The organism is Oryzomicrobium sp. (genome assembly GCF_036820405.1).
Classification (GTDB): Bacteria; Pseudomonadota; Gammaproteobacteria; order Burkholderiales; family Rhodocyclaceae; genus Oryzomicrobium.
In genome coordinates, this window is sequence record NZ_DAISLS010000013.1 from 1 (window position 1) to 55,345 (window position 55,345).

General features: G+C 69.9%; 55 protein-coding genes, 2 tRNA genes and 1 pseudogene (1 of these 58 cut by a window edge). 25 read left to right on the forward strand and 33 right to left on the reverse strand.

What is annotated here, in order from left to right; genetic code table 11:
- The 3 genes and pseudogenes from V7Z98_RS13440 to trmB all read left to right on the forward strand — a co-directional run.
- Positions 1-101, forward strand: a pseudogene (locus V7Z98_RS13440) (thiazole synthase); the annotation flags it as partial.
- A gap of 56 nt (positions 102-157) precedes the next feature.
- On the forward strand, positions 158-1,135 hold the full coding sequence (locus V7Z98_RS13445) for a hypothetical protein (RefSeq protein ID WP_334158549.1): 978 nt from the start codon (positions 158-160) through the stop codon (positions 1,133-1,135).
- Between the two features lie 16 nt (positions 1,136-1,151).
- Positions 1,152-1,901, forward strand: coding sequence for a tRNA (guanosine(46)-N7)-methyltransferase TrmB (gene trmB, locus V7Z98_RS13450; RefSeq protein WP_334158551.1), 750 nt, complete (start codon positions 1,152-1,154; stop codon positions 1,899-1,901).
- A 79-nt stretch (positions 1,902-1,980) separates the two neighbouring features.
- On the opposite strand, the gene V7Z98_RS13455 is transcribed toward trmB, so the two are convergent.
- The 8 genes from V7Z98_RS13455 to V7Z98_RS13490 form a co-directional block, all read right to left on the reverse strand.
- Positions 1,981-2,607, reverse strand: a complete 627-nt coding sequence (locus V7Z98_RS13455; protein WP_334158553.1) for a hypothetical protein — start codon at positions 2,605-2,607, stop codon at positions 1,981-1,983.
- A 151-nt stretch (positions 2,608-2,758) separates the two neighbouring features.
- A complete protein-coding gene (locus tag V7Z98_RS13460) occupies positions 2,759-4,036 on the reverse strand; it encodes a putative Na+/H+ antiporter (protein WP_334158555.1) in 1,278 nt (425 codons plus the stop codon).
- A 115-nt stretch (positions 4,037-4,151) separates the two neighbouring features.
- A complete protein-coding gene (locus V7Z98_RS13465) occupies positions 4,152-5,396 on the reverse strand; it encodes a hypothetical protein (protein ID WP_334158557.1) in 1,245 nt (414 codons plus the stop codon).
- Positions 5,397-5,488: 92 nt separating this feature from the next.
- On the reverse strand, positions 5,489-6,757 hold the full coding sequence (gene hemW / locus V7Z98_RS13470) for a radical SAM family heme chaperone HemW (RefSeq protein WP_334158560.1): 1,269 nt from the start codon (positions 6,755-6,757) through the stop codon (positions 5,489-5,491).
- Positions 6,758-6,841: 84 nt separating this feature from the next.
- A complete protein-coding gene (gene rdgB / locus V7Z98_RS13475; RefSeq protein WP_293260353.1) occupies positions 6,842-7,444 on the reverse strand; it encodes an RdgB/HAM1 family non-canonical purine NTP pyrophosphatase in 603 nt (200 codons plus the stop codon).
- Positions 7,445-7,454: 10 nt separating this feature from the next.
- The gene (gene rph, locus V7Z98_RS13480) at positions 7,455-8,186 is read right to left on the reverse strand and encodes a ribonuclease PH (protein ID WP_334158562.1); all 732 of its coding nucleotides are present in this window, start codon (positions 8,184-8,186) and stop codon (positions 7,455-7,457) included.
- A gap of 69 nt (positions 8,187-8,255) precedes the next feature.
- Positions 8,256-9,182: a PP2C family protein-serine/threonine phosphatase gene (locus tag V7Z98_RS13485; protein WP_334158565.1), complete on the reverse strand. Its 927-nt coding sequence runs from the start codon at positions 9,180-9,182 to the stop codon at positions 8,256-8,258.
- A complete protein-coding gene (locus V7Z98_RS13490) occupies positions 9,179-10,132 on the reverse strand; it encodes a serine/threonine protein kinase (RefSeq protein ID WP_293260362.1) in 954 nt (317 codons plus the stop codon). Before V7Z98_RS13490 ends, V7Z98_RS13485 begins: the two co-directional genes overlap by 4 nt.
- A 365-nt stretch (positions 10,133-10,497) precedes the next feature.
- On the opposite strand from V7Z98_RS13490, the gene V7Z98_RS13495 reads away from it, so the two are divergent.
- From V7Z98_RS13495 to V7Z98_RS13555, 13 genes are all read left to right on the forward strand, one after another.
- Positions 10,498-11,370 carry a YicC/YloC family endoribonuclease gene (locus tag V7Z98_RS13495; RefSeq protein ID WP_334158567.1) on the forward strand — a complete coding sequence of 291 codons (873 nt, stop codon included), beginning with the start codon at positions 10,498-10,500 and terminating at the stop codon, positions 11,368-11,370.
- 44 nt (positions 11,371-11,414) lie between these two features.
- Positions 11,415-12,002, forward strand: a complete 588-nt coding sequence (locus V7Z98_RS13500) for a DsrE family protein (RefSeq protein ID WP_334158569.1) — start codon at positions 11,415-11,417, stop codon at positions 12,000-12,002.
- 38 nt (positions 12,003-12,040) lie between these two features.
- Positions 12,041-12,670 carry a guanylate kinase gene (gene gmk / locus V7Z98_RS13505; protein ID WP_334158571.1) on the forward strand — a complete coding sequence of 210 codons (630 nt, stop codon included), beginning with the start codon at positions 12,041-12,043 and terminating at the stop codon, positions 12,668-12,670.
- A gap of 68 nt (positions 12,671-12,738) precedes the next feature.
- Positions 12,739-12,945, forward strand: coding sequence for a DNA-directed RNA polymerase subunit omega (gene rpoZ / locus V7Z98_RS13510; protein WP_293260374.1), 207 nt, complete (start codon positions 12,739-12,741; stop codon positions 12,943-12,945).
- A gap of 35 nt (positions 12,946-12,980) precedes the next feature.
- Positions 12,981-15,308, forward strand: a complete 2,328-nt coding sequence (locus V7Z98_RS13515; protein ID WP_334158572.1) for a RelA/SpoT family protein — start codon at positions 12,981-12,983, stop codon at positions 15,306-15,308.
- Between the two features lie 173 nt (positions 15,309-15,481).
- The gene (locus V7Z98_RS13520; RefSeq protein ID WP_293260380.1) at positions 15,482-16,759 is read left to right on the forward strand and encodes a D-amino acid dehydrogenase; all 1,278 of its coding nucleotides are present in this window, start codon (positions 15,482-15,484) and stop codon (positions 16,757-16,759) included.
- Positions 16,760-16,850: 91 nt separating this feature from the next.
- On the forward strand, positions 16,851-17,660 hold the full coding sequence (locus V7Z98_RS13525; protein ID WP_334158574.1) for an enoyl-CoA hydratase/isomerase family protein: 810 nt from the start codon (positions 16,851-16,853) through the stop codon (positions 17,658-17,660).
- A gap of 107 nt (positions 17,661-17,767) precedes the next feature.
- The gene (locus V7Z98_RS13530; protein WP_334158575.1) at positions 17,768-18,622 is read left to right on the forward strand and encodes a TatD family hydrolase; all 855 of its coding nucleotides are present in this window, start codon (positions 17,768-17,770) and stop codon (positions 18,620-18,622) included.
- A 225-nt stretch (positions 18,623-18,847) separates the two neighbouring features.
- Positions 18,848-20,521 carry a glycosyltransferase family 39 protein gene (locus V7Z98_RS13535; protein WP_334158576.1) on the forward strand — a complete coding sequence of 558 codons (1,674 nt, stop codon included), beginning with the start codon at positions 18,848-18,850 and terminating at the stop codon, positions 20,519-20,521.
- On the forward strand, positions 20,518-21,726 hold the full coding sequence (locus tag V7Z98_RS13540; RefSeq protein ID WP_334158578.1) for a sialidase family protein: 1,209 nt from the start codon (positions 20,518-20,520) through the stop codon (positions 21,724-21,726). The genes V7Z98_RS13535 and V7Z98_RS13540 overlap by 4 nt, the downstream gene beginning before the upstream one ends.
- Positions 21,723-22,478, forward strand: coding sequence for a hypothetical protein (locus tag V7Z98_RS13545; RefSeq protein WP_334158579.1), 756 nt, complete (start codon positions 21,723-21,725; stop codon positions 22,476-22,478). Before V7Z98_RS13540 ends, V7Z98_RS13545 begins: the two co-directional genes overlap by 4 nt.
- Before the next feature lie 8 nt (positions 22,479-22,486).
- Positions 22,487-23,512: a glycosyltransferase family 2 protein gene (locus tag V7Z98_RS13550; RefSeq protein WP_334158581.1), complete on the forward strand. Its 1,026-nt coding sequence runs from the start codon at positions 22,487-22,489 to the stop codon at positions 23,510-23,512.
- A gap of 31 nt (positions 23,513-23,543) precedes the next feature.
- The gene (locus V7Z98_RS13555; protein WP_293260401.1) at positions 23,544-24,524 is read left to right on the forward strand and encodes a lysylphosphatidylglycerol synthase transmembrane domain-containing protein; all 981 of its coding nucleotides are present in this window, start codon (positions 23,544-23,546) and stop codon (positions 24,522-24,524) included.
- A 280-nt stretch (positions 24,525-24,804) separates the two neighbouring features.
- Here the strand turns inward: V7Z98_RS13555 and V7Z98_RS13560 are convergent, their stop codons facing one another.
- The 16 genes from V7Z98_RS13560 to ccmA form a co-directional block, all read right to left on the reverse strand.
- Positions 24,805-25,506: a NapC/NirT family cytochrome c gene (locus tag V7Z98_RS13560; protein ID WP_442951846.1), complete on the reverse strand. Its 702-nt coding sequence runs from the start codon at positions 25,504-25,506 to the stop codon at positions 24,805-24,807.
- Between the two features lie 12 nt (positions 25,507-25,518).
- Positions 25,519-25,974: a nitrate reductase cytochrome c-type subunit gene (locus tag V7Z98_RS13565; RefSeq protein ID WP_293260404.1), complete on the reverse strand. Its 456-nt coding sequence runs from the start codon at positions 25,972-25,974 to the stop codon at positions 25,519-25,521.
- Positions 25,971-26,864 carry a quinol dehydrogenase ferredoxin subunit NapH gene (gene napH, locus V7Z98_RS13570; RefSeq protein ID WP_334158584.1) on the reverse strand — a complete coding sequence of 298 codons (894 nt, stop codon included), beginning with the start codon at positions 26,862-26,864 and terminating at the stop codon, positions 25,971-25,973. The genes V7Z98_RS13565 and napH overlap by 4 nt, the downstream gene beginning before the upstream one ends.
- 1 nt (position 26,865) lies before the next feature.
- Complete coding sequence (gene napG / locus V7Z98_RS13575) at positions 26,866-27,777, reverse strand: ferredoxin-type protein NapG (RefSeq protein WP_334158585.1); 912 nt, start codon at positions 27,775-27,777, stop codon at positions 26,866-26,868.
- A 35-nt stretch (positions 27,778-27,812) separates the two neighbouring features.
- The gene (napA, locus tag V7Z98_RS13580; protein ID WP_334158586.1) at positions 27,813-30,377 is read right to left on the reverse strand and encodes a nitrate reductase catalytic subunit NapA; all 2,565 of its coding nucleotides are present in this window, start codon (positions 30,375-30,377) and stop codon (positions 27,813-27,815) included.
- Positions 30,378-30,379: 2 nt separating this feature from the next.
- Positions 30,380-30,718 carry a chaperone NapD gene (locus V7Z98_RS13585; protein WP_334158588.1) on the reverse strand — a complete coding sequence of 113 codons (339 nt, stop codon included), beginning with the start codon at positions 30,716-30,718 and terminating at the stop codon, positions 30,380-30,382.
- Positions 30,715-31,287, reverse strand: a complete 573-nt coding sequence (napF, locus tag V7Z98_RS13590) for a ferredoxin-type protein NapF (RefSeq protein ID WP_334158589.1) — start codon at positions 31,285-31,287, stop codon at positions 30,715-30,717. The genes V7Z98_RS13585 and napF overlap by 4 nt, the downstream gene beginning before the upstream one ends.
- A gap of 223 nt (positions 31,288-31,510) precedes the next feature.
- Positions 31,511-32,368: a c-type cytochrome biogenesis protein CcmI gene (gene ccmI, locus V7Z98_RS13595; RefSeq protein WP_334158590.1), complete on the reverse strand. Its 858-nt coding sequence runs from the start codon at positions 32,366-32,368 to the stop codon at positions 31,511-31,513.
- Positions 32,365-32,910, reverse strand: coding sequence for a cytochrome c-type biogenesis protein (locus V7Z98_RS13600; protein ID WP_293260425.1), 546 nt, complete (start codon positions 32,908-32,910; stop codon positions 32,365-32,367). Before V7Z98_RS13600 ends, ccmI begins: the two co-directional genes overlap by 4 nt.
- Positions 32,907-33,476, reverse strand: coding sequence for a DsbE family thiol:disulfide interchange protein (locus tag V7Z98_RS13605; RefSeq protein ID WP_334158591.1), 570 nt, complete (start codon positions 33,474-33,476; stop codon positions 32,907-32,909). Before V7Z98_RS13605 ends, V7Z98_RS13600 begins: the two co-directional genes overlap by 4 nt.
- A gap of 48 nt (positions 33,477-33,524) precedes the next feature.
- The gene (locus V7Z98_RS13610) at positions 33,525-35,516 is read right to left on the reverse strand and encodes a heme lyase CcmF/NrfE family subunit (RefSeq protein WP_293260431.1); all 1,992 of its coding nucleotides are present in this window, start codon (positions 35,514-35,516) and stop codon (positions 33,525-33,527) included.
- Between the two features lie 96 nt (positions 35,517-35,612).
- Positions 35,613-36,113: a cytochrome c maturation protein CcmE gene (gene ccmE / locus V7Z98_RS13615; protein ID WP_334158592.1), complete on the reverse strand. Its 501-nt coding sequence runs from the start codon at positions 36,111-36,113 to the stop codon at positions 35,613-35,615.
- Positions 36,110-36,310, reverse strand: coding sequence for a heme exporter protein CcmD (ccmD, locus tag V7Z98_RS13620; protein ID WP_293260437.1), 201 nt, complete (start codon positions 36,308-36,310; stop codon positions 36,110-36,112). The genes ccmE and ccmD overlap by 4 nt, the downstream gene beginning before the upstream one ends.
- 17 nt (positions 36,311-36,327) lie before the next feature.
- On the reverse strand, positions 36,328-37,068 hold the full coding sequence (ccmC, locus tag V7Z98_RS13625) for a heme ABC transporter permease CcmC (protein ID WP_293260440.1): 741 nt from the start codon (positions 37,066-37,068) through the stop codon (positions 36,328-36,330).
- Between the two features lie 70 nt (positions 37,069-37,138).
- Positions 37,139-37,807, reverse strand: coding sequence for a heme exporter protein CcmB (gene ccmB, locus V7Z98_RS13630; protein WP_334158593.1), 669 nt, complete (start codon positions 37,805-37,807; stop codon positions 37,139-37,141).
- On the reverse strand, positions 37,800-38,429 hold the full coding sequence (gene ccmA / locus V7Z98_RS13635) for a cytochrome c biogenesis heme-transporting ATPase CcmA (protein ID WP_334158594.1): 630 nt from the start codon (positions 38,427-38,429) through the stop codon (positions 37,800-37,802). The genes ccmB and ccmA overlap by 8 nt, the downstream gene beginning before the upstream one ends.
- Positions 38,430-38,811: 382 nt before the next feature.
- Between ccmA and V7Z98_RS13640 the strand changes: the two genes are divergently transcribed.
- From V7Z98_RS13640 to V7Z98_RS13665, 6 genes are all read left to right on the forward strand, one after another.
- A complete protein-coding gene (locus V7Z98_RS13640; protein ID WP_334158732.1) occupies positions 38,812-41,085 on the forward strand; it encodes an NADP-dependent malic enzyme in 2,274 nt (757 codons plus the stop codon).
- Positions 41,086-41,211: 126 nt separating this feature from the next.
- Entirely contained in the window at positions 41,212-42,348 is a 1,137-nt protein-coding gene (locus V7Z98_RS13645) for an MlaE family ABC transporter permease (protein WP_334158596.1), read from the forward strand.
- Between the two features lies 1 nt (position 42,349).
- Positions 42,350-43,126, forward strand: a complete 777-nt coding sequence (locus V7Z98_RS13650; protein WP_334158597.1) for an ABC transporter ATP-binding protein — start codon at positions 42,350-42,352, stop codon at positions 43,124-43,126.
- A complete protein-coding gene (locus tag V7Z98_RS13655; RefSeq protein WP_334158598.1) occupies positions 43,123-44,121 on the forward strand; it encodes an MlaD family protein in 999 nt (332 codons plus the stop codon). The genes V7Z98_RS13650 and V7Z98_RS13655 overlap by 4 nt, the downstream gene beginning before the upstream one ends.
- Positions 44,118-44,735, forward strand: coding sequence for a PqiC family protein (locus V7Z98_RS13660; RefSeq protein WP_334158601.1), 618 nt, complete (start codon positions 44,118-44,120; stop codon positions 44,733-44,735). The genes V7Z98_RS13655 and V7Z98_RS13660 overlap by 4 nt, the downstream gene beginning before the upstream one ends.
- A gap of 293 nt (positions 44,736-45,028) precedes the next feature.
- Complete coding sequence (locus V7Z98_RS13665; RefSeq protein WP_293260460.1) at positions 45,029-46,687, forward strand: L-lactate permease; 1,659 nt, start codon at positions 45,029-45,031, stop codon at positions 46,685-46,687.
- A gap of 135 nt (positions 46,688-46,822) precedes the next feature.
- Here the strand turns inward: V7Z98_RS13665 and V7Z98_RS13670 are convergent.
- The 3 genes from V7Z98_RS13670 to V7Z98_RS13680 form a co-directional block, all read right to left on the reverse strand.
- Positions 46,823-46,898 (reverse strand) — tRNA-Lys (locus V7Z98_RS13670).
- Positions 46,899-46,956: 58 nt separating this feature from the next.
- Positions 46,957-47,032 (reverse strand) — tRNA-Lys (locus V7Z98_RS13675).
- A 67-nt stretch (positions 47,033-47,099) separates the two neighbouring features.
- Positions 47,100-47,627 (reverse strand): flavin reductase family protein, encoded by a 528-nt coding sequence (locus V7Z98_RS13680; protein ID WP_334158602.1) that lies wholly within the window; start codon positions 47,625-47,627, stop codon positions 47,100-47,102.
- Positions 47,628-47,807: 180 nt separating this feature from the next.
- On the opposite strand from V7Z98_RS13680, the gene purT reads away from it, so the two are divergent.
- Together purT and mutY are read left to right on the forward strand one after the other, a co-directional pair.
- A complete protein-coding gene (purT, locus tag V7Z98_RS13685) occupies positions 47,808-49,040 on the forward strand; it encodes a formate-dependent phosphoribosylglycinamide formyltransferase (RefSeq protein ID WP_442951847.1) in 1,233 nt (410 codons plus the stop codon).
- A 50-nt stretch (positions 49,041-49,090) separates the two neighbouring features.
- Positions 49,091-50,167 carry an A/G-specific adenine glycosylase gene (gene mutY, locus V7Z98_RS13690; protein WP_334158604.1) on the forward strand — a complete coding sequence of 359 codons (1,077 nt, stop codon included), beginning with the start codon at positions 49,091-49,093 and terminating at the stop codon, positions 50,165-50,167.
- 259 nt (positions 50,168-50,426) lie between these two features.
- Here the strand turns inward: mutY and V7Z98_RS13695 are convergent, their stop codons facing one another.
- The 6 genes from V7Z98_RS13695 to rapZ are packed head-to-tail and all read right to left on the reverse strand — an operon-like array spanning position 50,427 to position 54,849.
- Positions 50,427-51,689: an MFS transporter gene (locus V7Z98_RS13695; protein WP_334158605.1), complete on the reverse strand. Its 1,263-nt coding sequence runs from the start codon at positions 51,687-51,689 to the stop codon at positions 50,427-50,429.
- A gap of 10 nt (positions 51,690-51,699) precedes the next feature.
- Positions 51,700-52,353: an LON peptidase substrate-binding domain-containing protein gene (locus V7Z98_RS13700; protein ID WP_334158606.1), complete on the reverse strand. Its 654-nt coding sequence runs from the start codon at positions 52,351-52,353 to the stop codon at positions 51,700-51,702.
- Complete coding sequence (locus V7Z98_RS13705; RefSeq protein ID WP_334158607.1) at positions 52,353-52,967, reverse strand: flavin prenyltransferase UbiX; 615 nt, start codon at positions 52,965-52,967, stop codon at positions 52,353-52,355. The genes V7Z98_RS13700 and V7Z98_RS13705 overlap by 1 nt, the downstream gene beginning before the upstream one ends.
- Positions 52,964-53,524: a Gx transporter family protein gene (locus V7Z98_RS13710; protein ID WP_293260490.1), complete on the reverse strand. Its 561-nt coding sequence runs from the start codon at positions 53,522-53,524 to the stop codon at positions 52,964-52,966. The genes V7Z98_RS13705 and V7Z98_RS13710 overlap by 4 nt, the downstream gene beginning before the upstream one ends.
- A 4-nt stretch (positions 53,525-53,528) precedes the next feature.
- On the reverse strand, positions 53,529-53,945 hold the full coding sequence (locus V7Z98_RS13715) for a NusG domain II-containing protein (RefSeq protein ID WP_334158608.1): 417 nt from the start codon (positions 53,943-53,945) through the stop codon (positions 53,529-53,531).
- Positions 53,946-53,955: 10 nt separating this feature from the next.
- On the reverse strand, positions 53,956-54,849 hold the full coding sequence (gene rapZ, locus V7Z98_RS13720; protein ID WP_293260496.1) for an RNase adapter RapZ: 894 nt from the start codon (positions 54,847-54,849) through the stop codon (positions 53,956-53,958).
- 116 nt (positions 54,850-54,965) lie between these two features.
- Between rapZ and V7Z98_RS13725 the strand changes: the two genes are divergently transcribed.
- Positions 54,966-55,345, forward strand: the start of a protein-coding gene (locus V7Z98_RS13725) for a M20 aminoacylase family protein (protein ID WP_334158609.1). 811 nt of this gene lie beyond the right edge of the window; the window shows 380 of its 1,191 coding nt (coding positions 1-380); the start codon lies at positions 54,966-54,968; its stop codon lies off the right edge, out of view.

The following is a 55,345-nucleotide window of genomic DNA, read 5'->3' on the forward strand; positions in this document are numbered from 1 at the left end:
AGGCCGGCCGCGAGGCCTTCCGCGCCGGCCGCATGCCGCGCAAGTTCTACAGCGCTGATCCCAGTTCCCCCACCGAGGGAATGATCGGCTCCCGCTCCTGAGCCCTACCGCCTTACTCCCGGCCCAGGCCCCTCACCTCATCTCCGCCCGTCCCGCCATGCGCCTGCACCCCGTACTGCTCGCCCTGGCAGGGTTTGCCGTCCTGACCCTGTCCGCCCCGACCCGCGCCGAGGAAGGCCCAACGCCCGCGACGCCCCCGTCCTCGCCTGCCACCGCCCCCGCGCCTACCGCCGAAGCGGCGCCCCAGGCCGGCCATGAAGGAAGCGGCGAGGGTGGGGCAAGTGAAGAACTCCCCGCCGCGGCCGCCGAACCCCACCTGAAGGTGGTGGACCCGGCCCGCCTCGGCTACGCCTTCGACCGCCCCCGGGTGCTGGCCCAGCAGCGCATCTTCGGCATCGCCCGGGCTACCGCCCAACTGGCGAGCCTGTGCGAGGTGGAAGTCGAGAACGACGATGCCCGGGAAGCGGCCCGGGATGCCTACGCCGCCTGGAACGAGCGCAACGCCGCGCCGGTCCACGAAGCCGAGGCGGCCCTGGCCCGGTATTACTTCGGCCCCAACGCCCACCTGGCCGGCGGCGACGACATCGCCGCCGCCCTGCGCCTGCCCGCCGCGCTCAAGCTGGACGACGCGGAACTGGGCGCGGCCTGCGCCACCCTGCCCCAGGCCCTGGAAGGCCCCCGCTACGACCTGGTGGCCAACCTGGAACGGGCCCGCAACTTCACCCTGAGCGAGGCCGCCGAAACCCTGGCCGCCGTGGTGGACACCTGCCGCCCCCAGCTCCCCGACCCGGCCCGGGACGCCCTGGACGAACGCTACGCCCGCTGGCAGGAACGCAACGGCGAGACCGCCGACGACGCCCGTGCCGGTCTTGCCGCCGAACTGGCGGACGACAAGGCCCGGGGCGGGGAGCTGGCGGACGGTGCCGAGGGCGACCCGCTGGTGCCCTGGCACAACGAAATCCGCCGCCGCGCCCGGGACTTCGCCCGCCAGCCGGCCTTCTGCGACGGCCTGGCCGACCAGGTGGACGGCCCCCGCTTCGACCTGACCCAACTGTTTGCCGACCGGCCCCTCTGATTCTTCCCGATCGCCCATGACCACTGCCCACGACGACGCCCTGCCCAGCCAATCCCCGGACTCCGCCGACCGGGACGACGATTTCCCCAAACGCCGCTCGATCCGCAGCTTCGTGCTGCGCCAGGGCCGCATGTCCAAGGCCCAGGAACGCCATTACGAGCAGGACATGCCGCGCCTGGGCGTGCCCTACGCCGCCGCCCCCCTCGACCTGGCCGCCCTGTACGGCCGCCGCGCCCCAGTGGTGCTGGAAATCGGCTTCGGCATGGGCGATTCCACCGCCGCCATCGCCGCCGCCCACCCGGAAATCGACTACCTGGGGGTGGAAGTGCACCAGCCCGGCGTCGGCAGCCTGCTCAAGCACGTCGCCGACCGCCAGCTGAGTAACGTGCGCATCTGCCAGCACGACGCCGTGGAGGTGTTGCAGAACATGATTCCCGAGGGCGCCCTAGCCGGCGTTCACGTGTTCTTCCCCGACCCCTGGCACAAGAAGCGCCACCACAAGCGCCGCCTGATCCAGGGCCCGCTGGTGGCCCTGATCGCCAGCCGCCTTGCCCCCGGCGGCTACCTGCACTGCGCCACCGACTGGGAGGAATACGCCCGGCAGATGCTGGAGGTGCTGTCCGCCGAACCGACCCTGGCCAACACCGCCCCGGCCGGTGGCGACGGCTACGCCCCGCGCCCCGAGTACCGGCCCCTGACCAAGTTCGAAAACCGGGGCCTGAAGCTCGGCCACGGGGTGTGGGACCTGGTGTTCCGCAAGGGGTGAACAACAGCATCGCGCACCAGCGCTTCACCCAAAAAAAGACCCCGCCGCAGCGGGGTCTTTTTTTGGGTCCGGAGACCGCTTACTGTGCCGGCTGCAACGCAGCACGCACGCTCTTGGCCAGCTCGGTCATACCCTTGCTGACGATCTCCTGCCAGGCACTCTCGGTAGCCGCCTGGCGCGAATCCTCGGCTTCCGCCGTCACCACCTTGCCACTTTGCAGGACGGGCAGGGGCGCATCCAGCTTGACCTCGGAACGATGGCTCATGGTGATCGACCAGAAGCCCGGGGTAAACCAGGCCCAGAACTGCCGGGCATCCGCCGTGACCGGGATAGCCTGCTCGAACCCGGCGTCACCGGGCACCAGCACGCGATAGCCGGAAGCGCGGAAGCCCTCGGCCACGGCATCGCTGACAAGGTTGGCCGCCGTCTTGTTCTCGGGCAGCAGAACGTCACCCAACGCTTTGCCGTAGCCATTGCGCTTGCGGGCGATGGCCCGGGCCTTGATCTTGTCGTCCGTCGGCTCGCTCGGATCCAGGGACGGAGTGGAGGGTTCGCTCGGCGCCTTCTCGAAGACCCGGGCATCAACCACTTTTTCGATACGCACGGCCTTCCCCTGCGCCGGGTTGGCGCTGGCGGCAATACTCGGATCGACCACACTGCGCGAGGTGGCGCAGCCCGTCAGAGCGACGGTGGCGATCATTGCCATGGACAACAGCAGACGAGATAGATACACAACTTTCCCCTTTTTTTGTTGATTGAATGGATAAGGCCCCACATCGGCACGGCGGCATGCCAATGCCAAAAGCATGGAACTTCGACATCCTACCCGGTGCCACCCACCCGGGCCAGGGGATTGTTTAGACCAGCAGGAACGCCGCCATGGCCACCAGGGTCGGCGGCAGGGCGGCAAGGAACAGGCCCAGGGGATGGACCGCGCTTTCCGGGAAGCTGCCCTTGAGGATCGACAGGCCCGCCGGGTTGGGGGCGTTGGCGATCACCGTCAGGCCGCCGCCGCTGACCGCGCCGGCCACCACGGCATACTTGAATTCCGGCGACAGGCCGTCCACCAGGGAGGCCAGATAGGTGAGCGCGGCGTTGTCGGTGACGGCGGTGAGGGCCGTGGCGCCGAAATACACCGAGGTGGCGTCCATGCGCAGCAGCAACGGCTGCAGCCACCACTGCTGCAGGCCGCCGAGGATCACCAGGCCGGCCAGGAAGCAGGCCACCAGCAGGGCCTCCTTGAGCATCAACCGGTCCTGGTAGGCCGGATAGGCGGACACCACGCCGAAGAAGAGCAGCAGCAGGCCCAGGAACACCGGCGGATGGTGAGCGAACACCACCACCCCGGCGAGCAGCAGCAGGTGCAGCAGGATCACCGGCCAGGGTACCGCGTCGCTGCCGCCGCCGTCCGTGCCATCCTTGGCGTCCGGCGTCAGCCGGGCCAGTTCGGCGCGGAAGAGCAGGGTCAGGACCAGGGCATTGACCGCCACCGCCAGGCCGGCGCGCAGGCCGAATTCCTTCAGCATGTAGGCCAGGTCCCAACCCCAGGCCCCGGCCACCATCAGCACCGGCGGCGCCGCGTAGGGGGTCAGGGTGCCGCCGATGGAGACGTTGACGAACAGGACGCCGACGGTGGCGTAGAGGAAGCGGGTGGAGACGCCGGGACGGAAGAAGCGGTCGCGCAGTAAAAGGGCAGCCAGAGTCATGGCCGCCGGCTCGGTGATGAGGGAACCGAGCAGGGGGATCAGGAACAGGGCGGTGAAGTACAGGGCCGCCGCCGGTGGCAGGGGCAGCAACCGGGCGAGGGCCAGGGACAGGCCCCGGGCCGCGACCAGGATGGGCCGGCTGCCGGCCACCACCATGATGGCGAAGACGAACAGGGGCTCGGTGTAGTTGCGCGAATCCAGGTAGTCGGTCATCGCCGCCGTGCCCTGGAGGGCGAACAGGGCCACGGCCAGGACCAGAGCCCACAGGCCGAAGACGATCTCCACCTCGCCGAGCAGGTGCCACAGACCGGCGTGGCGTGGGTGGCGGTGGGCGAGCTGCTCGAAGTAGCCGGTGGAAAAAGTGTGCACCAGGGCCAGGACGAACAGGGCCGTGGCGATGATCTGCAGGGTGGTGGGGGATCCGGACATGGAGGCTCCAGCAACGGCTGCCGCGTAAGGAATAGCCTGCAACTATGCCCCTATTCCCGCTGCCCCGCTGTAACGGGCTGTGGCCGAGGCCAAGGCCGCTCCGGCCCCGTTGCGCTTACCCCTCGGCCTGGCGGCGGCGCAGCAGTTCGGCCAGGGGCCCGGGCAAGGCCGCCAGCAGCCGGCCGCGCCAGCCATCCTGGTGGCGTTGCCAGACCAGGCCCAGGGCGATGATGCCCAGGCCGAGCAGGGTCAGGGCGAAGGGGAAGAGCAGGCTGTCGCGGAATACCCGGTGGGCCAGGTAGCCCAGGTAGAAAGCCAGGCCCAGGCCGCCGAACACGACGTAGGCGCGGCGCACCAGCACCGTGCCTACGGCAATCAGGCCCAGGTTGATCATGGCGTAGGCGAAGCGCCCCCACTCGCTGCCGCTATCCAGGCTGGACAGACCGCCCCAGAAGGCCAGCAGCCCGGCCAGGTGCAGCCAGAAGGCAAAGTCCTCGCCGGGCCGGGCGAAGCGGCTGCGCAGGTCCACCCACAAGGCCAGGCCCAGGGTGAGTAGGCCGAAAACCAGCGAGAACTGCTCGCGGAAGCGCCAGCCGTCGGTCCAGCCGAGGCCGTCCAGCTCCGGGCTGGCGAGCAGCAGGGCGGCCAGGTCCATGCTCATGTACCAGAGGGTCACCGCCACCGGCATCACCATGAAGGGCAGGCGCAGCCGTTGCAGCAGGCCGGCGCCGACGGCCAGGGTGACCACCTCCAGGGTCAGCCATACCGGGTCGATGCGCGAGTGGTACTGGGAATAGTCGTGGCCGAGGAAATCGACGCCCAGGGCGAGCAGCAGTCCGTAGGCGGCCAGGGGCACCAGCACCACCACCAGGGTGGCCAGGATGCCCGCCGGCACGCGCAGCCCCCGGCCGAGGAAGTGGGTCGCCACCTTGTAGGCGGCCCCGGCGTAGAGGGCCGCGATCAGGGCCATGCCCGCCCCGCCCAGCTGGGCGAAGCCGACGGTGAGGAACAGGCTGGCGGCGCCGATGGCGAGCATGCCCCCCAGGTAGTAGAGGATGTGGGCGGCCTTGAAGCGTGCGCCGCCGGACTCCCCCAGCATCGGCGCGGCGGCGCCGGCCGGCTGCCGCAACCGTGCGGCGAGGAATTCGGCCAGGGGCGCCGCCTGCTGGCGGGCGAGCAGCCCGGCGGCAACGGCCTCGTCGAGCAGGGAAGCGATGTCGGTGGAGCCCCCTAGCGCACTGCCAGCCCCATTTTCCCTTCCATTCCCCGCCGTACCGCCCACCGGAGGATTAGCGGACTGGCCGGCGACAACGGATGCGGGATGATGCGTGAACTCTGGGGAGGAATCGGGGAAGGTCATGGCCCGGGCTCGATGCTTGTGGAATGCCCGCACCCTACCACCCGCCGCCGGGAGCGTCACCCCGCCCGTGGCTCCGGCCCGTCGCCCTGAGGCTAGGGCAGAAAGCGTTGCAGCAGGGTGTTGAGGAAGCGCCGGCCCCGAGGGGTCGGGGCGATCCATTCCAGTTGGCTCTCGCCGGCCGGGCGGAAATCGCGCACCAGCAGGCCGTCGGCCTGGGCCGCCTCCAGCTGCCGGGCGATGGTCAGCAGGGGCAGGCCGGTGCGTTCCTGGAACAGGCGGGCGTCGAAGCCGTCGTTGAGGCGCAGGGCGTTCATCAGGAACTCGAAGGGCAGCTCTTCCGCCGCCACCCACTCGTCGCTCTGCACCGCCTCGCCGAGCGGCGCCTTGGCCAGGTAATCCCGGGGGCTCTTCCAGCGCATCTGGCGGCGGATGCCCTCGTGGCTGGAGAGCTTGCCGTGGGCGCCGGCGCCGATACCCAGGTAGTCGCCGAAGGTCCAGTAGTTGAGGTTGTGCTGGCAGCGGTAGCCGGCTTTGGCGAAGGCCGAAGTCTCGTAATGCTCATAGCCGGCGGCGGCCAGGCGTGCCTCCACGGCCTCCTGCATGTCGGCCGCCACCTCGTCGTCGGGCAGGTCCGGCGGCGGGGTATGGCCGAAGGCGGTGTTCGGCTCCAGGGTCAGGTGGTAGGCCGACAGGTGGGGCGGGGCGAAGGACAGGGCCGTGTCCAGGTCGGTTCGGGCCTCGTCCAGGGTTTGACCGGGCAGGCCGTACATCAGGTCCAGGTTGAAGCGGTCGAAGTGGCGGGCGGCCAGCTCGATGGCGGCCCGGGCCTCGTTGTCGTCGTGGATGCGCCCCAACGCCTTGAGGTGGCGCGGGTTGAAGCTCTGGATGCCCAGGGACAGTCGCGTCACCCCGGCGGCGGCGAAGGCGGCGAACTTGCCGGCCTCGGCGGTGCCCGGATTGGCCTCCAGGGTGATCTCGGCCCCCGGAGTCAGGGGCAGTCGCGCCCGCACCGCGCCGAGCAGCCGCTCCAGGGCGGCGCCGGAAAGCAGGCTGGGGGTGCCGCCGCCGATGAAGATGGTGCCCACCGGCCGCCCCCACACCAGGGGCAGGGCCGCTTCCAGGTCGGCGATCAGGGCATCGACATAGGCGTCCTCGGGAATCTCGCCGACGCCGCCCCGGGGCTCGTGGGAGTTGAAGTCGCAGTAGGGACACTTGCGCACGCACCAGGGCACGTGGATGTACAGCGACAGGGGCGGCGGAGCGACCAGACCGGAGGCAGCGGGGCCGGACGCGGAAGTAGCACCTCCCCGGGAAGCCGCGCCATTGCTGGCGCTCAGGGGAATGACCTTGGGAAGCGGCATGACTACTCGATCTACAGAGGGGCTGCCTGGAGAGTGCCTATTGGCGCGGCTCTCCGAGGCATGGCCCGGTGTTGCATTGCGGACTTACAGCGGATGGCGCTTCAGCTTGTCCAGCAGCAGCGCCATGGCCTGGCCCCGGTGGGACAGGCGGTTCTTGGTCGCGGCGTCCAGTTCGGCGACGCTCTGGCCCAGTTCGGGGATGAAGAAGTAGGGATCGTAGCCGAAGCCTTCTTCGCCCCGGGGGGCGTCGAGCAGTTCGCCGTGCCACTCGCCCTCGGCGATGATCGGCTGGGGGTCGGCGGCGTGGCGCACCAGCACCAGCACGCTGACGTAGTGGCCGCGCCGGTCGGCCTGGCCTTGCAGATCGGCGAGCAGCTGGGCGTTGTTGCGCGCATCCGACTTCTCGCCGCCGGCGCGCAGCTGGGCGTAGCGGGCCGACTGGACGCCGGGGGCGCCGCCCAGGGCGGCAACACACAGGCCGGAATCGTCGGCGATGGCCGGCAGGCCGGTCAGCCGGGCGGCGTGGCGGGCCTTGGCCAGGGCGTTCTCGACGAAGGTGTCGAAGGGCTCCTCGGCCTCGGGCACTCCCAGGGCGCCTTGGGGCACCAGTTCGATGCCCAGGGGCGTCAGCAGGGCCGACATTTCCTTCATCTTCTTGGCGTTGTTGGAGGCGAGCACCAGGCGCATGGCGGTCCCCTTACTTGTCCGCGCCGGCGGCGGCGATGGCTTCCTGCTGCACCGCCACCAGGGTGGCGATGCCGGCCTCGGCCAGGTCGAGCAGGGTGGTCATCTGGGCCCGGGTGAAGGGCTCGCCCTCGGCGGTGCCCTGGACTTCGACCAAGCCCTTGCCGCCGGTCATGATCACGTTCATGTCGGTGTCGCAGGCCGAATCTTCCGGGTAGTCCAGATCGAGCACCGGCGCGCCGCCGACGATGCCCACGGACACGGCGGCGACGTGGTCCTTGACCGGGTTGGCGGCGATCTTGCCGGCCTGCTTCAATTTCTCGCAGGCTTCCCAGAGGGCCACCCAGGCGCCGGTGATGGCGGCGCAGCGGGTGCCGCCGTCGGCTTGCAGCACGTCGCAGTCCAGGGTGATCTGGCGCTCGCCCAGGGCAGCCAGGTCGGTGACGGCGCGCAGGGAGCGGCCGATCAGGCGCTGGATTTCCTGGGTGCGCCCGGTCTGCTTGCCCTTGGCCGCTTCCCGGGCGGTGCGGGTGTGGGTGGAGCGGGGCAGCATGCCGTATTCGGCGGTGACCCAGCCCTGGCCCTTGCCGCGCAGGAAGGGCGGCACGTTCTCTTCGACGCTGGCGGTGCACAGCACCCGGGTGTCGCCCATCTCGATCAGCACCGAGCCTTCGGCGTGGCGGGTGAAGGCGCGGGTGAGGCGCACGGGACGGAGCTGGTCGGGCTGGCGCTGGCTGGGACGCATGGGATTCCTTTCGCGAAACGGGGCAGGCGCGCCGGGCCGGATGCCGGGCGCGCCGCAAATGGGTTGATTCTACGGCTTGGCGTACTTGTCGATGGCGGAGCGGATTTCGGCGATGGCGCGCTCGATCTCGTCGTCGGACAGGTCGGGCCGGCCATCGTCCTGGCGCCGCCCCAGGGGGCCAAGCTGGCCCATCTGGGTGTGCACCTCGCCCTGGGCCATGGCCTGGGTCTGGATGGAGCTGGACGGATCGTCGGAGTAGCTGTCCTCCCAGCGCACGGCGATCATCGACAGGTTGTCGCCGTGGGGGCCGCCACGCTGCTCGGCCATGTTCATCAGCACCGGCACGGCCTGCATCAGGTTGGCGTCGCCGAGCACGGTGTTCATGGTGTCGCCGGAAACGCTGCTCCACAGGCCGTCGGTGCACAGCACCAGCAGATCGCCTGCCTCCATGGGGGTCTTGCGCGAGAAGGTGATTTCCGGGGCGTCGAAGCCCCCCAGGCAGGTGTAGATCTTGTTGCGGTCCGGGTGGATGGCGGCCTGGGCCTCGTTGATCAGGCCGTCGTCGAGCATCAACTGGACCCGGGAATGGTCCTTGGTCACCGACGCCACCCGGCCCCGGCGCAGGTGGTAGAGGCGCGAGTCGCCGGCGTGGGCCCAGTAGGCCACGTTGTCCTGGACGATGCAGGCGACGCAGGTGGTGCGCGGCGAATCCGACAGGCCGTGGGCCACCGAGTAGTCGATGATCGCCTCGTGGGCGTTGTTGAAGCCGCGTTGCAGGAACAGGAAGGGATCGTCGATGGAGGGCTTGGCCTCGCGCTGGAACACGTCCATCAGGTACTGGACGGCCAGTTGGGCGGCGACCTCGCCGTGGTGGTGGCCGCCCATGCCGTCGGCCACCACCGTCAGCAGGGCGTCCCGGGAATAGCTGTAGGCGATCCGGTCTTCGTTGTTGCGCCGCTGTCCGACGCGGCTTTCCTGGTAGATGGTGAATTTCATCGCGTGCTGTTCTTGCGGAAGCGGTCCACCAGCTGGGAGAGCCAGGAGGCTCGCTTGGTGGCGAGCTGGGCCGGGTCGGGGGTTTCGGTCAGGGCCTTTTGCAGGGCGAAGCAGCTTTGCGGCCGGTAGAGATGGTTGAGGCACAGGCACCAGTCGATGGTTTCCAGCAACTGGTCGGAAAACTGGCCCTCGAAGCGGGCCATGGCCGGCACCAGGTGGTCCTTGCGCATCCGCTCGTCCGCCGCCTGGGGGGCGTTGCCGGCCAGGCAGGCGTACATCGAGGCCCCCACCGAGTAGATGTCGCTCCAGGGGCCGAGCAGCTCCCGGTTCTGGTAGTGCTCGGGGGAGGCGAAGCCCGGGGTGTACATGGGCTTGAGCATGGGCGAGTCGCTGGCCAGGGTCTGGCGCGCCGCGCCGAAGTCGATCAGCACCGGGGTGTTGTCGGTGCGCAGGTAAACGTTGGAGGGCTTCAGGTCCAGGTGCAGCAGCTTGTGGCTGTGCACCTCGCGCAGGCCGTTGAGCAGGCGCACGAACACGCCGCGGATGAATTTCTCGGTGAGCTTGCCCCGGTGCTTGTGGATCACGTCCTGGAGGGTGCGCCCCTCCTCGTAGGCCATGACCATGTAGACCGTGTCGTTGGCGCGGAAGAAGTTGAGCACCCGCACCACATTGGGGTGGGACAGCCGGGCCAGGGCGCGGCCTTCCTCGAAGAAGCACTTCATGCCGTAGCGGAAGGCCGGCAGGTGCTCGGACGACACGCTCGGCCGGGTTTCGCCCTCGCCGCGCAGGGCCAGGCTGGCAGGCAGGTATTCCTTGACCGCCACCTGGCGCCCTTCCCCGTCCGTCGCCAGGTAGACGATGGAAAAGCCGCCCACCGACAGCTGCCGCTCGATGCGGTAGCCTTCGAAGGAAAAGCCGGGAACGAGGGCGACGTTGGCTTGTTGGGCCATTCAGGAAGGGGCTATGATGGAAAAAGTAGGAAAAATCGGGGACTTCGGCGTCTAATTCGGTTTTTTTCGTATAAGCACAGGGTTTCGCCCGCCGACCCACGGACGGCGCGGCCCGGCGATCGATAATCCGGCGCTTTTCCAGCGCTTTCCACCGGCGAACCTCGGCCAACTGGCGGCGATCGGCGGCGGAACGGCAGCGAATCCCCTGATGCCGGCCATTGTCCGGGCCCGACCCTTCCCTGTAAAGGCGCGAGGCGACGGGCGGTCCACGGGACCATCAGCGGCACCGTCATCGCCCGTTCACCCGACGCGGGCCCCGATCCCCTATCCTTCCCCTGTCTTCCCACCTTTTTCGAGTTAATCCCATGATCGCCAGCATGACGGGCTACAGCGCCCGGGTCCGTGACATCGGCCGGGGCGCCCTGCACCTGGAACTGAAGAGCGTCAACAGCCGCTTCCTCGACCTGTTCTTCCGCCTCGGCGACGAGGTGCGCGGCTTCGAGCCCCTGCTGCGCGAGCGCATCGCCGCCAAGGTCAGCCGCGGCAAGCTCGAATGCCGGCTGTACTTCGTCCCCGCCGCCACGGTGTCGGCCCAGGAACCCAACGGCGAGGCCATCGCCCGCCTGGTGCGCTGGCAGAGCCTGGTCCAGTCCCACTCCCCTGATGCGCCGCCCCTGTCCACCGGCGAAATCCTGCGCTGGCCCGGGGTGTTCGCCGAAGAGAGCCTGGACGGCGAGGCCCTGGCCGCCGCCGTCGGCACCCTGATCGACGAGGCCCTGGTGGATTTCACCGCCAGTCGCCGCCGCGAGGGCGACAAGCTGGCCGCTATGATCCGCGAGCGCACCGCCCGCATCCGCGAGATCGTCGCCCTGGTGGAACCGGAAATGCCCGCCGCCCAGGCCGCCCTGGAAGAGAAGCTGCGCCAGCGCCTGCTCGACGCCCTGGGCGACGCCTCCCGGGTGGACGACGACCGCATCCGCCAGGAGATCGTCCTCTACGCCACCAAGGTGGACGTGGCCGAGGAACTGTCGCGCCTGCGCACCCACGCCGACGAGGTGGACCGTATCCTCAAGGCCGGCGGCGCCAGCGGCAAGCGTCTCGACTTTCTGATGCAGGAACTCAACCGGGAAGCCAACACCCTGGGTTCCAAGGCCGCCACCCCGGTGGTCACCTCCACCAGCATGGAACTGAAACTGCTCATCGAGCAGATCCGGGAACAGGTGCAGAATCTGGAGTGAGCCGGCAGCGACCGGCCCCACCCCAACCCCGGAGGAGTCTTGCCATGCCCCAGCCGTTGACCGCCGTCCTGGCCCGCGCCGTTTCCATCCGCCGCGCCGCGCAGTTTGTGCTGCTCGCCTTCGCGGCCGTCCTGGCCCTGGCCGCCCCCGCCGCCCAGGCGGGGCCGGACGATCCCTCGCGCTTCGACGGCAGCCCCCTGGGGGCCCAGAAGGCGGTGTACCACTTCAACTACGAGAAGCCGGAAGACCTGCTGCAAGGCCTGGGCTACCTGCAGAATCACCTGCGTGGGCTGAAGGAATTCGGTGACCTCAAGCATTCCCACCTGGTCATCGTCGCCCACGGCAACGAACTGCACATGCTGTCGCGCCTCAACCGGGGGGCCTACCCGGACATCTACGACAAGCTCAAGGAACTCACCGACCAGGGCGTGACCATTCGCATCTGCCGCAACGCGGCCGCCGCCCGGGGCTACAAGCCGGGCGACTTCTACGACCTGGCCACCGTGGTGCCCGCCGCCATGACCGACCTGGCCAAGTGGCAGGCCGCCGGCTACGCCTACATTTCCGGCGACGCGATCCGCCGCACCACCCGCCAGGATTTCCTCGCCAAGCATCCGGAAGTCATCGACTGACCTTCGCGACGCCCTTTCTCCCCGGAGCCCATCCCGCCATGACCGGTACCCAGCCCCCCGGCACCCTGTTCGTCGTCGCCGCCCCCTCCGGGGCGGGCAAGACCACCCTCACCCGCATGCTGTTGCAGAACGATCCGGGCATCCGCCTGTCGATCTCCTACACCACCCGGGCGCCGCGCCCCGGCGAGGAGAACGGCACGGCCTACCACTTCGTGGACGTGCCGACCTTCCTGGCCATGGTCGAGCGCAAGGAATTCCTCGAATGGGCCGAGGTGCACGGCAACTACTACGGCACCTCCCGGGTGTGGATCGAACAGGAGATCGCCGCCGGCCGCGACGTGCTGCTGGAAATCGACTGGCAGGGCGCCCAGCAGGTGCGGCGCTTCTTCCCGGCCTGCGTCGGCATCTTCATCCTGCCGCCGTCCACCGCCGAACTGGCGCGGCGGCTGGCCGGCCGGGGCACCGATTCCGAGGAAGTGATCGCCCGCCGCCTGGCCGCCGCCCGGGACGAGATGCGCCATGTGGGCGAGTTCGACTATGTTATTATTAACAATGAGTTGCAATCGGCTTTTGCCGACCTGCAAGCCGTGGTCCGCGCTGCGCGGCTGAGCCTCGAACGGCAGCGCGCCCGCCACGGCGCCCTCTTCACCAACCTGCTGGAAAGCTGAGAAAACCGGATTTTTCCTGCAATTCGCCGCTTTTCGTTGCTTTTTCCCACCCGATCACAGGAACCTCCATGGCCCGCATCACCGTCGACGATTGCCTTGACCGCATCCCCAACCGCTTCCAGATGACCCTGGCCGCCACCTACCGCGCCCGCCAGATCGCCAACGGCGCCACCCCCATGGTCGAGGAAGACAAGGACAAACCCACGGTCATCGCCCTGCGTGAAATCGCCGAAGGCAAGGTCGGCGCCGAAGTCCTCAACCGCGGCCAGGCCTAAGCGCACGTCCTGACGCATCGGGCGAGAGCGGATCAATGGAAACACCCACCGCCCCTCCTCGCCCCTCCGCACCCGCCCCCGCCGCGCCTGCTACACCTCCCGCGGCGGCGGCGGACATCCCGGGGGCCGCCAGCCGCCCCCTGGGCGCGCCGGTCAGCACCCCGCCGGCGGAAAAGACCTACCCGCCCTTCCCCCTGGACGATCCGGCCTACCTGGTCTTCATCGACAGCCTGGATTACCTCAAGCCGGAGGACGTGGCCAAGGTCAAGGAGGCCTTCGCCTACGCCGAGGTGGCCCACCGCAGCCAGCGGCGGGTATCCGGCGAGTCCTACATCACCCACCCCCTGGCCGTGGCCGGGGCCGTGGCCGAGTGGCGGCTCGACGCCACCGCCATCATGGCCGCCCTGCTCCACGACGTGCTGGAGGACACCGGCGCCTCCAAGGCCGAGCTGACCGAGCGCTTCGGCAAGCCGGTGGCGGACCTGGTGGATGGCCTCTCCAAGCTCGACAAGATCGAGTTCTCCTCCTACCAGGAAGCCCAGGCGGAAAACTTCCGCAAGATGCTCCTGGCCATGGCCCGGGACATCCGGGTCATCCTGATCAAGCTCACCGACCGTCTGCACAACATGCAGACCCTGGGCAGCATGCGGCCCGACAAGCGCCGCCGCATCGCCAACGAGACCCTGGAAATCTACGCCCCGATCGCCAACCGGCTGGGGCTGAACAAGGTCTATCGGGAGTTGCAGGACCTGTCCTTCATGAACCTGCACCCGATGCGTTTCGGCGTGCTCAAGAAGGCGGTCAAGGCGGCCCGGGGCAACCGGCGCGAGTTGCTCACCCGCATCCTCGACGGCATCCAGGGCAAGATGAAGGACCACCGCATCGACGCCCAGGTGTTCGGCCGGGAAAAGAGCCTGTACTCGATCTACAAGAAGATGGTCGAAAAGCGCCTGACCTTCTCCCAGGTGCTCGATATCTACGGCTTTCGCGTGGTGGTGTCCGACGTGCCCACCTGCTACCTGGCCCTGGGCGCCCTGCACAGCCTGTACAAGCCCCTGCCGGGCAAGTTCAAGGACTACATCGCCATCCCCAAGGCCAACGGCTACCAGTCCCTGCACACCACCCTGATCGGCCCCTACGGCACCCCCATCGAGGTGCAGATCCGCACCGAGGAAATGCACCACCTGGCCCAGGAAGGCGTGGCCTCCCACTGGCTGTACAAGGAAGAGGCCGACGGCAGCAGCGCCGAGTTGCAGAACCAGACCCACAAGTGGCTGCAGTCCCTGCTGGAATTGCAGAACACCGCCGGCGATTCGGCCGAGTTCTACGAGCACGTCAAGATCGACCTGTTCCCGGACGAGGTGTACGTGTTCACCCCCAAGGGCAAGATTCTCACCCTGCCCAAGGGTGCCACGGCGGTGGACTTTGCCTACGCGGTGCACACCGACATCGGCAACCGCTGCGTCGCCGCCAAGATCAACTACGAGCTGGCGCCGCTGCGCACCGAGTTGCAGAACGGCGACCAGGTGGAAATCGTCACCGCCGCCCACGCCAACCCCAACCCGTCCTGGCTGTCCTACGTCAAGACCGGCCGGGCGCGCAGCAAGATCCGCCACTTCCTCAAGACCCAGCAGAACGAGGAATCCGCAGCTCTAGGCGAGCGCCTGCTCAACCAGGAGCTCAAGTCCCTGGGCGTGGAGCCCTCCGACGTGCCCGCCGCCGCCTGGGACGAGCTGATGCGCGAATCGGGCAACAAGCCGATCCAGGAAATCTACGCCGACATCGGCCTGGGCAAGCGCCTGGCCTCGGTGGTGGCGCGCCGCCTGATGTCCCGGGAGGACGTCGGCGACGACGACATCCGCCCCGGGCCGATCGTCATCCACGGCACCGAGGGCATGGCGGTCACCTTCGCCACCTGTTGCCGCCCCATCCCCGGCGACCCCATCGTCGGCTCGATCCGCAAGGGCCAGGGGCTGGAAATCCACACCCACGACTGCCCGATGATCCGCAAGTCGCGCCGCCTCGAACCGCAGAAGTGGATCGACGTGGAATGGGCCGCCCAGCCGGGCAAGCTGTTCGACGTGCGCATCCGGGTCGAGGCCCAGCACCAGCGCGGCGTGCTGGCCAAGATCGCCACCGAGATCGCCGAGGCCGGTTCCAACATCGAGAACGTGAGCATGGAAGAGGGCAGCGGCGGGCTGTACACCTCGATCCAGTTCACCATCCAGGTCGCCCACCGGGTGCACCTGGCGGCGGTGATGCGCGGTCTGCGCCATATCCCCGAAGTGATCCGCATCAACCGGGAGCACGAGGGGGACGACCCCCACACCAGCGCGCCCTTCTCGCCCTACGCCAAGCACTGAGGCGAACGGGCAGGCCGACCGCCCCGCCCCCGCCCGCCGGCGGCAACCGCGCCGTCCGGTGCGGCGCTCCACCCAGTCCCCGCCTTCCCGCCGGCATGCCGGCCGCCCCGGCCGGGCCACTTCCCGTTAAGATTCCCTCTTGCGCGATGCGCGTTGCACGTCAGGAGGTTTCCATGCAGGTCCTCGTCCTCGGTGCCGGCGTGGTGGGCACCACCAGCGCCTGGTTTCTCGCCGCCGCCGGCCACCAGGTCACCGTCATCGACCGCCAGCCCGGCGCCGGGCTGGAAACGTCGTTCGCCAACGGCGGCCAGATCTCGGTCTGCCACGCCGAACCCTGGGCCAATCCCCACACGCCGTTCAAGGCCCTGGCCTGGATGGGGCGCGAGGACTCCCCCCTGCTCTTCCACCTGCGCGCCGACCGGCAGCTGCTCGACTGGAGCCTGCGCTTCCTGCGTGAATGCACCCCGGGACGCACCCGGCGCAACATGACGGACATCGTCCGCCTCGCCCTGTACAGCCGGCAGACCCTCCAGGCCCTGCGCGCCGAGCTGGGCCCGGACTTCCAGTACGACCACCTGGAACGGGGCATCCTGCACATCTTCACCGATCCCAAGGAATTCGACGGCGCAGTCAAGGCATCCGCGGCGATGCGCGACCTGGGCCTGGACCGTCGGCCGGTCGGCCCCGACGAGTGCGTGGCCATCGAACCGGCCCTGGCCGATTTCCGCCACCGCCTGGTGGGCGGCGACTGGACCCCCTCCGACGAATCCGGCGACGCCCACAAGTTCACCCAGGCCCTGGCCGCCCGGGCCGCCGCCCGGGGCGTGCAGTTCCGCTACGGCACCACCATAGAGCAAATCCCCAGCGCCGGCGGCCAGGTGGCCGGCGTGGTGGTGCGCGACCCGGACGGGGCGGAAGAACTGCTCACCGCCGACGCCTACGTGCTCTGCCTGGGCAGCTACAGCCCCCTGATGGCCCGCACCCTGGGCCTGCACCTGCCGATCTACCCGGCCAAGGGCTACTCCGCCACCCTGCCGCTCAAGCCCGGCAGCGAATCCCGCGCCCCCACCGTCAGCCTCACCGACGACGAGCGCAAGCTGGTCTTCTCCCGCCTCGGCAACCGCCTGCGGGTAGCCGGCACCGCCGAATTCGGCGGCTACGGCCTGGAACTCAACCGGGTGCGCTGCGAGGCCCTGCTCACCCGCACCCTGGAATTCTTCCCCCACCTTGAACTGGACGGCCCGCCTCAGTACTGGACCGGCCTGCGCCCGGCCACCCCATCCAACGTGCCGATCATCGGACGCAGCAGCCTGCCCAACCTATGGCTCAACACCGGCCACGGCACCCTGGGCTGGACCCTGTCCTGCGGCTCCGCCGCCGCCCTGGCCGACCTGGTGTCGGGCAAGGCGCCGACGCCGGTCTTCCCCTTCCTCGGCCGGCCGCGCCCCTAGCCTCCAACGCCTGCCCGGGATGGCGGCACGGCAAGCGCCATCCCATCCCCAGCGCAACACCCATAATTCCAACGACGGAGACAGCCCCACCATGAGCAACGCCCCCGAACCCACGGTCCTCTCATGCCACGCCGACGGCGTGGCCGTTCTCACCCTCAACCGCCCGGCGGCGCTGAACGCCCTCGACGTAGCCATGATCGACGACCTGCGTCGGGCCGTCCTGGCGGCCCTGGACGATCCGCAGGTGGGCGCCCTGGTGATCGCCGGCGCCGGCGACCACTTCATGGCCGGCGGCGACCTGAAGTGGTTCCACCAGCAGCTGCACCTGGACCAGGCCGACCTGCACATCCTGTTCGAAGACCTGATCGCCCGGGTGCACGCCACCACCCTGCTGCTCAAGGAAGGCGGCAAGCCCGTGGTAGCCGCGGTGCGCGGTGCCGCTGCCGGCTTCGGCCTGTCGCTGATGATGGCCTGCGACCTGGCGGTGGCCGCCGAGGACGCCTACTTCACCCTGGCCTACCGGCACATCGGCACCTCCCCGGACGGCGGCGCCACCTGGTCCCTGCCGCGCATCGTCGGCGCCAAGCGCGCCGCCGAGATCGCCCTGCTGGGCGACCGCTTCGGCGCCGCCCAGGCCCTGGACTGGGGTCTGGTGAACCGGGTGGTGGCCAAGGACGCGGTGCAGGACGAGGCCCTGGCCCTGGCCAAGCGCCTGGCCGACGGCCCGCGCCAGGCCCTGGCCAATACCCGGGCCCTGCTGCACCAGTCCCTCACCGCCAGCCTGCCCGAACAGCTCGCCCGGGAGCAGGCCAGCTTCGCCAGTTGCGCCGCCACCCCGGACTTCGCCGAGGGCCTGGCCGCCTTCCTGGAAAAGCGCCCGGCCCGCTTCGGCAGCCGCTAACCTCTAGGCGGGGCGCGCTTCTCCAGACGCCCCGCCCGCAGCGCCAGCAACCACGCGACTCTCCAAGGCCACCCTTCGGAAACCCAATAGGGGCGCGGACCTTCGCCATGCTCATCGACACCCACTGCCACCTGGACGCCGCCGAGTTCGACCTGGACCGGGACGCCGTGATCGCCCGGGCGGCGGCGGCCGGGGTGCGGCTGGCGGTGGTGCCGGCCGTGGAGGTCGCCAACTTCGCCGCCGTGGCCGCGCTCGCCGCCGCCCACCCAAAATCGGCTGTCGCCGGCACCGCCGCCCCGCCCGGCCTGACGGTGGCCCCGGCCTACGGCATCCATCCCCTCTACGTGCCCCGAGCGCAGGAAGACGACCTGGCCCAGCTGGCCGCCACCCTGGAAACCGCCCTGGCCGGCCCCCAGCCGCCGGTGGCGGTGGGCGAGATCGGCCTGGACGGCTTCGTCCCGGCGCTGCAAACCCCGCCACTGCGCGCCCGCCAGGAAGCCCTCTTTCTCGCCCAACTCAAGCTGGCCCGGGACTTCGGCCTGCCGGTGATCCTGCACATCCGGCGCGCCCAGGACACGGTGCTCAAGTACCTGCGCCAGGTGTTCGGCAAGGGCGGCGGCCCCGGCGGCATCGCCCACGCCTTCAACGGCAGCGCCCAGCAGGCCGGCGCCTTTCTCGACCTGGGGCTGCGCCTGGGCTTCGGCGGCACCCTCACCTACGAGGGCTCCCAGCGCATCCGCCGCCTCGCCGCCACCCTGCCCGGCGACGCCCTGGTGCTGGAAACCGACGCCCCGGACATCCCCCCCGCCTTCGCCCCGCGCCAGCGCAACGAACCGGCCCACCTGGCGGCCTTCGCCGCCGTGCTGGCCGAGTTGCGCGGCATCTCTCCGGACGAGGCCGCCGCCCTGACCGGCGCCAACGCCCGGGCCGCCCTGCCCGGACTGGCCGCCTACGGCGGCTAGGGCCGGCCGCCACCAGAACCAACACCGCCGGGCAAGGCCGGCGTAAGAACACACACCACTCGCCGCCCCCGCTGCGCCGGCCCTCCCTGCCCGATACCCGACCGGCAAGGCCGGGGGGCGCCCCCTTGCTATAATCCGCGCCATTGCCCCGCGCCCGTGCGCGGTGCCGCCCGCCACCTGCCACATGCCGCCCTGCCCTGGCGCAGCACCGGACCCGACCCGCCCATGCCCTTTTCCCGTTCCGCCCCCCGGCGCTGGCCCCTGACCCTGGTCGGCCTGTTCCTCGCCGCCCTGGTGGTGTTCGGCCTGGGCATTCAGGAGCCCACCGGCCTGACCGGCAAGGACGAATATTTCCTGGGGCTGCGCACCCCCATGGAGATGATGGAAAAGGACGCCTGGCTGGTGCCGGTGCTCAACGACCAGCCGCGCCTGAAAAAGCCGCCCATGCTCTACTGGCTGGGCCGCGCCAGCTTCGAGACCTTCGGTCCGTCCCTGCCCGCCGCCCGGGGCATCACCGTGCTGTTCGCCGCCCTGCTGGTGGCCGCCACCGCCGCCCTGGGGCGCCGCCTCGCCGGCTCCGCCGGAGCCGGCCTGTGGGCCGCCCTGCTGCTGTTCACCGTGCTGGGGCTGGCCAGCGAATCGCGCCGCTTCATGCTCGACGTGCCCACCGCGTCCCTGTCCACCCTGTCCTTCCTCTTCCTGGTGCGCTGGAAGGACGACCGCCGCGCCCGGGATCTGACCCTGGCCGCGGTGCTGCTCGCCGCCGGCTTCCTGCTCAAGGGGCCGATCGTCGCCGTGGTGTGCGGCGCCGGGGTGCTCGGCCTGCTGCTCTCCGGCCAGTGGCCCCTGGCCGACCTGTGGCGGCGCAAGTTCTCCATCGCCGGCGCCCTCGGCCTGTTCCTGGCCCTAGCCCTGCCCTGGTTCATCTACGTGCGGCTGCGCTACCCGGAAGCCGCCGCCGCCGAGTTGCAGGAAGAGCTGGAAGCCCGCCAGCTGTTCACCCCCTCGCCCCAGACCCTGCTCGCCGCGTTGCAGATCGTCATGCCCTGGAGCTTCGTCCTGCTGGCCCTGGCCTGGCGCCTGCGCCGCGAGGCCGGCCCGGCCCGCACCCTGCTGCTGTGGGCCGGCCTCACCGTGCTGCCGTTCTGCTTCATCCACACCTTCGACCGCTACCTGGTCGGCTCCCTGGTGCCCTTTGCCCTGATCCTGGGCTTCGCCCTCGACCGGGGCGAGCGCTTCCCGGCCTGGGCGCTGCGCCTGGGGGCGGCCCTGGTGCTGCTGGTGGCCGGCGTGTTCGCCGCCTTCGCCTTCTGGTTCCACCTGGGCGGCTGGGGCTGGCTGCTGCCGCCCCTGGCCCTGGTGCTGTGGGCCGCCGCCCGGGCCGAGCCGCGCTGGCTGGCCGGCGCCATGGCCCTGCTGTGGATGACCTTCTTCGGCCTGTTCTTCCCCCACTTGCAGATCAACGCCGTGCCGGAGCCGGTGCGCGCCCTGGCCGCCGACCGGCCGGTGCTGATGTTCGACGGCCCCCAGCCGGCCATGCTGCCGATCCTGCTCGGCCGGGCCCTGAGCCATACCGACACCCTCCAGCCGCGCCATCTGGCGCCGCCGCGCCTGCTCGTCTTCGTCCGCGCCGAGGATGAAGCGCGCCTCCAGGAACAGGCCCGGACCCTGGGCGCCACCCTGCGCCCCCTGGGCGGCTACCAGGCCCTGGCCTCCCGGGGCTCCGGCGTGCGCTTCACCCGGGACGGCGCCGGCAAGGCGGAATGGCGCGAGGCCCTGCGCAGCCGCTCCCTGCAACCGCTGGAATCGACCATCCGTTACCTGGAAGTGGCCGCCCCGGCCACCGCCGGTGCCACCGCCGGTGCCAACACCGACGCCAAGACGGAGGCCGCCCGATGAGACTCCCGACCGCCTTGCCGTCCCATACCCACCCCTATATCCGCCCCGTGGCCGCCGGCCTGGCCGTGGCCCTGGCCGCCGCCGGCGCCGCCCTGACCGTACCGCGCCCGGGTCCGGCCCGCTTCGAACCGCCGGTGCGCTCCGCCCCGGTATCGGTGGCGCCACAGCTGCGCGGCAAGCCGGCCCTGGCGGCCACCGACGGTTTCCTGCCCCGGGTCGCCCCCAGTGCCCACGCGGTCAACCTGCTCGCCCTGGCCAACGGTGACGTGCTCGCCAGTTGGTTCGCCGGCAGCAAGGAAGGGGCGCCGGACGTGGCCATCTACCTGGCCCGCTGGCACGCCGCCGGCACCGGCCACCACGGCGGCCTGTGGTCCGAGCCCCGGGCCGTAGCCACCCGCGCCGCCACCCAGGCCGCCACCGGCCGCTACGTGCGCAAGCTCGGCAACGCGGTCCTCGGTCAGGACCCGGAAGGCCGCCTCCACCTGTGGTTCGTCAGCGTCGCCTTCGGCGGCTGGGCCGGCTCGTCGATCAACCAGCAGGTGTCCGACGACGACGGCCGCACCTGGACCCCGGCGCAACGCCTGGTGACCTCGCCCTTCCTCAACATCAGCACCCTGGTGCGCACCCCGCCGCTGTGGCCCGAGCTGGGTGGTGGCGCCGGGCTGCCGGTGTACCACGAGTTCATCGCCAAGCACGGCGAATGGCTGCGCCTCGACGACGACGGCCGCGTGCTCGACAAGGCGCGCCTGCCCCAGCCGCGCCGCGCCCTGCAACCCGCCGTGGCGGCCCTGGACGACGGCGACCTGCTCGCCCTGCTGCGCGACGCCGGCCCCGGCCCGGGCCGGGTGCTCGCCGCCACCTCGGCCGACGGCGGCGCCAGCTGGCGCCCCGCCGAACCGCTGCCGGTGGCCAACCCCAACGCCGCCGTGGCCCTGCTGCGCCTGGCCGACGGCCGCCTGCTGCTGGCCTGCAACCCCATCGCCGGCGGACGCAACCGCCTGGCCCTGTGGCTCTCGGAGGACCAGGGCGACAACTGGTACGAAGCCCGGGTGCTGGAAGAGAGCAACGACGGCGAGGACGAATTCTCCTACCCCGCCCTGGCCCAGGACCGGGCCGGCCGGGTGCACGTGGCTTATACCTGGAAGCGGGAGACGATCCGCCACCGCGTCCTGACCCCCGACACCCTCCAGGAGGTGCGTCGATGAGCACCCTGACCGTTGCCGTGGGCCTGGCGAGCCAGGCCGTGGCCGTCGCCGCCGTCAGCGCCGCCCTGGTGCGCCGCCTCACTGCGCGCCCCGGGCCGGACGTTCCGGCTACCCCGGATGGCGCAGCCGCAGCGCCCGCATCCGTCCGCGTCGACCAGCCCGACGCCCCGGCGGCCGGCGGAGCGGCGCCCACCACCGCCCCGCCCCTCACCCCGCGCCGCCGCCTGATGACGGCCCTGCCCCTGGTCCTGGGCCTGCTCAGCCTGGTGCCCTTCGCCGGCACCTCCCTGGCGGCCGCCCTGCGCGGGCTGTGGAGCGACCTGTCGTTCACCACCCTGCAACTGTGCCTGCTGGCCTGGTGGGGCAGCCCGGCGCTGCGCCTGGCCCCGGGGGCGCGCCTGGGCCTGCTCGGCGCCGTTGCCCTGGCCGGCGCCGCCCTCTACCCCACCGCCCTGGGCGCCGGCTCCCTGGATCTGTACCGCTTCGGCTACCAGCCCTGGTGGCTGCTCGCCGCCCTGGCCGCGGCCGGGCTGGCGGCCTACCGCCGGGCGCCGCTGCTGGCCGCGCTGCTGGCGGTGGACATGGCCGCCTACGCCCTGCGCCTGGCCGATTCCGACAACCTGTGGGACTACCTGCTGGATGTGCCCCTCTTCCTTTACGCCCTGATCGCCCTGACCCTGCACCTGGCCCGCCGCGACCGGCTGCAACCGGCCGACGCCGGCGCCGCCACCGCCCAGCCGGGCACGGAGTGACCCCTCTCATGACCGATACCGCCACCGACCTGCAACCTTCCGTCGCCCAGGCCCCCACTGCCGACAAGGCCCACGACGCCCGGCCCAACGTTTCCATCGTCATCCCCATCTACAACGAGCAGGAAAACCTGCCCGACCTGGTGGCCAAGGTGGGCGAAGCCCTGCTGCCCACCGGGCGCAGCTTCGAGCTGATCTGCGTGGACGACGGTTCCCGGGACCGCTCGGCCTGGGTGCTGCGCGACCTGGCGGCCAAGACGCCCTGGCTCAAGCCCCGCTACCTGATGCGCAACTACGGCCAGACCGCCGCCCTGCAAGCCGGCTTCGACGCCGTCACCGGCAAGTACGTGGCGACCCTGGATGGCGACTTGCAGAACGATCCGGCGGATATCCCGGCCCTGCTCGACCGCCTCGATAGCGATTCGTCGGTGGACATGATCTCGGGCTGGCGCAAGGACCGGCAGGACAAGGCGGTGTCGCGCAAGCTGCCGTCGATGATCGCCAACCGTCTGATCTCCAAGGTCACCGGCGTGACCCTGCACGACTACGGCTGCGCCCTGAAGGTGTACCGCGGCGAGATCATCCGCCGCATCCGCCTCTACGGCGAACTGCACCGCTTCATCCCGATCCTCGCTGCCGAGGCCGGCGCCCGCATCACCGAGGTGCCGGTGCGCCACCACGCCCGCACCCGGGGCGTCTCCAAGTACGGCATCGACCGCACCTTCCGGGTGATCCTCGACCTCTTGCTGATGCGCTTCATGATGCGCTACCTGCACCGCCCGCTGCACGCCTTCGGCGGCGTCGGCCTGTGGCTGTTGGTGCCGGGCCTGGCGGCCCTGGCCTGGCTGCTCGGGGTCAAGCTCACCGGCCACGACATCGGCGGCCGGCCGCTCTTGATGGTGGGGGTGATGCTGTCGCTGATGGGGGTCAACCTGATCGGCCTGGGCGTCCTCGGCGAAGTGCTGATCCGGGTCTATCACGAGCCGGAAGGCCGGGACCAGTACCGGCTGCGCGAGGCGCCGGAAGGCGAACTCTGAACAGCCCGATCGCCCTGAGCGAAGCGCTTTCGTGATTTCCGCCAAGACCGCCGTCAAGCTGGCGGCGGCGCCCCTGCTGCTCGCCGCCGTGGTCTGGGTGGTGGACCCGGCCCGGGTCGCCGCCACCTTCCGCCGTCTCGACCTGGCCTGGGTCGCCCTCGGCCTGCTGGTGTCGATCGCCTCCAACGTGGTGTCCGCCTGGCGCTGGCACGAGCTGTCGCGCTGGCTGGGGCTGCGCTCGCCGCTGATCGCCATGGTGCGCGTCTATTTCCAGGGCATGACCGCCAACACCCTGCTGCCCGGCGCCACCCTGTCCGGCGACATGCTGCGCGCCGGCCTGCTGGTGCGCGGGGGCAACCCGGTGCTGGAATCGGGCCTGTCGGTGGTGCTCGACCGCTTTTCCGGCCTGTGGGTGCTGTGCCTGATGTCCGGCGCGGTGGCTGGCGCCGTGCTGCTCGCCCTGGGCCTGCCGCCCTTCTGGCAGGGCCCGGCCCTGCCGGTGCTGGCCACCGCCGGCCTGACCCTGGCCGCCACCCTGGGCCTGTTCCTGTTGCCCCTGCTGTTCTTCTGGGGCGCCCGCCACGGCTTGCTGCCGCGCCTGCCGGCGCGCTGGCGCGCCCAGGCGGAACGCCTGCTCGGCCTGCCCGAAGCCGGTCGCCAGTTCGTCTGGCAGCTGGGCATGTCGGCCCTGGTGCAGGTGCTTTCCATCGGCGCCCTGGCCCTGGCCGGCCGCGCTACCGGGCTGGACCTGCCGGTGTGGACCTACGCCGTGGCTGCGGCACCGATCTTCATCATGGCCGCCCTGCCGGTCAGCTTCGGCGGCTGGGGCACCCGGGAAGCCGGCGCCGCAGTGTGCCTGGGCCTGTTCGGCGCGAGCACCGAGCTGGCGGTGACCGCCTCCCTGCTCTACGGCATCTACGCCACGGTCCAGGCCGGCCTGGGGGTGCTGCTCACCTACCTGCCTGGCGCCTCGGGCGCGGCCAGCCCTTCCAGCCAAACCCCGCGCCAGTAGGGCTTTTCCGGGCACCGCCTTCCCAGAGCGAGGCTGGGTGCGGAGTTGCGGACAGGGCGGCCGGAAATGCCCGTCCCTATTGGGGCTTGGCCTGGCCCTTCCGCCGGGCGCAGCCGCATAACCCACTACCGGGCGGCCCGGCCCCGCTGCGCCGAACGGCTCTCCAGCGCCCCCGCGCCATGGGACATCCCTGTCCCGGCGCAAAAAAAACCGCCCCGGCATGCGGGGCGGTGTTTCGACGGCGAGGCGGCGGCGATGCAGCAATGGCCGCCTGAACTGCTTACTTCTCCTGCTTTTCGCCTTCCTCGGACTTGGCCGGGGCCTGGGCGGCTGCGCCTTCGGGCTTTTCCACCGGCGGGTGGAAGATTTCCGGGGCGGCACCGTTCTTTTCCGCGCCGATGCTCTGTTCCACGGCAGGCAGATGGTGGGCGATGCCCTTGTGGCAGTCGATGCAGGTCTTGCCGCCGTTGAGGCCTTCCTGGTGCATGCGCGCCGAGCGGCGGCCCTGCTCCGCGTAGTCGAAGTACTCGAAGTTGTGGCAGTTGCGGCACTCGCGGGAATCCGTGCGCTTCATCCGCGCCCACTCGTGCTCGGCCAGTTCGAGGCGCTTGGCGTTGAACTTCTCCGGGGTGTCGATGGAGCCGAGAATCTTGTGCAGCACCTCGTTGGATGCCTGGATCTTGCGGATGATCTTGGGCACCCACTCCTTGGGCACGTGGCAGTCCGGGCAGGTGGCGCGCACGCCGGAACGGTTGGAGTAGTGGATGGTGTTGCGGTACTCCTGGTACACGTTGTCCTTCATCTCGTGGCAGGAGATGCAGAACTGCTCCCGGTTGGTCCATTCCATGGCGGTGTTGAAGCCGCCCCAGAAGAGGATGCCGGCGACGAACAGGCCCACCACGGTCAGCGGCCCGATCGCCATCACGCGCGCCAGCAGGCGCTTGTAGAGGCTTTGCTTATCTTTGTTGTCAGCCGAGGTCATGGCCAGCTCCTTTTAGTTGAGTCCCTGGGCGCGCTTGAAGGTGTTGCCCACCAGCGGCTTGGCATTGGTCTGGGGCACATGGCACTGGGTGCAGAAGTAGCGGCGTGGGCTGATGTTGGAAAGCTCCTTGCCGTCCCGGTCCTTGAAGTGGGTCAGGGACACCTTGGTCGCGCCGGTCTCCTTGTAACGCGTCCAGGAGTGGCAGTCCATGCACTTGTTGAATTCCTTGGTGATGTTGTAGTTGGCGATGGTGTGCGGGATCAGGGGCGGCTGCTGCACGTACTCGCGGGGGATCGGCTCCCGGTCCTTCTCGTACTTGTAGATGTCGCCCTCGTTCACCTCGGCCTTGATGTCGGCGTGGCGCAGGGATTCCACCACCGGCTTGGGATCGGCGGCACTGGCGGACAGGGAAACCGCCGCCAGCAGGGAGGCCAGCACCGCGGTCAGCAGGGGCAGAGAGAGTTTCATGACATGCTCCTTTGATCGAATCTATGTGAAAGACGGAAGACGTCCTGGGCGCAGACATCGACGCAGCGGCCGCAGGTGGTGCAATCGGAAGCCAGGATGACCGGGGAGCCGCTGCCCTTGAGGGCGGGACGGATCACCTGGGGTTCGGGACAGACGGCAAAGCAGTCCATGCAGTCGTTGCAGCGGCTGCGCGCCGGGGCGGCGACCCGCACCAGGGCGGTCTTGCCGAGCAGGGAGTAGAAGGCCCCCATCGGGCACAGGTGGCCGCACCAGCCGCGGGAGGCGGTCAGGTCGTAGGCGAACACGGCGGCCAGGGCCAGCCAGCCCAGGCCCCAGCCAAAGAACAGGCTGCGGTGGAAGAAGGACACCGGATTGACCCATTCCCAGGCGATGCCGCCGGACAGGGCCGAGGCCACCAGGGTGGCGCCGAGCAGCCAGCGCCGGGTGGCTTCCGCCGGGGTCTTGCCGGTCTTGAGGCCGAGGCGGCGGCGTGACCAGGCGGCGGCGTCGGTCACCAGGTTCACCGGGCAGACCCAGCCGCAGAACACCCGGCCGCCCACCAGCAGGTAGAAGGCGAGCACGATGGCGGCGCCGATCAGGGCGGTCTTGTAGGGCCAGTGGCCCGCCGCCAGGGATTGCAGCAGGGCGTAGGGGTCGGTGAGGGGCAGCACCCCCAGGGTCAGGCTAGAGGTGAGGTTGCCCTTCACCAGCCAGACGCCGAACCAGGGCCCGGCCAGGAACAGGGCCAGGATGGAAAGCTGCACGATGCGGCGCAGCAGCAGCCACTTGTGGGCGGCCAGCCAGCCGCGCACCCGCACCGATTCCAGGCCGGGCCGGGCCATCCGGGCGGGCGCGGCGGAAGGAGTGCCTGGAGGCATCGTGGCGGCCATGTCAGCGCTCCCCGCCCAGCCCCGGGGGGGCGGACGGTACGACGGGATGGGACGGCGCGGCGGGCAGGTCGCCGGCCAGAGGGGCATCGACGCCCCGGGCCGGCAGTTGCACCTGGTCGCCGATCAGGGAGCCGCCGGCCTTTTCCTTCTCTTCCCAGCCCTTGCGGTAGTGGGACGGCAGCTTGCCCTTGGCCAGGGCCACCGGCATCACCTTGATCGCCGCTTCCGGCAGCACGCAGGACTTCTCGCACTTGCCGCAACCGGTGCAGTGGTCCGAATGCACCGTGGGCAGGAGCATGGCGTGGCGGTCGGAGCGGGGGTTGTGCATCTTCTCCAGGGTGATGGCCTGGTCGATCACCGGGCAAACCCGGTAGCACACGTCGCAGCGCAGCCCGAGGAAGTTGAGGCAGCTCTCGTGGTCCACCAGGGCCGCCAGCCCCATGCGTGCCTGGTTGATGTCGGTCAGCCCGTGGTCCAGGGCCCCGGTGGGGCAGGCCTTGACGCAGGGGATGTCCTCGCACATTTCGCAGGGCACCTGGCGGGCGGTGAAATAGGGGGTGCCCGACGCCCCGACTCCGTTGGCGTCGCCCAGGGGGGCAAGCTTGAGGGTGTCGTAGGGGCAGTCGCGCACGCACAGGCCGCAGCGCACGCAGGCGGCCAGGAAATCGGCCTCGGCCAGGGCTCCCGGCGGGCGCAGGGCCTGGGCCGGCAGGGCCCGGGCCTGGCGCGAGTAGAGGCCCACGCCCAGGACCATCAGGCAGGCGCCCCCCGCCGCCCCCGCCACGCCGTTGATGAAGCGGCGGCGCGCCCCGGACGCGGGGCCGCCCGCCCCAGCCGGGGCGGCGGTCCCGTCCGCCCGGCGCGGGGCGCGGGGCAGGTCCGGAGTGGCGGGGATGTCGGGGCGGTCGGCCATGACGGTACGGGGCTAGGACGCTCGTGAGGCAGCGCTTAGGCGCGGGTCACCTTGACGGCGCACTTCTTGAAGTCGGTCTCTTTCGAGATCGGGCAGGTGGCGTCCAGGGTGAGCTTGTTGATCAGCTTGGATTCGTCGAAGAACGGCACGAACACCAGGCCCACCGGCGGCTTGTTGCGGCCCCGGGTCTCGATGCGCGCCTGGATCTCGCCGCGCCGCGAGGAGATCTTGACCACCATGCCGCGCTGCAAGCCGCGCTTCTTGGCGTCGTCCGGGTGCATGAAGATCTGGGCTTCGGGCACCGAGCGGTGCAGCTCGGGCACGCGCCGGGTCATGGTGCCGGTGTGCCAGTGCTCCAGCACGCGGCCGGTGCACAGCCACAGGTCGTATTCCTGGTCGGGCATTTCGGGCGGCTCCTGGTACGGCAGGGCAAAAACCACCGCCTTGCCGTCCTTGTGGCCGTAGAACTTCACGCCCTCGCCCTTCTTCACGTAGGGGTCGTAACCTTCCCGGTAACGCCACTTGGTCTCCTGGCCCTCCACCACCGGCCAGCGCAGGCCGCGGGCCTTGTGGTACAGGTCGAAATCGGCCAGGTCGTGGCCGTGGCCGCGGCCGAAGCGGGCGTATTCCTCGAACAGGCCCTTCTGCACGTAGAAGCCGAAAGCCTGGGACTCGTCGTTGGTGGTGTAGTCCTTGATGGCGTGGCCGTTGACCTTAATGATGTCCGCGGTCGGGAACTTGTTCACCGCGCCGTTCTTGTACAGCACGTCGAACAGGGTCTTGCCCTTGTATTCGGGCTTCTTGGCCAGCAGTTCGGCGGGCCACACCTCTTCCATCTTGAAGCGCTTGGAGAACTCCATCAGCTGCCACAGGTCGGAACGGGCCTCGCCCGGCGCCTTGACCTGCTGGCGCCAGAACTGGGTGCGCCGCTCGGCGTTGCCGAAGGCGCCTTCCTTCTCCACCCACATGGCGGTGGGCAGGATCAGGTCGGCGGCCATGGCCGAGACGGTGGGGTACGGGTCGGAGACGACGATGAAGGCCGCCGGGTTGCGCCACCCCGGGTACAGCTCCTGGTTGATGTTCGGGCCGGCCTGCATGTTGTTGTTGCACTGCTGCCAGTAGCAGGCGATCTTGCCGTCCTTGAGCGCCCGGGCCATGGCCACGGCGTGCAGGCCGATCTTGTCCGGGATGGTGCCTTCGGGCAGCTGCCAGATCTCTTCGGCGTGCTTGCGGTGCTCCGGGTTGGTCACCACCATGTCCGCCGGCAGGCGGTGGGCGAAGGTGCCCACCTCGCGGGCGGTGCCGCAGGCCGAGGGCTGGCCGGTGAGGGAGAAGGGGCTGTTGCCCGGCTCGCTGATCTTGCCCACCAGCAGGTGGACGTTGTAGATCATGTTGTTCACCCAGGTGCCGCGGGTGTGCTGGTTGAAGCCCATGGTCCAGAACGACACCACCTTGCGCTTGGGGTCGGCGTACAGCTCGGCCAGGGCCTTGAGGCGCTCAGCGGGCACGCCGGAAAGCTTGGCGGTCTTTTCCAGGGTGTATTCGGAGACGAACTTCTTGAACTCGTCGAAGCTGATCGGCTCGGACTTGCCGGTGTCGCCCTTGGGCTTGCCGTCGGCGCCGGGATAGCCGTTGCTGGTGGCCTTGGCTTCGAGCGGGTGGTTGGGGCGCAGGCCGAAACCGATGTCGGTCTCGCCCTTCTTGAAGTTGACGTGGGCCTTGACGAACTCCTGGTTCACCTTGCCCGACTGGATGATGTGGTTACAGATGTAGTTGAGGATGGCCAGGTCGGTCTGCGGATTGAAGACCATGGGGATGTCGGCCAGCTCGAAGGAGCGGTGCTCGAAGGTGGACAGCACGGCCACCTTGACGTTGGGGTTGGACAGGCGCCGGTCGGTGATGCGCGACCACAGGATCGGGTGCATCTCGGCCATGTTCGAGCCCCACAGCACGAAGGTCTCGGTGGCCTCGATGTCGTCGTAGCAGCCCATCGGCTCGTCCATACCGAAGGTGCGCATGAAGCCGGTCACGGCGGAGGCCATGCAGTGGCGGGCGTTGGGGTCCAGGTTGTTGGAGCGGAAGCCGGCCTTGTACAGCTTGGCGGCGGCGTAGCCTTCCCAGATGGTCCACTGGCCGGAGCCGAACATGGCGATGGAGGTGGGGCCCTTGGTCTTCAGGGCTTCCTTCCATTTGGCGGCCATCACGTCGAAGGCCTCGTCCCAGGACACCGGGGTGAACTCGCCGTTCTTGTCGTACTTGCCGTTCTTCTTGCGCAGCAGGGGCTTGGTCAGGCGGTCCTCGCCGTACATGATCTTGGACAGAAAGTAGCCCTTGATGCAGTTCAGGCCCCGGTTCACCGGCGCGTCCGGGTCCCCCTGGGTGGCCACCACGCGGCCGTTCTGGGTGCCCACCAGCACCGAGCAGCCGGTGCCGCAGAAGCGGCAGGCGGCCTTGTCCCAGCGCACGTCGGTGGATGTGGCGGCAGCAGCGCCGTCGGCGGGCGCCTTCTTGGCGGCCAGGGCGGGCATGGCAATGCCGGCGCTGGCGGCAGCGGCGGCCACGGCCTGGGTTTTCAGGAAATCGCGGCGATTGATGCTCATGGTCAGGCCTCCTGGAATTTGCGGACGGATTCGGGGGATGCGCCGCCGGCGTCGGCGGGGGCGGAGGCCACGACGGGCGCCTCCTCGGTTGCTGTGCGTTCGGAGCGTTCGGAGCGTTCGGAGTGCTCGTAGGCCAGAGTGACGCAGATCACCGGCTCGAGCTGCTGGACCCGGGTCAGGGCCGTCGAAACGGTCTGCTCCGGCGTCTCTTCGACGGTGACGATCATGCGGCCGTCCTCGGTCTCGGCATGGATCTCGGCGCCGGGGATGGCGAGGAGGGCGTCGCGCAGGACCGCCATCTTGGCGGGCTGGGCGCGGACGACCAGGCTGGCTAGGTTCATGGAGCCTCCGTCGGAAAGAGAGGGGCGGAGGCGCGCTCCGCCGCGGGAAGGGGGGAGGAGCCGGCGGCGCGGCGCCGGGGTTCGATGGCGCCGGCCGGGCAAACCGGCACGCAGGCGCCGCAGCCGGTGCAGGCATCGGCATCAAGGGCCGGCAAAGGGGCGCCGCCCAAACGGGGACGGAACCGGATCGCCCCGGCCTCGCAGTGCTCGCCGCAGCTGCGGCATTCGACGCCCCGGCCGGGCAGGCAGGCTTCGGTAAAGGCCACCGCCAGATTCCAGGGTTCGACCGCATCGGCAGCGAACGCCCCGTCGCGGCAGGCGCTTACGCACTCGCGGCACAGGGTGCAGCCGGCGGCGGCGAAGGTCAGTTCGGGAAAACCTCCGTCGCCGCGCTTCAGCACTCCGGCGGGACAGGCGGCGATGCAGGCGTCGCAACGGCTGCAGGCGGCGGCGAAGGCCGCCTCATCCGTCCAGGCCAGGCTCCAGGGGGGGCGGAACGGCAACACGGCACCCTGCCCCGCTTGGCGGAAGCGGCCGAACAGCAGATGGCGGCGTGCGAGCTGGGTCATGGTCGGTTTCCTCAGGAGAACACTTCTCCTGGCCGTCACTATAACCACATTCCCAGTCGGGAAATTTGATTCCGAGCAAAAACCGCATAACGCCCGGAGATCGAGTACACAAGCCAATCTCCACCCTGTTTAGAATTTTCCCAATAACGCTCCGAGGGCAAAAAAAGACCGGCGCCTGGGCGCCGGTCGGGAAAAGACGGGAAAACGTGAAGTCAGTATCGGGTCAGGGCTTGGCCGGGGTTTTCCCGGCGGCCGCCGCCTGGGCCCGGGCCTTCTCGATGGCGGACTTGATGGTGGCCTCTTCCTCCGAGCCCGGCTCGGCAGCGGGCAGGGCTTTGCTCCACAGATCGGCGGCGCGGGCGAACTGACCCTGGGAGGCGGCAGCGGCGCCGGCCAGGAGCAGCACCTTGGGCGACTGGGGATCGGCCTTGAGGGCCCGCTCCAGCAGCTTGGCCGGCTCGCCGGCGAAGCCCTGCTGGGCGTAGGCCTTGGCCTCGGCCCAGTCGGCCAGCAGGTCCGCGTTCTCGCCGACCCGCTTGACCGCCTCGGCGAAGGCGCCGGCGGCGTCGTCGTAGCGGCCCAGCACCTTGTAGGAGCGGGCCAGCATCACCCAACCCTCGGGGTTGTCCGGGTTGGCCTTGAGCTTTTCCGACAGGGTCTTGACCATGCCCTCGATCTGGGCGGCGGTAACCTGGGGGCGCTGCTCCCGGGCCGCCGGGTCCAGGGCCCGGGGCGTGCCGAGCAGGGCGTAGCCCAGGCCGCCCAGCAGGGGCACCAGCACCAGCAGGGCGATGGCGGTGCGCTTGGCGCCCGGAGTGGGCTTGGCCGGTGCGGCCTCGCCCTCGGCCACGTCGTCGAGAAGGCGCTTCTTCAGTTCAGCCTCGGCGCTGGCGAAATCGGCCGGGGCGAGCAGGCCGGCGTCCCGGTCCCGGCTCAGTTCGGCCAGCTGGTCGCGGAAGATGGCCAGATTGGCGGCGCGGCGGTCGGCCCCGGCGTCGGCGGCGGGCTTGAGCAGGGGCGGCAGGAGGCGGGCGCAGACGGCGGCGATGAGCAGCGCCGCGACGATGGCGAAAGCGGTCATGGGGCAGGCTTATTGGAGGATTCGGGCGGGACCGGGCGATCCAGGCTGGCGAGCAGGGCGTCGGCCTGGCTGGCTTCGGCGGCGGACAGGTCGGCGGGCGGCACCTCGCGGCCCCGGCGGCGCAGGATGCGCACCAGGGCGCCCAGGCCGACCAGCACCAACGCCAGGGGGCCGAACCAGAGCAGCACGGTGGCGGCCTTGAGGGGCGGCCGGTAGAGGACGAAGTCGCCGTAGCGGTCCACCAGGTAGTCGGAAATCTCCTTGTCCGACTTGCCGGCGCGGATCTGCTCGCGGATTTCGTCGCGCAGGGCCTCGGCCAGCTCGGCGTGGGAACCGGCCAGAGATTCGTTCTGGCAGACCAGGCAGCGCAGGTCCTCGGAGATGGCGATCATGCGCTGCTCGACCACCGGGTCGTCGGCCAGGGGCGCGGCCTCCTTGGCCTGGACGGCGAAGGGCAGGACCAGGGCGGCGGCCAGGCAGGCGGCGCGCAGCAGGGCGGCGGGACTCGGCCTCAGACCCAAGTTCAGGTTGCGCGGGCTCACTTGGACAGCTCCCGGATGGCCGGCATCAACTTGGTGGCGATCACCTCGGGGGACACCGGGCCGACGTGCTTGAGGCGGATCACCCCGTTCTTGTCGATCAGGAAGGTTTCCGGGGCGCCATAGACGCCGTAGTCGATGGACGACTTGCCGCGGCCGTCGAAGACGGTCACGGCGTAGGGGTTGCCGAGCTTTTCCAGCCAGATTTTGGCCCGTTCCCGCTCGGTGTCCTCGGCGCCCTTCTCCAGGGTGAAATCGACGCCGACGATGGGCACCACGCCCTGCTTGGCGAACTCCACCAGCACCGGGTGCTCGTCCTTGCAGGCCGGGCACCAGCTGCCCCAGAAGTTGAGCAGCCAGACCTTGCCCTTCATGTCGGCCGGGGTGAAGGTCTTGCCCGATTCGTGCAGCAGCGGCAGGACGAAGGCCGGGGCGGGTTTGTCGAGGAACTGGGAAGGCAGGATTTCCTGCCCGCCGCCCTCGCCCCGGTTGCCCTTGATGACCAGCCCGGCGGCGAGGAAGCCGACCAGGGCGAGGAAGCCGACGAGGGGCCAGAGGAATTTGTTCATGGCGTTGAAAAGAGTCGTGGCGAAGGTTCGTGACGGGAAAAGGACGGATCAGGCCTGGGGCGCCAGGGCCGCCTCGGCCTCGGCGCCGCGCTTGGCGCGCACCCGGTAGCGCCGGTCGGAGGCGGCGAGCAGGCCGCCGGCGGCCATCATCAGGCAGCCCCACCAGATCCAGTCCACGAAGGGCTTGTGGTACACCCGCACCGCCCAGGCGCCCTCGGGCTGGTTCTTGTCGATGGGTTCGCCCAGGGAGACGTACACGTCCCGGGTGAAGCCGGTATCGATGGCGGCCTCGGTCATGGGCATGGCCGAGGAGAAGTAGTTGCGCTTCTGCGGGTTGAGGTGGCGCAGCACCTTGCCGTCGCGGGACAGTTCCACGTCGCCGGCCAAGGCCACGTAGTTGGGGCCCTTTTCCTCGCGCACACCGATGAAGCGGAAGTCGTAGCCGCCCACGGACACCGTGTCGCCCGGCTCCATCTTCACGTCGCGTTCGGTCTCGAAGCCCTTGACCATGGTCACGCCGACGATGAACGCCGCCACCCCCAGGTGGGCCAGGTGCATGCCCATGAACGAGCGGGGCTGACGGCGCAGGGTAGCGGCGAAGGAATCGCCGCCCCGGGTGGCCTGCACCCGTTCGACGATGTTCATGACCGCGGTGATCAGCACCCACACGGCCAGCAGCAGACCCAGGCCGATCAGCGGGGTGAACTTGCCGTAGATGAAGGGCAGGGCCACCCCGGCCACTACGGCGGCAGCGAAGGCCCAGCGCAGCAGACGGGCCAGTTCCTTGAGGCTGGCCTGCTTCCAGCGGGCGAAGGGGCCGACGCCCATGAGGAACACCACCGGCACCATCAGGGGCACGAACACGGCGTTGAAGTAGGGGGGGCCCACCGACAGCTTGCCGGCGCCCAGGGCGTCGATGGCCAGGGGGTAGAGGGTGCCGAGCAGCACGGTGGCGCAGGCCACCGCCAGCAGCACGTTGTTGGTGAGCAGCAGGGATTCCCGGGACACCAGGGCGAAGCGGCCGCCCAGGCCAACCTTGGGGGCACGCCAGGCGAACAGGGCCAGGGAGGTACCGACCACCAGGACGAGCAGGAAGAGGATGAAGATGCCGCGCTTGGGGTCGGTGGCGAAGGCGTGCACCGAGGTCAGCACCCCGGAGCGGACCAGGAAGGTGCCGAGCAGGGACAGGGAGAAGGCGGCGATGGCCAGGATCACCGTCCAGTTCTTGAAGCTGCCGCGCTTCTCGGTCACCGCCAGGGAGTGGATCAGGGCGGTGCCCACCAGCCAGGGCATGAAGGAAGCGTTTTCCACCGGGTCCCAGAACCACCAGCCGCCCCAGCCCAGTTCGTAGTAGGCCCACCAGGAGCCCAATGCGATGCCCAGGGTGAGGAAGATCCAGGCGGCGGCGGTCCAGGGGCGCGACCAGCGGGCCCAGGCGGCGTCGAGCTTGCCGGAGATGAGGGCGGCGATGGCGAAGGCGAAGGCCACCGAGAAGCCGACGTAGCCCATGTACAGCATGGGCGGGTGGAAGACCAGGCCCGGGTCCTGCAACAGCGGGTTCAGGTCGCGGCCTTCCTCGGCGCCGGGCAGCAGGCGCTCGAAGGGGTTGGAGGTGAACAGGATGAACAGCAGCAGGCCCAGGGACACCAGGCCGAGCACCGCCAGCACCCGGGCCACCATGGCGTCCGGCAGCTGGCGCGAGAACACCGACACCGCCAGGGCCCACAGGGAGAGCAGCAGTACCCACAGCAACAGGGAGCCTTCGTGGCCGCCCCACACCGCGGCGACCTTGTACTGCACCGGCAGCAGCGAGTTGCCGTGCTGGGCCACGTAGAGCACCGAGAAATCGTTCTGCAGGAAGGCGGCGGTGAGGCAGCCGAACGAGACGATCAACAGCAGGGCGTGGGTCTGGGCCGCAGGCCGGGCCAGGGCGATCCAGGCGGGGCTGCCGCGCTGGGCGCCGATCAGGGGCAGCACCCCTTGGACGAGCGCCACCAGGGCGGCGAGGATGAGGGCGAGATGGCCGATTTCGGGGATCATGAGGCGCTGTCCGGAAATACCGCCGCCGGAGGAACCGGCGGCATCAGGGCGGAGGCGGCGGAGCGGCAGGCGCCCCGCAGGCAAAACAACGGGAGCTTACTTGGCCGTGGCAGCGGCGGGCGTACCAGTCGGTAACGGCGCCGCCCCGTCGCCCTCGGCCTTGTTGGCGGCGGCCCGGGCGTGGGCGTCGGAGACGGCCTTGGCGGCCTCCGGCGGCATGTAGTTCTCGTCGTGCTTGGCCAAGACTTCGGAGGCGACGAAGCGCTCGCCTTCGAGCTTGCCCTGGGCGACCACGCCCTTGCCCTCCTGGAACAGGTCGGGAAGGATGCCCTTGTAGGCCACCGGCAGGGTCTTCTCAGTGTCGGTGACGACGAAGCGCACGGTGACGCCGTCGGCCTCGCGCTGCACCGAGCCCTTCTCGACCATGCCGCCGATGCGGAAGGTCTTGCCCTGGGGGGCCTTGCCGGCAGCCACGTCGGTGGGCGAGAAGAAGAACACCAGGTTGCTGTTGAAGGCGTTGAGCACCAGGGTGGCGGCGACGCCGAGGGCGGCCAGGCCGCCAACGATCAGGGCGAGACGTTTGTGACGGGACTTCATGCGGACTTCCTTGCGGCGGTGGTCTCCAGCTCCTCGGCGCGCAGTTCGCGCTTGAGCCGGTTGACCACGTTGAGACGGCGGCGGGCCACCAGGATCGGCTCCACCACCAGGGCCAGGGCGGTCACCCCGAGGGAGCCCCAGACGTAGAGGGCGTAGCCGCCCATGGCAAAAAATTCGCTGGCGCTGTTCCAGTGCATGCGTGAGTTCCTCCTGCTCAGGCCTGGCGGACCAGGGCGCGCACCCAGTCGGTATGGCGTTCCCGGTCGAGAATGATGGCGCGCACCCGGGCGAAGGCCACGGCGATGGTGTACATCCAGAACGACAGGGCCATCAGCAGCATGCCCCACAGCATGGTGTGGGCCATCGACGGCGCCTTGGTCATGGAGATCGAGGCTCCCTGGTGCAGGGTGCTCCACCACTGCACCGAGAAATAGATGATCGGGATGTTCACCACTCCCACCAGCAGCAGCACCGCCCCGGCCTTGTCGGCGCGGCGCGGGTCGTCGATGGAGGCCACCAGGGCCATGTAGCCGACGTAGAGGAAGAACAGGACCAGTTCCGAGGTGAGGCGCGCATCCCACACCCACCAGGTGCCCCACATCGGCTTGCCCCACAGGGCACCGGTCCACAGCGACAGGAAGGCGAACAGGGCGCCGGTGGGGGCCAGGGCCTGGGCCATCATGCCCGACAGGCGGGTGTTGAAGACCAGGTTCATGGCGCCCCAGAAGGCCATCGCGCAGTAGATGAACATGCTCATCCACGAGGCCGGCACGTGCACGAAGATGATGCGATAGCCCTCGCCCTGCTGGAAGTCGGTGGGGGCGACGAACAGGCCGAGCCACAGCCCGGCGGCGCCGAACAGGATCGCCAGGGCGACGAACAGGGGACGCAGGCGGCCGGCCAGGGGGTAGAAGGTGGCCGGAGCGGCGTAGTGGAAGAGGTTAAGGTTGCTCATGGGCAGCCCGTTGCATGATTGGCGTTGCAAGAAAAGTGAGTAACCACTGACTTATTCATGGCGAAGCATATCAGTCTACCGCGATCCGCAGCCCCGCCGCAGCGGCGAAGGGGGCGAAACACAGGCCGGCCACGGTGAGCGCCGCCAGCAGCGACAGGTGGGCCTGGGGCCCCAGGCCGGTCAGGGTGGCGTCCACCGCCCCGGCGCCAAAGATCAGCACCGGCACATAAAGAGGCAGGATCAGCAGAGACAGCAGCACCGCGCCGCCGCGCAGCCCCAGGGTCAGGGCGGCGCCGATGGCGCCGATGCCGGACAGGGCCGGGGTGCCCAGGGCGATCGACAGGGTCAGCACCGCCAGGGCGTCGCCGGGCAGGTCGAATTGCAGGCCGAGCACCGGAGCCACCAGGGCCAGGGGTAGGCCGGCCACCAGCCAGTGGGCGATCACCTTGCCGAGCACCACCAGGCCGAGGGGCTGGGGAGCGAGCATCAGTTGCTCCAGGCTGCCGTCGCGGAAATCGTCGGCAAACAGGCGCGGCAGGGTGAGCAGGGTGGACAAGAGAGCGCCGACCCACAGCACGCCGGGGGACAGCTTGCGCAGCAGGTCCGGTTCCGGCCCGACCCCCAGGGGGAACAGGCTGGCGACGATGACGAAGAAGAACAGGGCGGCGCCGATGTCGGCCTGGCGGCGCCAGGCCAGTTTCAGGTCGCGGCGGACGACGGCCAGTATTACCTCAAGCATCGCCGCGCTCCCCCAGCCACAGGCCGCGCACGGTAGGGCCGGGCACGGTGACCGGCTGGTGCGTGGTCAGCACCGCCAGGCCGCCGCCGGCCACGTGGGCGCCGATCCGTTCGGCCAGCCAGGCCACCGCCGCCACATCCAGAGCGACGAAGGGTTCGTCGAGTACCCACAGGGGGCGCCGGTCGCGGATCAGCCGGGCCAGGGCGACGCGGCGCTTCTGCCCCTGGGACAGCACTCGGCAGGGCAGGTCGGCGCGGCTCGCCAGGCCCACCTCGCCCAGGGCCTGGAAATCCCGTTCCTCGTCGGCGGCCAGGCCGGCGACGCGGGCCGAGACGGCCAGGTTCTCCAGGGGAGTCAGTTCTTCCTTGATGCCGTTGCCGTGGCCCAGGTAAGCGAGCTGACCCCGGTAGTCCTCGCCCAGCTTGGCCACCGGGGCACCCTGCCAGCGGATCTCGCCGTCCACCGGCTGGGTCAGGCCCACCAGGGTGCGCAGCAGAGTGGTCTTGCCCGCGCCGTTGTGGCCGGAAACATGGAGCAATTCCCCCGCGTCGAGCCGAAAGCCGACCCCGGCGAACAGGCGGCGGTCGCCGCGGGCGCATTCCAGGTTGGTCACTTCGAGCATGGGCGGAGGGGCAGGGCAGACTGCGGCAAGGGCAGGGAGAGTGGCAGAGCGGAGGGCGGGCCGGGCGGCAAAGCGGCGCTCCGCGGTGGCGTCGATCCCCGCAACGGCCGGGGCGACGGGCAAATTTTGAACGGCGAAGTGTAGCCGCAGCATGACGATAATCAAAATATGCCGAATTGCCCGCCACACCGGGCCGGCAGCCCTTCGGCGACTGGCTGCCGGCCGGCCGGAAAGCGGGGCGCGGGGCCGGACTTTGCAGCCGCAAGGGGGAGGAGGATAATCGAGCCCTTTTTCTTCTTGCCTCCGCAGCCGCCCGCCGCCCCCTCCCGGCCCGGGCCCGGAGGCTCCCCAACGAGGAGACACCATGGAAAAGAAGGGACCGATGGAGCGTGACCTGCGCGAGGCCGCCCTCGAATACCACCGCCTGCCGACCCCGGGCAAGATCGCGGTGCGCCCGACCAAGGGCCTGACCAACCAGCGCGACCTGGCCCTGGCCTACTCGCCCGGCGTGGCCTACGCCTGCGAAGAAATCGTCGCCAATCCGGGCGCCGTCGATGAAATGACCTCCCGCGGCAACCTGGTGGGCGTGGTCACCAACGGCACCGCCGTGCTCGGCCTGGGCAATATCGGCCCCCTGGCCGCCAAGCCGGTGATGGAAGGCAAGGGCTGCCTGTTCAAGAAATTCGCCGGCATCGACGTCTTCGACATCGAAATCTCCGAGAACGACCCGGACAAGCTGATCGACATGATCGCTGCCCTGGAACCGACCCTGGGCGGCATCAACCTGGAGGACATCAAGGCCCCCGAGTGCTTCTACATCGAAGAGAAGCTCAAGGAGCGCATGTCCATCCCCGTCTTCCACGACGACCAGCACGGCACCGCCATCATCTCCGCCGCGGCCATGCTCAACGGCCTCAAGGTCATCGGCAAGGACGTGGGCAGCGTCAAGGTGGTCTGCTCCGGCGCCGGCGCCGCCGCCATCTCCTGCCTCAACCTGTGGTGCGAACTGGGCATCAAGCGCGAGAACGTCACCGTCTGCGACTCCAAGGGCGTCATCTATGTCGGCCGCGACGCCAACATGGAGGCGACCAAGGCCCGCTACGCCCAGGAAACCGCCGCCCGCACCCTGGGCGACGCCATCGTCGGCGCCGACATCTTCCTCGGCCTGTCCGCCGCCGGCGTGCTCAAGCCCGAGATGGTCAAGCAGATGGCCAAGGACCCGCTGGTCTTCGCCCTGGCCAACCCGACCCCGGAAATCATGCCGGAGCTGGCCAAGGAAGTGCGCCCGGACGCGATCATCGCCACCGGCCGCTCCGACTACGCCAACCAGGTCAACAACGTCCTGTGCTTCCCCTTCATCTTCCGCGGTGCCCTGGACGTGGGCGCCAAGCGCATCACCGAAGAGATGAAGCTGGCCTGCGTCAAGGCCATCGCCGCCCTGGCCCAGGAAGAGATCAGCGACGAAGTGGCCCTGGCCTACCCCGGCCAGCAGCTCGCCTTCGGCCCGGAATACCTGATTCCTAAACCCTTCGACCCGCGCCTGATCTCGATCATCGCCCCTGCCGTGGCCCAGGCCGCCGTGGATTCCGGCGTCGCCACCCGGCCCATCCCCGACATGGCCGCCTACCGGGACAAGCTCAAGGAATTCAACACCCACACCGGCGTGGGCATGCGCGCCGTGTTCCTGGCCGCCAAGCAGGGCCCGGTGCAGCGCATCGTCTACGCCGAGGGCGAGGATGAACGCGTGCTGCGCGCCGTCCAGGTGGTGCTCGAAGAGCGCCTGGCCAAGCCGATCCTGGTGGGCCGCCCCGAGGTGATCGAGGCCCGCCTGCAAAAGATCGGTTCCAAGCTCAAGGCCGGCGAGCACTTCGAAGTGGTCAACCCGAACTACGACGACCGCTACAAGGAATGCTGGAGCGCCTACCATCAGATGATGAAGCGTCACGGCGTGACCATCGACATCGCCAAGATGCGGCTGCGCGCCGACAACACCATCATCGGCGCCATGCTGGTCAAGCTCGGCTACGCCGACGGCCTGATCTGCGGCGTGTCCGGCCGCTTCGCCCACCATCTGCGTCAGGTGGACGAGGTGATCGGCAAGGCCCCGGGCCACGACACCCTGGCCGCCATGAACCACCTGCTGCTGCCGGGCCGCTCCCTGTTCCTGTGCGACACCCACGTCAACGAGACCCCGGACGCCGCCCAGATCGCCGACATCGCCCTGATGGCCGCCGAGGCAGTGAAGAGCTTTGGCCTGACGCCCAAGGTCGCCCTGCTCTCCCACTCCAACTACGGCTCCTCCCAGTCCGCCTCGGCGCGCAAGATGGCCGCCGCCCTGGAGCTGGTGCGGGCCAAGGCCCCGGAGCTGGAAGTCGACGGTGAAATGCACGGCGACTCCGCCCTGTCCGAGGAAATCCGCCACCAGTCCGATCCGGAATCCCCCCTCAAGGGCGAGGCTAACGTGCTGGTGATGCCCAACCTGGACGCCGCCAACATCTCCTACAACCTGCTCAAGATGACCGGCGGTGAAGGCGTGACCATCGGCCCCATCCTGCTCGGTGCCGCCCGCCCGGTGCACGTGCTCACCTCCACCGCCACCGTGCGGCGCCTGGTGAACATGACCGCCCTGGCGGTGGTGGACGCCGGCCGCCGCTAAACCGGCGCGCCCGCTCTCCGCACGACCGGCGGCTCCGCAAGGGGCCGCCGGTTTTTTTACGCCCGGACTTGTCATTACGCCGGCATCGCCCATAATCGCTGCTTGGTTTTCCTGCTGCGCCGCAACGTGACCGATCCGCTTTTGCCACCGCCCCGTTTCGCCATCGACGCCAGCCCCGGCGGCGCCCGGCTGGCCCTTGGCGGCGCCTGGCGCCGCGACCAGGCCCGGCCCGCCCCGGCCGCCATCATTCAGGCCGCCCGGAGCGCCCTGCCCGGCGGCGGCACCCTGGCGGTGGACGGCAGCGCCCTGGGCCCCTGGGACGGCACCCTGCCCGCCTTGCTGCGCGAACTGGCCGACGCCCTGGCCCCGGGCATCGTCCTCGACCTGGCCGCCCTACCCTCGGGCGCCGCCCGCCTGGTGGCCCTGGCCGGCGCCAGCGTCCCGCCGGACAAGCGCACGCCGCCGCCGGACAACTTCTTCCGCCGCATCGGCCAATCCACCCTGGACCGGCTCGCCGACGGCCGCGAGTTCCTGCGCTACCTGGGCGAAATCATCCTGGCCCTGGGCGCCTTCCTGGGCGGCCGGGCGCGCATGCGCCGCAGCGACTTCTGGTGGGTGGTCCAGGAAGTGGGGCCCCAGGCCTTTCCCATCGTCACACTGATCAGCCTGCTGGTGGGCCTGATCCTGGCCTACATGGGCGCCCAGCAGCTGGCCATGTTCGGCGCCCAGATCTACATCGCCGACCTGGTGGGCATTGGCATGGTGCGCGAGATCGCCGCCCTGATGACCGGCATCGTGGTGGCCGGGCGCAGCGGCGCGGCCTTCGCCGCCCAGCTCGGCACCATGCAGGTCAACCAGGAGATCGACGCCTTCCGCACCTGGGGCATCCCGCCGGTGGAGTTCCTGGTGCTGCCCCGGCTCCTCGCCCTGGTCGTGATGATGCCCCTGCTCACCCTCTACGCCGGGCTGGTGGGGGTGCTGGGCGGCGCCCTGGTGGCCCTCACCATCTTCGACATCGGCGCTTTCGAGTACTACCACCAGACCCTCGCCGCCTTGACCCTGACCCACATGGCCGTGGGCCTCTTCAAAGGCACCCTGTACGGCTCCCTGGTGGCCCTGGCCGGCTGCGTGCGCGGCCTGCAATGCGGGCGCAGCGCCCAGGCGGTGGGCGAGGCCACCACCTCGGCAGTGGTCACCAGCATCCTGTTCATCGTGGTGGCCGCCTCCCTGACCACCATCGTCTTCCAGAAACTGGGGATCTGACGTGGTTGTGCCGACCCCGGACATCGCTCCCGCCGCCCCGCCGCCGATCGAGGTGCGCGACCTGACCATGGCCTACGGTGAACGGGTGATCCAGCGCGACCTCAACTTCACCATCGCCGCCGGCAGCATCTGCGCCATCATGGGCGGCAGCGGCTGCGGCAAGAGCACCCTGATGCGCCACCTGATCGGCCTGGAAGCGCCGGCCAAGGGCCGGGTGCTGCTGCAAGGCCAGGACCTGTGGGCGACGCCGGACCGGGAGCGGGAAGCCCTGCTGCGCCGCTTCGGGGTGATGTTCCAGCTGGGCGCCCTGTGGAGCTCCCTGACCCTGATCGAGAACGTGCTGCTGCCCCTGGGCGAGTACACCGACCTGTCTCCGGCCGACGCCCGGGCGGTAGCCCGCTTCAAGCTGGCCCTGACCGGGCTGGAAGGCTTCGAGGACTACTATCCCTCGGAAATCTCCGGCGGCATGGTCAAGCGTGCCGCCCTGGCCCGGGCCATGGCCCTGGACCCGGAAATCCTCTTCATCGACGAGCCCTCCGCCGGCCTCGACCCGATCAGTTCGCGCCGTCTCGACGACCTGATCCTGGAGCTGCGCGACAGCCTGGGCACCACGGTGGTGATCGTCACCCACGAACTGCCCAGCGTCTTCGCCATCGCCGACGACGCCCTCTTCCTCGACAACCAGACCCGGACCTTGATCGCCCAGGGCAGTCCCCGCGACCTCGCCCATTCCGACAATCCCGCGGTCCGCGCCTTCATGAACCGGGAAGCCCCATGAGCAAACGCGCCAACCCCACCCTGATCGGCATCTTCGTCACCGGCGCCCTGGCCCTGCTGGTGGCCGCCATCCTCGTTCTCGGCAGCGGCAACGCCTTCAAGAAGACACGCAAGGCCATCATGTACTTCGACGGCTCGGTCTACGGCCTGCAAGTGGGCGCCCCGGTGGTGTTCCGCGGCGTGCGGGTGGGCACGGTGCAGAAGATCGGCATCGAGACCGACCCGGCCTCCCATTCCCTGGTGATCCCGGTGATCGCCGAATTCACCGCCGACCAGACCATCAACCCCTTCTACAAGAGCGAGCACGACGCCATCGACGCCGACTTCGACCGGCTCGTCTCCCGGGGCCTGCGCGCCCAGCTCGACTTGCAGAGCCTGCTCACCGGCCAGCTGATGGTCCAGCTCGACTTCAACCCGAGCAAGGAAGGCCGGGTTCTGGGCCTGCACCCGGAGATGCAGGAGATTCCGACCGCCCCCTCGCCCCTCCAGGCCATCTCCAACGAACTGAGCCGCCAGCCCCTGGACCAGGTGATCGGCGAATTCACCCAGGGCATGAAATCCCTGAGCCAGCTGCTCAACTCCCCGGACCTGCGCCACACCATCGAAAGCCTGGCGCGCACCTCGACCAACCTGGAAAACCTCAGCGACCAGCTGCGCAGCGGCACCCCAGCGCTGCTCAAGCGCAGCGACGCCACCCTGGCCTCCCTGGAAAAGGCCGCCGACAAGGCCGCCGCCGCCCTGGACAACGTGAACGCTCTGACCAGCCCGGATTCGGAAACGGTGCGCCAACTGCGCGGCACCCTCAAGGACCTGAGCACCGCCGCCCACAACGTGAATGCCCTGACCGGCGACGATTCGGCCACCCTGGACCAGTTGCAGCGCACCCTGCGCGACATGCGCGCCATGGCCCGCAACGTGCAGAACCTGGCCGACACCCTGGACCGCCACCCGGAAGCCCTGCTCCGGGGCAAGGCCACCACCGGAGAGACCCAATGACCCGCCGCCGCGCCCCGTTCAGCGCCCGCACCGCGCTCACCATCCCCGCCCTCGGCCTGGCCGTCCTGCTCCAGGCCGGCTGCGGCGCCACGCCGCCCTCGCGCTTCTACGTCCTGCCCGCCCCGCCCACGGCCACGGCCACCGCGCCCACCGTCCCGGCCAGCTACCCGGCCCTGCGCCTGCTGCCGGTGCGCCTGCCGGACTACCTGTCCCGGCCGGCCATGGCGATCCGCCAGGACGACAGCGAGATCCGCTACCTGGACACCACCCGCTGGGCCGAACCCCTGGACGACGGCGTCACCCGCGCTCTGGGCCAGGCCCTGATCGAGCGCCTGGGCGACCGCCGGGTCTACCGTAGCGGCCTGGGCAACGGCATCGTCACAGCCGACGCCCTGCCCCTGCGCGTCGAGGTGCTGCGCTTCGACAACGCCCCGGACGGCAGCGCCGTGCTCGAAGCCCGCTGGCAGCTCGGCAACGCGCCCTGGCAGCGGGGCCGCTACATCACCCCCGCCGCCGGGTCCGAGCGCAGCGGCGCCGTGGCCGCCCTGGCCGCCACCCTGGGCCAGTTGGCCGACGCCATCATCGCCAGCCCGATTCCGGCCGCCAAACCCTAAGCGCCGCCCCTCTCCGCCAGCACCCGCGCCGAGGCCCGCCTTCCGTCCATGACGGAAGACGGGCCTCGGCGTTTCTACGGGCCGTTCCGCCCCGCCACGGCGACAAAATTACGATTAGTACACTTGGTTACGCAAATCGCTATACTCGTCACAGCCGGCGCAAGTTGTCTTACAAGTTGCCCGGCCACGGGCAGCCGCATCCGCCCTCACCTGCGACCCGCCGATTGACGCGATCCCCGAGCCACGGGCCGCCATCAGAACACCGGGGAAGACATCAAAGGAGAGGAGTACCCATGGTCTGGCAACAAATCTACGATCCCTTCGGCAGCATGGTCGTCTCGACGGCCCTGGCTGCCATTCCGGTGGTGGTGATGCTGGTCGGCCTCGGCTTCCTGCATCTGAAGGCCCACGTGGCCGCCGGCGCCGGCCTGGTCAGCGCCATCGTCATCGCCATCGTCGCCTTCGGCATGCCCTCCGAGATGGCCGGCAAGGCGGCCCTGCTCGGCGGTCTGACCGGTTTGCTGCCGATCGGCTGGATCGTGCTCAACATCATCTTCCTGCACCAGCTGACCGAGCAGAACGGCTCGTTCAAGATCCTCCAGGACTCCATCGCCGGCATCACCGAGGACCGGCGCCTGCAACTGCTGCTGATCGCCTTCGCCTTCGGCGCCTTCTTCGAGGGCGCGGCCGGCTTCGGCACCCCGGTGGCGGTGACCGCGGCGATCCTCATCGGCCTGGGCTTCTCGCCCCTGGCCGCCTCGGGCCTGTCCCTGATCGCCAACACCGCACCGGTGGCCTACGGCGCCCTGGGTACGCCGATCATCACCCTGGCCAAGGTGCACAACTACGACGTGATGGCCATCTCGGCCATGGTCGGCCGCCAGTTGCCGTTCTTCTCGCTGATGGTGCCGTTCTGGCTGATCTGGGCCTTCGCCGGGCGGCGCGGCATGATGGGCATCTGGCCGGCGATCCTGGTCACCGGGGTGAGCTTCGCCATTCCCCAGTACCTGGTGTCCAACTTCTTCGGCCCCGAGCTGGTGGACGTGATCGCCGCCCTGGTGTCGATGACCTGCCTGGTGCTCTTCCTCAAGGTCTGGCAGCCCAAGCAAATCTGGACCAAGACCTCGCTCCGGGGCCACGAGGACAGCGACCCGGGCCAGGAAGCCAGCAAGCCGGTCAAGCATCCCACCGCCGACGTGGTGCGCGCCTGGACCCCCTGGGTGATCCTCACCGTGTTCGTCTTCATCTGGGGCCTGCCGCCGGTGAAGGACTTCCTCAACGGCCTGTACGCGCCCAAGTTCCCCATCGACGGGCTGCACCAGCTGATCGAGAAGATGCCGCCGGTGGTGACCAAGCCGACCAAGGAAGGGGCCGTCTACATCTTCAACCTGCTCTCGGCCACCGGCACCGGCATCTTCGTCGCGGCCCTGGTCGGCGGGCTGGTGATGAAGTACAACCCGTTCCAGTTGATCGCCAGCTACGGACGGACCCTGTGGCTGGTCAAGTTCTCCCTGCTGACCATCGTGCTGATGCTGGCCCTGGGCACCCTGACCCGCTACTCGGGGCTGGACACTACCCTGGGCCTGGCCTTCGCCCAGACCGGCGTGCTCTATCCCTTCTTCGGTACCCTGATGGGCTGGCTGGGGGTGGCGCTGACCGGCTCGGACACGGCCTCCAACGTGCTGTTCGGCGGCATGCAGAAGGTGGCGGCGGACCAGATCGGCGTCTCGCCCAACCTGATGGGCGCGGCCAACAGCTCGGGGGGCGTGATGGGCAAGATGATCGACGCCCAGTCGATCGTGGTGGCCTCCACGGCGACCCGCTGGTTCCACCACGAGGGCGACATCCTGCGCTACGTGTTCTTCCACTCCATAGCCCTGGCCTGCCTGGTCGGCATCCTGGTCACCCTCCAGGCCTACGTGCCGCCCTTCACCCACATGGTGATCCACTGAGCGCACTGGGCCAATCGCAAAAAAACCCCGCTTCGGCGGGGTTTTTCATGGAACGTGGGCAATCCCGGCAAAAGTGCATGAATCGCCACGCCGAAAAGCAAAAACCCCAGCCCGGAGGCTGGGGTTTTCTAAAACTGGTGGGCCGTGAAAGATTCGAACTTTCGACCTACGGATTAAGAGTCCGCTGCTCTACCAGCTGAGCTAACGACCCAGTTTTTACTGCGCTTGCGAAGTCTAACTCGCCATTGCCGCAACTACCAAGTGGTCATTGGTGGGTCGGGAGAGATTCGAACTCTCGACCAACGGATTAAAAGTCCGCTGCTCTACCGACTGAGCTACCGACCCCCAAGTGAGCGCAAGATTATAAAAAAAGCGAAAACGATCTGTCAATGCATTTTCGCGCCTGTTTGTCTTATTGGGAGACGTCGCCGAGGTGGCGGTAGCGGCCGTCGTGGAACAGCAGGGGGGCCCGGGAGGGGTCCCGGTCGATGCCGACCACTTCGCCGATGAAGATGAGGTGGTCGCCGCCGGGAACGCGCTGGGTGTTCCTCACCTCGAACCAGGCGCAGCAGCCCGACAGCAGGGGTGCGCCGCCGGCGCCGGGACGCCAGTCCACGCCGTCGAACTTGTCGGCCAGGCGCGAGGCGAACTGGTTGGACACGCCGGCCTGGTCCGCCGCCAGCACGTTGATCGCGTAGTAGTGGGCGGATTCGAAGGCTTCCCGGCTGGGGGAATCGGCCGACAGGCTCCACAGGACGAGCGGCGGCTCCAGGGATACCGAGTTGAACGAGCTGACCGTCAGGCCGATCGCCACCCCGTTGGGGTCCAGGGTGGTCACCACGGTAACGCCGGTGGCGAAACGCCCCAAGGTATCCCGGAGTTCCCGCGAATCGAACGGGGGAGCGTCGGCCAGGCTGTCGGTGGCGGAACGGAGGGTCATGATGACGGCGCGGGCAAAAGGCGCGATTTTACATCAGTCCGCCCCCGGCACCGGCCCACGCCCGGGCCGGGCGCGATCTGGCGTGGCGTAGCGGGGCGGCCCGGCGAAGCGGAAAAACGGGGAAAAGGCCGTGCTACCATCGGCGCCGCCCATCATTCTGCCCTGCCACGGAGACCCGCCATGCCCGCCCCTTCGACCCTGCGCCCCGGCACCCCCCTATCCCCCTCCGCCCTGCGCGTCATGCTGCTCGGCGCCGGCGAGCTGGGTAAGGAAGTGATCATCGCCTTGCAGCGCCTCGGGGTCGAAGTAATCGCCGTGGACCGCTACGAAAACGCCCCGGGCATGCAGGTGGCGCACCGCGCCCACGTCATCTCCATGACCGACGGCGCCGCCCTGCGTCGCCTGATCGAGCTGGAAAAGCCCCACCTGGTGGTGCCCGAGATCGAGGCCATCGCCACCGACACCCTGGTGGAGATCGAGGCCGAAGGCCTGGCCGAGGTGATCCCCACCGCCCGGGCCGCCAAGCTGACCATGAACCGGGAAGGCATCCGCCGCCTGGCCGCCGAGGAGCTGGGCCTGCCCACCTCCCCCTACCGCTTCGCCGACTCCCAGGCCGAACTCCAGGCCGCCATCGACGGCACGGACGGCCAGCCGGGCATCGGCTATCCCTGCGTGATCAAGCCGGTGATGTCCTCCTCGGGCAAGGGCCAGTCCCTGGTGAAAGGCCCGGACGACGTGGCCAAGGCCTGGGACTACGCCCAGGCCGGCGGCCGGGTGAAGCAGGCGCGCATCATCGTCGAGGGCTTCATCAAGTTCGACTACGAGATCACCCAGCTGACCGTGCGCGCCGTGGGTGCCTCGGGCCAGGTGGAAACCTATTTCTGCGAGCCGATCGGCCACATCCAGGTGGACGGCGACTACGTGGAATCCTGGCAACCCCAGCCGATGAGCGCCGCCGCCAAGGCCAAGTCCCGGGAGATCGCCGAAAAGGTCACCGCCAACCTGGGCGGCCGCGGCATCTTCGGCGTCGAGCTGTTCATCCGCGGCGACGAGGTGTGGTTCTCCGAAGTCAGCCCACGCCCCCACGACACCGGCCTGGTCACCCTGGCCAGCCAGCGCCTGTCCGAATTCGAACTGCACGCCCGGGCCATCCTCGGCCTGCCGGTGGACGCCAGCCTACGCGCCCCCGGCGCCTCGGCGGTGATCTACGGCGGCATGGAAGAAAAAGGCATCGCCTTCGAGGGCGTCGCCGAGGCCCTGCAAGTGCCGGACTCGGACCTGCGCCTGTTCGGCAAGCCGGAAAGCTTCAAGAAGCGCCGCATGGGCGTGGCCGTGGCCACCGGCAGCGACATCGACCAGGCCCGGGAACGGGCCAAGCTGACCGCCAGCCGGGTCAAGCCGGTCAAGGCCTAAACGTTTTCCCCACACCACCGGGGCGCCCGCTGCGGCGCTCCGCCCATTTCATGCCCGACTTTTCCGACCGCCTGATCGCCTGGCAGCGGCGCCACGGCCGCCACGACCTGCCCTGGCAGAACACCCGGGACGCCTACCGCATCTGGCTGTCCGAGATCATGCTGCAGCAGACCCAGGTGGCCACCGTCATCCCCTACTACGGACGCTTCCTGGAGGCCTTCCCGACCATCGCCGACCTGGCGGCGGCGCCCCTGGAGCGGGTGCTGGAGCTGTGGGCGGGCCTCGGCTACTATGCCCGGGCGCGCAACCTGCATGCCTGCGCCGTGGCGGTGGTGCGCGACCACGGCGGCGCCTTTCCCCGGGACCCGGCGCAGATCGCCGAGCTGCCCGGCATCGGCCGTTCCACGGCGGCGGCCATCGCCGCCTTCGCCTACGGCCACCGGGGCGCCATCCTGGACGGCAACGTCAAGCGGGTACTGACCCGCTGCTTCGGCGTGGCCGGCTTTCCCGGTGCGCCCAAGGTGGAAAAGGGCCTGTGGCAGCTGGCCGATTCCCTGCTGCCGGCTTGCGATGAGCCTGGCGAGATCGAGGCCTACACCCAGGGCATCATGGACCTGGGCGCCTCCCTGTGCGCCCGTCGCCGCCCCACCTGCGCCCTGTGCCCGATGCACGACATCTGCGTCGCCCGGCGCGAGGGGCGCCAGGACGAGCTGCCCGAGGCCAAGCCGGCCAAGACGCTGCCCGAGCGCCACACCATCTGCCTGGTGATCAGCGACGGGCCGCAACTGCTGGTGGAACGGCGCCCGCCCACGGGCATCTGGGGCGGCCTCTTGGCCCTGCCGGAAATCGACGACGCCGCCCGGCTGGAGGAAACCCTGGCGCGCTACGGCTGCCGCCTGGAAAAGCAGCAGACCCTGGCGCCCTTTCCCCACACCTTCAGCCACTTCCGCCTGCACATCACCCCGCTGCTCTGCCGGGTCAGCCGTAGCGGCCGGCTGGCGGCGGATTCCGGGGATGCTGCGGCGACCTGGATCGACTGGCGCGACACCGCCGCGGCCGCCCTGCCGGCGCCCCTGCGCAAGCTGCTGCGCGACCTGGACGGCCTGCCGCCGGGGCTGGCGGGCTGACGCGGCGACGGCGTCGATCCATTAATTTTCTTCATGTATTTTTTTGGCCGCACCGTCAAACTCGGCGACTGGCGCGGACCTTCGCTTTTCGCCCAGCCCGATACATTAATTTTATTAATGTATCGCCGCTAACAAGCGCTCGACGCGCTCCCCTAGCCTGCCCAGGATGTGCCCGGGATTAACCCGATGCGTGCCTGGTACGGGCCTGGTGCAGCGTGTCCAATGCCTCCCCGCTGCGGGCAACCGCCAACGGCCCCAATCAGGCCAAGGGCCGGCGTACCAGGGCAGCCCAGCCGAGCAGCACCGCCAGGGCCAGGGTGACGAAGCCCCCGGCCCAGCCCGCCGGGTGGTCCCGGCCGAAGGCGTCGAGGGCCATGCCGAAGGCCACCGGGCCGATGAAGGCGCCGAGAAAGCCGAGGCAGGAATAGAGCGCCAGGGCCTTGCCGCGCCGCCCCGGGTCGGTGCCGGTGATCAGCCCGGCGGTCAGGGCCGCCGAATCCAGGCTCATGGTGGCGGCGTAGGCCACCAGCACCACCACGGTCAGGGTACCGCCCATGCCGGCGCCGCTCCCCACGCCAAGGCCCGCGCCACCGAAGCCGGCCACCACCAAGGCCACCAGGGCCGAAAGAGGCATCACCCGGGCCAACCAGCGCTGCCGCCCCCAGCGGTGCGCCCCTTCGTTGCCGAGGATGCTGGCCGGCACGGCGCAGAAGGTGGCCACTGCCGCCGCCACGCCGGGCATGGCGGTGAGGGCCGAGGGCTCGGCGGCATGCAGCCAGCCCAGGTAGCTGACCAGCCAGGCGCGAAAGCCGAACAGTTCCCAGTTGTGGCCCAGGTAGCCGCCGCAGTAGGCCAGGATGCGCCGGTCACGCAGCACGCCGCGCCAGCCGTCGTCCTGGGCCGCCCCCGGCACTGCCTTGTCCGGTGCTCCGGCCTGGGGTTGCGGACGGGGTCCCGCGCCCCAGGCCACCAGGGCGCCGGCGGCCAGCACCGCGCCGCCGGCGATGGCGAACAGCCAGGGCCAGTCGAAGAGGCGCTGGGCGCCTTCGGCGAGCAGGTAAGAGAGGCCGGCGCCGACGCCGAAGGTGGCGGTGTAGAAGGCGGTGCCGCGGGACTGGTGGGCGGGGTCGAGCCGGTCGGTGAGGGCGCGCAGGCCGGGCATGTAGGTGCCGGCCAGGCCCAGGCCCGCACCCATCCAGCACAGCAGGGCGAGAACGAAGTCCCGGGCCCACAGGGCGAAGAGCAGCAGGGAGGCGCCGCTCACCAGGGTAGCGCCGAGGTAGACGCGGCGGGCGTCGCGCTTGTCGGTGGCGGCCACCAGCACCGGCACGGCGGCCACGTAGCCGAGGAAGAACACCCCACCCAGCCAGCCGCCCTCGGTGGCCGACAGGCCCCATTCGGCGGTGAAGCGGGGCAGCAGCACCGGCACCAGGGCGAAGCCGGACATGGTCAGCACCTCGCCCAGGCAGAACACGGCGACCAGCCGCACCGCCCGGGCGGCGGTCCGGCTTTTCGACCACATCGTCATTGCGTCATTGCACCAAGCCCCGCTGGGCCAGGTAGGTATGCAGGATTTCCAGCCGGGACAGGGGATCGTCCAGTTCCAGCAGCTTCTGCTTGGCCAGGGGCTGCACCGGCATCGCCTCGGCGAGGCGGTAGCCGAGCCACAGGGCGTCGGCGAAATCGTGGGGCGGAGGCATTTTTTCTACACCCAGGTCGGCGGCGATGCGCCGGGCCAGGGGCGCCAGTCCGGCCAGGGCCTCGGGCACGGCGGCGGCGGGCGGCTCGGCGAGCAGCTCGACCCGGGCCCGTTGCAGGCCGTTGGCCTCGATGCGCCGCTCGACGATGCGAAAGCGCCGCCCGCCCTGGGCCGAGGCGAGCAGGATGCCCGGCTGCTCCATGTCGCAGCGGGTCAGGCGGGCCAGGGTGCCCACCGGGTGGGGCACCGCCGGGGTACCGGTGTCCTTGCCCTCGGCGATCAGGCAAACGCCGAAGGGCACGTCCTCGCGCAGGCAGGCGGCGGCCATGTCCAGGTAGCGGGCCTCGAAGATCTTCAGCCCGAGCACCCCGCCGGGAAACAGCACGGTGCCCAGGGGAAAGAGGGGAATGTCCAGGGTTTCGGGCAGCGCCGTTTCCGTCGCCGAGCCGTCACCCAGATGGCGCTTGAGCCAGTCGCCCAGCCCCATCACGCCTCCTCGCCCCAGCGGCGCATCAGGGTGTGGGGCACCGCCAGGTGGTCGAGGATGCGGGCGACGACGAAATCCACCACATCCTGCACCGTCTGCGGATGGTGGTAGAAGCCAGGGTTGGGCGGCAGGATCACCGCCCCGGCCCGGGACAGGCGCAGCATGTTCTCCAGGTGCAGGGTCGAGAACGGCGTTTCCCGGGGCACCAGGATCAGGGGCCGGCGCTCCTTCAGGGCCACGTCGGCGGCCCGCTCGATCAGGTTGTCGGCCAGGCCGGCGGCGATCGAGGCCAGGGTGCCCATGGTGCACGGGCACACCACCATGGCGTCCGGCGGATTGGAGCCGGAGGCCACCGGGGCGAACCATTCCTCCCGACCGTACACCTCCAGGGTACCGGGCAGGGCGGCGAAGCGCTGGCGGAAGAAGGCTTCCGCCTCCTTGGGCCGGCCCGGCAATTCCAGGTCCATCTCCTGACGGGCCACCACCTGGGCCACCGACGAATAGAGCAGCTGCACGCGGCAGCCGGCAGCGAGCAGGCATTCGAGCAGGCGCACCCCGTAGGGCAGGCCCGAGGCGCCGGTGAAGGCCAGGCAGACGGTCTTGGCGGTATTCATGATTTTTCCGGAGAAGGCGGAGGCGTGGGGCCGGCGTCGGCCTCGGCCAGCAACCTGGCGGCGATCAGGCCGTTGATGGTGCCGAAGAACAGGGCCGCCGCGGAAAACACCGGCAGCAGCACCCACAGGCCGTCGTGGGGGATCAGCCACAGCCGGGCGAGCAGCAACTGGCCGCCGATGTGGGCCAGGGCGGCCAGCACCGAGGCCGTCACCGGGCCGAACCAGCGCCGCGGCAGGCGCGCCACCGGCGCCAGCACCAGCAGGCTGGCCAGGGCGCCGGCGGCGGCGAGAAAGAACCCCGGGGCGAGGAACTGGCCGAGCAGCAGGCTGCCGGCCACCACCCGCAGGCCGCTCACCCAGGCCGCTGCGCCCCAGCCGTAGCGGACCAGCACCACCAGGGTGACGATGTTGGCCAGCCCCGGTTTGACCCCGGGCAGCGGCGAGGGAATCACCGCGTCCACCAGGGCCAGGCCGATGGCCGCCGCCGCCAGCCGGGCGATGCGGTAGTCCTCGGGGCCGAGGGGAATGGCGACGGTGCCGGGCGAAGGCGAGGCCATGGGATCAGTAGGCCAGGGTGTCGTAGGCGCCCTTGCCGCCGGCGATGGTCAGGCTGACCCGGTTGGGGGCGCACAGGGCCATTTCGCCGGGACGGGCCAGCCAGCCCTGGCGCACGCATAGCTGGCGCGGGCCGGGATCGGACATCACCCGGGCGCGGCCGTGCTCGACGGCGATCACCGTGGTGCCCAAGGGGCCGGCCACGTCCAGGGTGCGCGGCACGGTCAGGGCCAGCTCGGCCACCACCTGCCCTTCCTGGCGCACCACGGCACGCTCGGCGGCGCCCTGCTGCCAGAACAGGGCGGCGCTGGCGGCGGTTAGGACGACGCCACCGGCCAGCACCAGCCAGTCGCCGGGGCGGACCAGGCGGTGCCAGGGGTAGGCCGTCGCCGCGGAAAGCGCGGCAAGGGTGCTGCGGGCCACGCCGGCGGCCTCAGCTGGCAGCGGCCGGCACGCCGCTCAGTTCGCGGTGGCGCACCAGTACCCGGGGCACGGCGGGCGCCGCGGGGGCGCCGGCCAGGGCGCCGTGGGCACGGAAGTGGCGAGCCAGCCATTCGCTCATGTAGACGGAACGGTGCTGGCCGCCGGTGCAGCCGATGGCCACGGTCAGGTAGGAACGGTTGTCGCGGATGTAGGCGGGCAGCCAGCGGGCGACGAAGGCGCGGATGTCCTCGGCCATGGCCGCCACGTCGGGGATCGCCGCCAGGAAGTCGATCACCGGCTGGTCGAGGCCGGTCAGGGGGCGCAGGGTCGGATCGTAGTAGGGGTTGGGCAGGCAGCGCACGTCGAACACCAGGTCGGCGTCCTGGGGCAGGCCGTGCTTGAAGCCGAAGGACTGGAAGAGCAGGGTCAGCCCGGCATCCGGGTCCATCGAGACGAACTGCTTGACCCACTCGCGCAGCACCGCCGGTTTGAGGTCCGAGGTGTCGATGTGGTGGCCCAGGTCGGCGATGTCGGCAAGGCGCTCCCGCTCCTCGCGGATGGCTTCGAGCAGCGCCCGGCCGTCCCGGGCCAGGGGATGGCGGCGGCGCGTCTCGGAGAAGCGCTTGACCAGGGTGTCGTCCTTGGCATTGAGGAACAGGAAGCGCAGGTCCATGCGCGGGCGCAGTTCCGCCAGGATGCCCGGCAGCGCCTCCAGGCTGGCGCCGGCGCGCACGTCCACCGCCGCGGCGACGCGCTGGTAGCCGCTCGCCTCGAGCTGCTCGACCAGGGCGGGGAGCAGGGAGGTGGGCAGGTTATCGACGCAGAAGTAGCCGGCGTCTTCGAGGACGTTCAGGGCGATGGACTTGCCCGAGCCGGACAGGCCGCTGATCAGGACGAGGTGCATGGGGCCACTTTACCGGATGCGCTGCACGACCGAAAGACGCGGCATAATGGAACGTCGACCAGCCCTGCCCGGACGTCATGCCGTCCGCCGCACACTCAGCACGCCGAGGCTTTACCATGCGCCCCCTGGACCTTCCCTTCCTGGCCGAACTGACTGCGTTCCGCCGCGACATCCACGCCCATCCCGAACTGGCTTTCGACGAGCAGCGCACCAGCGACCAGGTCGCCGCCAAGCTGGTCCGCTACGGTCTGGAAGTGCATCGCGGCCTGGCCAAGACCGGGGTGGTGGCGGCCATCCGCGCCGGCACCTCGGACCGGGCCATAGGCCTGCGCGCCGACATGGACGCCCTGCCCCTCCAGGAGCTCAACGAGTTCGGCCACCGCTCCCGCCACCCGGGCAAGATGCACGCCTGCGGCCACGACGGCCACACCGCCATGCTGCTCGGCGCCGCCCGCTGGCTGGCCGAGCATCGCAACTTCGACGGCACGGTGTACTG

Coding starts and splice junctions, on each gene's coding strand:
- V7Z98_RS13680 (WP_334158602.1), bottom strand. CDS start 47,627: ATGACCCTCCGTTCCGCCACCGACAGCCTGGCCGACGCTCCCCCGTTC.
- V7Z98_RS13515 (WP_334158572.1), top strand. CDS start 12,981: ATGGAAACACCCACCGCCCCTCCTCGCCCCTCCGCACCCGCCCCCGCC.
- rapZ (WP_293260496.1), bottom strand. CDS start 54,849: ATGCACCTCGTCCTGATCAGCGGCCTGTCCGGCTCGGGCAAGTCCATC.
- V7Z98_RS13445 (WP_334158549.1), top strand. CDS start 158: ATGCGCCTGCACCCCGTACTGCTCGCCCTGGCAGGGTTTGCCGTCCTG.
- V7Z98_RS13540 (WP_334158578.1), top strand. CDS start 20,518: ATGAGACTCCCGACCGCCTTGCCGTCCCATACCCACCCCTATATCCGC.
- purT (WP_442951847.1), top strand. CDS start 47,808: ATGCCCGCCCCTTCGACCCTGCGCCCCGGCACCCCCCTATCCCCCTCC.
- V7Z98_RS13655 (WP_334158598.1), top strand. CDS start 43,123: ATGAGCAAACGCGCCAACCCCACCCTGATCGGCATCTTCGTCACCGGC.
- trmB (WP_334158551.1), top strand. CDS start 1,152: ATGACCACTGCCCACGACGACGCCCTGCCCAGCCAATCCCCGGACTCC.
- V7Z98_RS13665 (WP_293260460.1), top strand. CDS start 45,029: ATGGTCTGGCAACAAATCTACGATCCCTTCGGCAGCATGGTCGTCTCG.
- V7Z98_RS13610 (WP_293260431.1), bottom strand. CDS start 35,516: ATGATCCCCGAAATCGGCCATCTCGCCCTCATCCTCGCCGCCCTGGTG.
- V7Z98_RS13710 (WP_293260490.1), bottom strand. CDS start 53,524: ATGGCCTCGCCTTCGCCCGGCACCGTCGCCATTCCCCTCGGCCCCGAG.
- V7Z98_RS13565 (WP_293260404.1), bottom strand. CDS start 25,974: ATGAAACTCTCTCTGCCCCTGCTGACCGCGGTGCTGGCCTCCCTGCTG.
- V7Z98_RS13465 (WP_334158557.1), bottom strand. CDS start 5,396: ATGACCTTCCCCGATTCCTCCCCAGAGTTCACGCATCATCCCGCATCC.
- hemW (WP_334158560.1), bottom strand. CDS start 6,757: ATGCCGCTTCCCAAGGTCATTCCCCTGAGCGCCAGCAATGGCGCGGCT.
- V7Z98_RS13700 (WP_334158606.1), bottom strand. CDS start 52,353: ATGGGGCTGGGCGACTGGCTCAAGCGCCATCTGGGTGACGGCTCGGCG.
- V7Z98_RS13705 (WP_334158607.1), bottom strand. CDS start 52,967: ATGAATACCGCCAAGACCGTCTGCCTGGCCTTCACCGGCGCCTCGGGC.
- ccmC (WP_293260440.1), bottom strand. CDS start 37,068: ATGAGCAACCTTAACCTCTTCCACTACGCCGCTCCGGCCACCTTCTAC.
- V7Z98_RS13560 (WP_442951846.1), bottom strand. CDS start 25,506: ATGACCTCGGCTGACAACAAAGATAAGCAAAGCCTCTACAAGCGCCTG.
- ccmA (WP_334158594.1), bottom strand. CDS start 38,429: ATGCTCGAAGTGACCAACCTGGAATGCGCCCGCGGCGACCGCCGCCTG.
- napF (WP_334158589.1), bottom strand. CDS start 31,287: ATGACCCAGCTCGCACGCCGCCATCTGCTGTTCGGCCGCTTCCGCCAA.
- gmk (WP_334158571.1), top strand. CDS start 12,041: ATGACCGGTACCCAGCCCCCCGGCACCCTGTTCGTCGTCGCCGCCCCC.
- ccmI (WP_334158590.1), bottom strand. CDS start 32,368: ATGACCGCTTTCGCCATCGTCGCGGCGCTGCTCATCGCCGCCGTCTGC.
- V7Z98_RS13455 (WP_334158553.1), bottom strand. CDS start 2,607: ATGGCAATGATCGCCACCGTCGCTCTGACGGGCTGCGCCACCTCGCGC.
- V7Z98_RS13695 (WP_334158605.1), bottom strand. CDS start 51,689: ATGTGGTCGAAAAGCCGGACCGCCGCCCGGGCGGTGCGGCTGGTCGCC.
- ccmB (WP_334158593.1), bottom strand. CDS start 37,807: ATGCTTGAGGTAATACTGGCCGTCGTCCGCCGCGACCTGAAACTGGCC.
- rph (WP_334158562.1), bottom strand. CDS start 8,186: ATGCGTCCCAGCCAGCGCCAGCCCGACCAGCTCCGTCCCGTGCGCCTC.
- V7Z98_RS13490 (WP_293260362.1), bottom strand. CDS start 10,132: ATGGCCCAACAAGCCAACGTCGCCCTCGTTCCCGGCTTTTCCTTCGAA.
- ccmD (WP_293260437.1), bottom strand. CDS start 36,310: ATGCACTGGAACAGCGCCAGCGAATTTTTTGCCATGGGCGGCTACGCC.
- napH (WP_334158584.1), bottom strand. CDS start 26,864: ATGGCCGCCACGATGCCTCCAGGCACTCCTTCCGCCGCGCCCGCCCGG.
- rpoZ (WP_293260374.1), top strand. CDS start 12,739: ATGGCCCGCATCACCGTCGACGATTGCCTTGACCGCATCCCCAACCGC.
- V7Z98_RS13520 (WP_293260380.1), top strand. CDS start 15,482: ATGCAGGTCCTCGTCCTCGGTGCCGGCGTGGTGGGCACCACCAGCGCC.
- V7Z98_RS13460 (WP_334158555.1), bottom strand. CDS start 4,036: ATGTCCGGATCCCCCACCACCCTGCAGATCATCGCCACGGCCCTGTTC.
- V7Z98_RS13535 (WP_334158576.1), top strand. CDS start 18,848: ATGCCCTTTTCCCGTTCCGCCCCCCGGCGCTGGCCCCTGACCCTGGTC.
- mutY (WP_334158604.1), top strand. CDS start 49,091: ATGCCCGACTTTTCCGACCGCCTGATCGCCTGGCAGCGGCGCCACGGC.
- V7Z98_RS13640 (WP_334158732.1), top strand. CDS start 38,812: ATGGAGCGTGACCTGCGCGAGGCCGCCCTCGAATACCACCGCCTGCCG.
- V7Z98_RS13605 (WP_334158591.1), bottom strand. CDS start 33,476: ATGAACAAATTCCTCTGGCCCCTCGTCGGCTTCCTCGCCCTGGTCGGC.
- V7Z98_RS13550 (WP_334158581.1), top strand. CDS start 22,487: ATGACCGATACCGCCACCGACCTGCAACCTTCCGTCGCCCAGGCCCCC.
- napG (WP_334158585.1), bottom strand. CDS start 27,777: ATGGCCGACCGCCCCGACATCCCCGCCACTCCGGACCTGCCCCGCGCC.
- V7Z98_RS13530 (WP_334158575.1), top strand. CDS start 17,768: ATGCTCATCGACACCCACTGCCACCTGGACGCCGCCGAGTTCGACCTG.
- rdgB (WP_293260353.1), bottom strand. CDS start 7,444: ATGCGCCTGGTGCTCGCCTCCAACAACGCCAAGAAGATGAAGGAAATG.
- ccmE (WP_334158592.1), bottom strand. CDS start 36,113: ATGAAGTCCCGTCACAAACGTCTCGCCCTGATCGTTGGCGGCCTGGCC.
- V7Z98_RS13660 (WP_334158601.1), top strand. CDS start 44,118: ATGACCCGCCGCCGCGCCCCGTTCAGCGCCCGCACCGCGCTCACCATC.
- V7Z98_RS13525 (WP_334158574.1), top strand. CDS start 16,851: ATGAGCAACGCCCCCGAACCCACGGTCCTCTCATGCCACGCCGACGGC.
- V7Z98_RS13500 (WP_334158569.1), top strand. CDS start 11,415: ATGCCCCAGCCGTTGACCGCCGTCCTGGCCCGCGCCGTTTCCATCCGC.
- V7Z98_RS13485 (WP_334158565.1), bottom strand. CDS start 9,182: ATGAAATTCACCATCTACCAGGAAAGCCGCGTCGGACAGCGGCGCAAC.
- napA (WP_334158586.1), bottom strand. CDS start 30,377: ATGAGCATCAATCGCCGCGATTTCCTGAAAACCCAGGCCGTGGCCGCC.
- V7Z98_RS13495 (WP_334158567.1), top strand. CDS start 10,498: ATGATCGCCAGCATGACGGGCTACAGCGCCCGGGTCCGTGACATCGGC.
- V7Z98_RS13545 (WP_334158579.1), top strand. CDS start 21,723: ATGAGCACCCTGACCGTTGCCGTGGGCCTGGCGAGCCAGGCCGTGGCC.
- V7Z98_RS13585 (WP_334158588.1), bottom strand. CDS start 30,718: ATGAACCTAGCCAGCCTGGTCGTCCGCGCCCAGCCCGCCAAGATGGCG.